This is a genomic window from Pseudomonas serboccidentalis (assembly GCF_028830055.1).
In the GTDB taxonomy this organism is placed as follows: Bacteria; Pseudomonadota; Gammaproteobacteria; order Pseudomonadales; family Pseudomonadaceae; genus Aquipseudomonas; species Aquipseudomonas serboccidentalis.
Genome location: NZ_CP101655.1, coordinates 741826 through 798021 on the forward strand (window position 1 = coordinate 741826; position 56196 = coordinate 798021).

At 60.2% G+C, this 56196-nt stretch carries 57 protein-coding genes and 1 pseudogene (2 of these 58 cut by a window edge); 35 read left to right on the forward strand and 23 right to left on the reverse strand.

Annotation, left to right across the window (positions count from 1 at the left end):
* A protein-coding gene (locus NN484_RS03390) for a hypothetical protein (RefSeq protein WP_274658576.1) crosses the window boundary here: on the forward strand, positions 1-414 show its 3' end. The gene continues 1257 nt to the left of window position 1, outside the view; the window shows 414 of its 1671 coding nt (coding positions 1258-1671); its start codon lies beyond the left edge, outside the window; its stop codon occupies positions 412-414.
* A gap of 393 nt (positions 415-807) precedes the next feature.
* Here the strand turns inward: NN484_RS03390 and NN484_RS03395 are convergent, their stop codons facing one another.
* Both NN484_RS03395 and NN484_RS03400 read right to left on the reverse strand, forming a co-directional pair.
* Positions 808-1014, reverse strand: coding sequence for a hypothetical protein (locus NN484_RS03395; RefSeq protein WP_047598090.1), 207 nt, complete (start codon positions 1012-1014; stop codon positions 808-810).
* A gap of 154 nt (positions 1015-1168) precedes the next feature.
* Entirely contained in the window at positions 1169-1360 is a 192-nt protein-coding gene (locus NN484_RS03400; protein WP_007963291.1) for a YegP family protein, read from the reverse strand.
* Between the two features lie 276 nt (positions 1361-1636).
* Between NN484_RS03400 and NN484_RS03405 the strand changes: the two genes are divergently transcribed.
* The 7 genes from NN484_RS03405 to NN484_RS03435 all read left to right on the forward strand — a co-directional run bounded on the left by NN484_RS03405 (position 1637) and on the right by NN484_RS03435 (position 8594).
* Positions 1637-2602 carry a glycosyltransferase family 2 protein gene (locus NN484_RS03405; RefSeq protein WP_127649753.1) on the forward strand — a complete coding sequence of 322 codons (966 nt, stop codon included), beginning with the start codon at positions 1637-1639 and terminating at the stop codon, positions 2600-2602.
* A gap of 3 nt (positions 2603-2605) precedes the next feature.
* Positions 2606-3316 carry a class I SAM-dependent methyltransferase gene (locus NN484_RS03410; protein WP_274658577.1) on the forward strand — a complete coding sequence of 237 codons (711 nt, stop codon included), beginning with the start codon at positions 2606-2608 and terminating at the stop codon, positions 3314-3316.
* Complete coding sequence (locus tag NN484_RS03415) at positions 3313-3699, forward strand: GtrA family protein (RefSeq protein ID WP_274658578.1); 387 nt, start codon at positions 3313-3315, stop codon at positions 3697-3699. The genes NN484_RS03410 and NN484_RS03415 overlap by 4 nt, the downstream gene beginning before the upstream one ends.
* A complete protein-coding gene (locus NN484_RS03420) occupies positions 3696-5780 on the forward strand; it encodes a DUF6311 domain-containing protein (RefSeq protein ID WP_274658579.1) in 2085 nt (694 codons plus the stop codon). Before NN484_RS03415 ends, NN484_RS03420 begins: the two co-directional genes overlap by 4 nt.
* Before the next feature lie 89 nt (positions 5781-5869).
* The gene (locus NN484_RS03425) at positions 5870-6790 is read left to right on the forward strand and encodes a LysR substrate-binding domain-containing protein (RefSeq protein WP_127649757.1); all 921 of its coding nucleotides are present in this window, start codon (positions 5870-5872) and stop codon (positions 6788-6790) included.
* Between the two features lie 176 nt (positions 6791-6966).
* Positions 6967-8175, forward strand: a complete 1209-nt coding sequence (locus NN484_RS03430) for a low temperature requirement protein A (RefSeq protein ID WP_274658580.1) — start codon at positions 6967-6969, stop codon at positions 8173-8175.
* Positions 8176-8228: 53 nt separating this feature from the next.
* Positions 8229-8594 (forward strand): 5-carboxymethyl-2-hydroxymuconate Delta-isomerase, encoded by a 366-nt coding sequence (locus tag NN484_RS03435; RefSeq protein ID WP_215501575.1) that lies wholly within the window; start codon positions 8229-8231, stop codon positions 8592-8594.
* Between the two features lie 3 nt (positions 8595-8597).
* Here NN484_RS03435 and NN484_RS03440 read toward each other — a convergent pair whose 3' ends face one another.
* Both NN484_RS03440 and NN484_RS03445 read right to left on the reverse strand, forming a co-directional pair.
* Complete coding sequence (locus NN484_RS03440; protein WP_215501576.1) at positions 8598-9533, reverse strand: LysR family transcriptional regulator; 936 nt, start codon at positions 9531-9533, stop codon at positions 8598-8600.
* A gap of 199 nt (positions 9534-9732) precedes the next feature.
* The gene (locus NN484_RS03445) at positions 9733-10914 is read right to left on the reverse strand and encodes a cyanate transporter (RefSeq protein WP_215501577.1); all 1182 of its coding nucleotides are present in this window, start codon (positions 10912-10914) and stop codon (positions 9733-9735) included.
* 356 nt (positions 10915-11270) lie between these two features.
* Here NN484_RS03445 and rnd point away from each other — a divergent pair, with 356 nt between their 5' ends.
* The 3 genes from rnd (at position 11271) to NN484_RS03460 (ending at position 13745) form a co-directional block, all read left to right on the forward strand.
* The gene (gene rnd / locus NN484_RS03450; RefSeq protein WP_215501578.1) at positions 11271-12404 is read left to right on the forward strand and encodes a ribonuclease D; all 1134 of its coding nucleotides are present in this window, start codon (positions 11271-11273) and stop codon (positions 12402-12404) included.
* Positions 12401-12694 (forward strand): YcgL domain-containing protein, encoded by a 294-nt coding sequence (locus tag NN484_RS03455; protein WP_047598109.1) that lies wholly within the window; start codon positions 12401-12403, stop codon positions 12692-12694. The genes rnd and NN484_RS03455 overlap by 4 nt, the downstream gene beginning before the upstream one ends.
* 118 nt (positions 12695-12812) lie before the next feature.
* Positions 12813-13745 (forward strand): D-2-hydroxyacid dehydrogenase, encoded by a 933-nt coding sequence (locus tag NN484_RS03460; protein ID WP_274658581.1) that lies wholly within the window; start codon positions 12813-12815, stop codon positions 13743-13745.
* Positions 13746-13826: 81 nt separating this feature from the next.
* On the opposite strand, the gene NN484_RS03465 is transcribed toward NN484_RS03460, so the two are convergent.
* Entirely contained in the window at positions 13827-14420 is a 594-nt protein-coding gene (locus tag NN484_RS03465; RefSeq protein WP_127649764.1) for a nitroreductase family protein, read from the reverse strand.
* A 164-nt stretch (positions 14421-14584) separates the two neighbouring features.
* Between NN484_RS03465 and NN484_RS03470 the strand changes: the two genes are divergently transcribed.
* Both NN484_RS03470 and NN484_RS03475 read left to right on the forward strand, forming a co-directional pair.
* Positions 14585-15034, forward strand: coding sequence for a YcgN family cysteine cluster protein (locus NN484_RS03470; RefSeq protein ID WP_003222605.1), 450 nt, complete (start codon positions 14585-14587; stop codon positions 15032-15034).
* Positions 15035-15069: 35 nt separating this feature from the next.
* The gene (locus tag NN484_RS03475; protein WP_274658582.1) at positions 15070-16299 is read left to right on the forward strand and encodes a hypothetical protein; all 1230 of its coding nucleotides are present in this window, start codon (positions 15070-15072) and stop codon (positions 16297-16299) included.
* 95 nt (positions 16300-16394) lie between these two features.
* On the opposite strand, the gene NN484_RS03480 is transcribed toward NN484_RS03475, so the two are convergent.
* From NN484_RS03480 to NN484_RS03495, 4 genes are all read right to left on the reverse strand, one after another.
* Positions 16395-16772 carry a YgaP family membrane protein gene (locus NN484_RS03480; RefSeq protein ID WP_127649766.1) on the reverse strand — a complete coding sequence of 126 codons (378 nt, stop codon included), beginning with the start codon at positions 16770-16772 and terminating at the stop codon, positions 16395-16397.
* Positions 16773-16854: 82 nt separating this feature from the next.
* Positions 16855-17325, reverse strand: coding sequence for an RNA methyltransferase (locus tag NN484_RS03485; protein WP_007911337.1), 471 nt, complete (start codon positions 17323-17325; stop codon positions 16855-16857).
* Between the two features lie 131 nt (positions 17326-17456).
* Positions 17457-17828: a YajD family HNH nuclease gene (locus tag NN484_RS03490; RefSeq protein WP_064586446.1), complete on the reverse strand. Its 372-nt coding sequence runs from the start codon at positions 17826-17828 to the stop codon at positions 17457-17459.
* A gap of 50 nt (positions 17829-17878) precedes the next feature.
* Positions 17879-18565, reverse strand: coding sequence for a spermidine synthase (locus NN484_RS03495; protein WP_047598150.1), 687 nt, complete (start codon positions 18563-18565; stop codon positions 17879-17881).
* Positions 18566-18645: 80 nt separating this feature from the next.
* Here NN484_RS03495 and NN484_RS03500 point away from each other — a divergent pair, with 80 nt between their 5' ends.
* Positions 18646-18930: a hypothetical protein gene (locus tag NN484_RS03500; RefSeq protein WP_127649767.1), complete on the forward strand. Its 285-nt coding sequence runs from the start codon at positions 18646-18648 to the stop codon at positions 18928-18930.
* Here the strand turns inward: NN484_RS03500 and NN484_RS03505 are convergent.
* Positions 18927-19400 (reverse strand): cyclic nucleotide-binding domain-containing protein, encoded by a 474-nt coding sequence (locus NN484_RS03505; protein ID WP_127649768.1) that lies wholly within the window; start codon positions 19398-19400, stop codon positions 18927-18929. The two genes, NN484_RS03500 and NN484_RS03505, sit on opposite strands and share 4 nt — an antisense overlap.
* A gap of 228 nt (positions 19401-19628) precedes the next feature.
* The gene (locus tag NN484_RS03510) at positions 19629-21683 is read right to left on the reverse strand and encodes a S9 family peptidase (RefSeq protein WP_274658583.1); all 2055 of its coding nucleotides are present in this window, start codon (positions 21681-21683) and stop codon (positions 19629-19631) included.
* Between the two features lie 226 nt (positions 21684-21909).
* Here NN484_RS03510 and NN484_RS03515 point away from each other — a divergent pair, with 226 nt between their 5' ends.
* Genes NN484_RS03515 through NN484_RS03525 form a run of 3 tightly spaced genes read left to right on the forward strand, consistent with a single transcriptional unit; the run spans position 21910 to position 23757 of the window.
* Complete coding sequence (locus NN484_RS03515) at positions 21910-22407, forward strand: hypothetical protein (RefSeq protein ID WP_064586450.1); 498 nt, start codon at positions 21910-21912, stop codon at positions 22405-22407.
* Positions 22408-22423: 16 nt separating this feature from the next.
* On the forward strand, positions 22424-23200 hold the full coding sequence (locus NN484_RS03520; protein WP_007969599.1) for a class II glutamine amidotransferase: 777 nt from the start codon (positions 22424-22426) through the stop codon (positions 23198-23200).
* A 14-nt stretch (positions 23201-23214) separates the two neighbouring features.
* Positions 23215-23757, forward strand: coding sequence for a DUF2937 family protein (locus NN484_RS03525; RefSeq protein WP_047598153.1), 543 nt, complete (start codon positions 23215-23217; stop codon positions 23755-23757).
* 85 nt (positions 23758-23842) lie between these two features.
* Here the strand turns inward: NN484_RS03525 and NN484_RS03530 are convergent, their stop codons facing one another.
* Positions 23843-24757 (reverse strand): LysR family transcriptional regulator, encoded by a 915-nt coding sequence (locus NN484_RS03530; RefSeq protein WP_274658584.1) that lies wholly within the window; start codon positions 24755-24757, stop codon positions 23843-23845.
* A gap of 159 nt (positions 24758-24916) precedes the next feature.
* Here NN484_RS03530 and NN484_RS03535 point away from each other — a divergent pair, with 159 nt between their 5' ends.
* The 4 genes from NN484_RS03535 to NN484_RS03550 all read left to right on the forward strand — a co-directional run bounded on the left by NN484_RS03535 (position 24917) and on the right by NN484_RS03550 (position 28649).
* Positions 24917-26203 (forward strand): MFS transporter, encoded by a 1287-nt coding sequence (locus NN484_RS03535; RefSeq protein WP_274658585.1) that lies wholly within the window; start codon positions 24917-24919, stop codon positions 26201-26203.
* A 78-nt stretch (positions 26204-26281) separates the two neighbouring features.
* The gene (locus tag NN484_RS03540; protein WP_215501585.1) at positions 26282-27034 is read left to right on the forward strand and encodes a 5-oxoprolinase subunit PxpA; all 753 of its coding nucleotides are present in this window, start codon (positions 26282-26284) and stop codon (positions 27032-27034) included.
* Positions 27031-27735, forward strand: a complete 705-nt coding sequence (gene pxpB, locus NN484_RS03545) for a 5-oxoprolinase subunit PxpB (protein WP_274658586.1) — start codon at positions 27031-27033, stop codon at positions 27733-27735. The genes NN484_RS03540 and pxpB overlap by 4 nt, the downstream gene beginning before the upstream one ends.
* Positions 27732-28649 carry a 5-oxoprolinase subunit C family protein gene (locus tag NN484_RS03550; protein WP_215501587.1) on the forward strand — a complete coding sequence of 306 codons (918 nt, stop codon included), beginning with the start codon at positions 27732-27734 and terminating at the stop codon, positions 28647-28649. Before pxpB ends, NN484_RS03550 begins: the two co-directional genes overlap by 4 nt.
* A gap of 87 nt (positions 28650-28736) precedes the next feature.
* Here the strand turns inward: NN484_RS03550 and NN484_RS03555 are convergent, their stop codons facing one another.
* On the reverse strand, positions 28737-29915 hold the full coding sequence (locus NN484_RS03555) for a vWA domain-containing protein (protein ID WP_274658587.1): 1179 nt from the start codon (positions 29913-29915) through the stop codon (positions 28737-28739).
* A gap of 12 nt (positions 29916-29927) precedes the next feature.
* Positions 29928-30773 (reverse strand): AAA family ATPase, encoded by an 846-nt coding sequence (locus NN484_RS03560; protein WP_025110627.1) that lies wholly within the window; start codon positions 30771-30773, stop codon positions 29928-29930.
* A gap of 201 nt (positions 30774-30974) precedes the next feature.
* On the opposite strand from NN484_RS03560, the gene NN484_RS03565 reads away from it, so the two are divergent.
* On the forward strand, positions 30975-31205 hold the full coding sequence (locus NN484_RS03565) for a DUF4160 domain-containing protein (RefSeq protein ID WP_274658588.1): 231 nt from the start codon (positions 30975-30977) through the stop codon (positions 31203-31205).
* Between the two features lie 64 nt (positions 31206-31269).
* Positions 31270-31464 (forward strand): annotated as a pseudogene (locus NN484_RS03570) (helix-turn-helix domain-containing protein); the annotation flags it as partial.
* Here the strand turns inward: NN484_RS03570 and NN484_RS03575 are convergent.
* Positions 31461-32537 carry a DUF748 domain-containing protein gene (locus tag NN484_RS03575; RefSeq protein ID WP_215501588.1) on the reverse strand — a complete coding sequence of 359 codons (1077 nt, stop codon included), beginning with the start codon at positions 32535-32537 and terminating at the stop codon, positions 31461-31463. The pseudogene NN484_RS03570 and the gene NN484_RS03575 sit on opposite strands and share 4 nt — an antisense overlap.
* 127 nt (positions 32538-32664) lie before the next feature.
* Here NN484_RS03575 and cysK point away from each other — a divergent pair, with 127 nt between their 5' ends.
* Positions 32665-33639 carry a cysteine synthase A gene (gene cysK, locus NN484_RS03580; protein WP_127649777.1) on the forward strand — a complete coding sequence of 325 codons (975 nt, stop codon included), beginning with the start codon at positions 32665-32667 and terminating at the stop codon, positions 33637-33639.
* Between the two features lie 184 nt (positions 33640-33823).
* Positions 33824-34762 (forward strand): aspartyl/asparaginyl beta-hydroxylase domain-containing protein, encoded by a 939-nt coding sequence (locus NN484_RS03585; RefSeq protein ID WP_127649778.1) that lies wholly within the window; start codon positions 33824-33826, stop codon positions 34760-34762.
* Between the two features lie 262 nt (positions 34763-35024).
* On the opposite strand, the gene NN484_RS03590 is transcribed toward NN484_RS03585, so the two are convergent.
* Positions 35025-35549 carry a hypothetical protein gene (locus NN484_RS03590; RefSeq protein ID WP_343228790.1) on the reverse strand — a complete coding sequence of 175 codons (525 nt, stop codon included), beginning with the start codon at positions 35547-35549 and terminating at the stop codon, positions 35025-35027.
* A gap of 471 nt (positions 35550-36020) precedes the next feature.
* Here NN484_RS03590 and NN484_RS03595 point away from each other — a divergent pair, with 471 nt between their 5' ends.
* The gene (locus NN484_RS03595) at positions 36021-36887 is read left to right on the forward strand and encodes a DMT family transporter (protein WP_274658590.1); all 867 of its coding nucleotides are present in this window, start codon (positions 36021-36023) and stop codon (positions 36885-36887) included.
* Positions 36888-37010: 123 nt separating this feature from the next.
* On the opposite strand, the gene NN484_RS03600 is transcribed toward NN484_RS03595, so the two are convergent.
* Positions 37011-37919: a DMT family transporter gene (locus NN484_RS03600; RefSeq protein ID WP_215501592.1), complete on the reverse strand. Its 909-nt coding sequence runs from the start codon at positions 37917-37919 to the stop codon at positions 37011-37013.
* A gap of 218 nt (positions 37920-38137) precedes the next feature.
* Between NN484_RS03600 and aceK the strand changes: the two genes are divergently transcribed.
* The 5 genes from aceK (at position 38138) to NN484_RS03625 (ending at position 46407) form a co-directional block, all read left to right on the forward strand.
* Entirely contained in the window at positions 38138-39859 is a 1722-nt protein-coding gene (aceK, locus tag NN484_RS03605; protein ID WP_127649783.1) for a bifunctional isocitrate dehydrogenase kinase/phosphatase, read from the forward strand.
* A 232-nt stretch (positions 39860-40091) separates the two neighbouring features.
* Positions 40092-44003, forward strand: coding sequence for an ATP-dependent RNA helicase HrpA (hrpA, locus tag NN484_RS03610; protein WP_274658591.1), 3912 nt, complete (start codon positions 40092-40094; stop codon positions 44001-44003).
* A gap of 320 nt (positions 44004-44323) precedes the next feature.
* A complete protein-coding gene (locus NN484_RS03615; RefSeq protein WP_127649785.1) occupies positions 44324-45445 on the forward strand; it encodes a beta-ketoacyl-ACP synthase III in 1122 nt (373 codons plus the stop codon).
* 120 nt (positions 45446-45565) lie between these two features.
* On the forward strand, positions 45566-46180 hold the full coding sequence (locus NN484_RS03620; RefSeq protein ID WP_274658592.1) for an RNA polymerase sigma factor: 615 nt from the start codon (positions 45566-45568) through the stop codon (positions 46178-46180).
* The gene (locus tag NN484_RS03625) at positions 46174-46407 is read left to right on the forward strand and encodes an anti-sigma factor family protein (RefSeq protein ID WP_127649787.1); all 234 of its coding nucleotides are present in this window, start codon (positions 46174-46176) and stop codon (positions 46405-46407) included. Before NN484_RS03620 ends, NN484_RS03625 begins: the two co-directional genes overlap by 7 nt.
* Before the next feature lie 183 nt (positions 46408-46590).
* On the opposite strand, the gene NN484_RS03630 is transcribed toward NN484_RS03625, so the two are convergent.
* Positions 46591-47913, reverse strand: coding sequence for a putative porin (locus tag NN484_RS03630; RefSeq protein ID WP_274658593.1), 1323 nt, complete (start codon positions 47911-47913; stop codon positions 46591-46593).
* 278 nt (positions 47914-48191) lie between these two features.
* Between NN484_RS03630 and NN484_RS03635 the strand changes: the two genes are divergently transcribed.
* Positions 48192-49316 carry a GNAT family N-acetyltransferase gene (locus NN484_RS03635; protein ID WP_274658594.1) on the forward strand — a complete coding sequence of 375 codons (1125 nt, stop codon included), beginning with the start codon at positions 48192-48194 and terminating at the stop codon, positions 49314-49316.
* A 102-nt stretch (positions 49317-49418) separates the two neighbouring features.
* Here the strand turns inward: NN484_RS03635 and aqpZ are convergent, their stop codons facing one another.
* The 5 genes from aqpZ to NN484_RS03660 form a co-directional block, all read right to left on the reverse strand.
* The gene (gene aqpZ, locus NN484_RS03640; protein ID WP_215501595.1) at positions 49419-50114 is read right to left on the reverse strand and encodes an aquaporin Z; all 696 of its coding nucleotides are present in this window, start codon (positions 50112-50114) and stop codon (positions 49419-49421) included.
* A 310-nt stretch (positions 50115-50424) separates the two neighbouring features.
* A complete protein-coding gene (locus NN484_RS03645; protein WP_127649791.1) occupies positions 50425-52257 on the reverse strand; it encodes an ABC transporter ATP-binding protein in 1833 nt (610 codons plus the stop codon).
* A gap of 88 nt (positions 52258-52345) precedes the next feature.
* Positions 52346-52909, reverse strand: coding sequence for a peptidylprolyl isomerase (locus NN484_RS03650; protein WP_122608913.1), 564 nt, complete (start codon positions 52907-52909; stop codon positions 52346-52348).
* Between the two features lie 3 nt (positions 52910-52912).
* Entirely contained in the window at positions 52913-53716 is an 804-nt protein-coding gene (locus NN484_RS03655) for an alpha/beta fold hydrolase (protein WP_215501596.1), read from the reverse strand.
* 14 nt (positions 53717-53730) lie between these two features.
* Entirely contained in the window at positions 53731-54654 is a 924-nt protein-coding gene (locus NN484_RS03660; RefSeq protein ID WP_127649793.1) for a PA3225 family LysR-type transcriptional regulator, read from the reverse strand.
* 49 nt (positions 54655-54703) lie between these two features.
* Here NN484_RS03660 and NN484_RS03665 point away from each other — a divergent pair, with 49 nt between their 5' ends.
* From NN484_RS03665 to NN484_RS03675, 3 genes are all read left to right on the forward strand, one after another.
* Positions 54704-55018 carry a 3-phosphoglycerate kinase gene (locus NN484_RS03665; RefSeq protein WP_127649794.1) on the forward strand — a complete coding sequence of 105 codons (315 nt, stop codon included), beginning with the start codon at positions 54704-54706 and terminating at the stop codon, positions 55016-55018.
* 232 nt (positions 55019-55250) lie between these two features.
* A complete protein-coding gene (locus NN484_RS03670; protein ID WP_127649795.1) occupies positions 55251-55850 on the forward strand; it encodes an FMN-dependent NADH-azoreductase in 600 nt (199 codons plus the stop codon).
* 327 nt (positions 55851-56177) lie between these two features.
* Positions 56178-56196, forward strand: partial view of a carboxylate/amino acid/amine transporter gene (locus tag NN484_RS03675; RefSeq protein ID WP_215501597.1) — the start only. The gene runs 839 nt beyond the window's last position; only the first 19 of its 858 coding nucleotides appear in the window; its start codon is at positions 56178-56180; the stop codon falls past the right edge of the window.

The window sequence follows — 56196 nt, forward strand, 5'->3', positions numbered from 1 at the left end:
ATATTATCTGATAATTTATATATAAAGCATTCCCCTTTGGATACGGACTCAGTACTGCTCTCACAGAGTTTTTTGCAGCTTGAAAAGGGGGCAGTGCTGCAGCCGTTAGAATATGGCTCGCTTATTTTTTCACAAAGGATGGATTCGATTGACCCTGAATTAGCTAGCTATTTTTGTTCTGGGGTTGAGGGTGTTTATTTTAGTATTAGTGATGGAGTCAGGGTTCTAATAGAAGTTTTTGGTAATTTTATAGAGTGTCCGCCGGTAGTCGCTTCTTATGAGGGTTTTGAAGTGGCTCTTTATTATGGTATATGTGGAGAGGATTCTGGTTTTTTGTTTGTTAATTTGTACTCGAATCAAGAGACAAAGGTTACTTTTAGCTTGGGTGATGGGGGCTTTGTTTTGAGGGGGTGATGTTTTTCATCTGGCGAGTAATTACTAAGCCATAAATATTGATTACTTACCAAGTCTAGTGTTTGGTTTGCCAATGGCTTTAATGGTCGCGGAAAATTAAGCTTGGATAATATTATGAAGTAATAGGTGCGTCGTTAAGCTCATCTAGCTTGGACAAGCACCCTGAAAAAAGTTTGTGATACCAAAAAAACCTAACAGCAGGAGGTACGTCATTTTGTAGCAGAGTTTTGTAGCAAAATACTCAAAACTGCCTGTGTTTGTTGGTTTTGGCGGGCTGCAGCGTTCGATTCTGGACGTCCCTATCTCTCCGCCATACATAGAAAAAGCCCCGTAGCTGAGAAGCTGCGGGGCTTTTTTGTTTCTGCGGATTTATCAAGTACCCGCCTCAGTCACTCACGGCTGCGAGTGCCCCAGCTTCTGTTTGATCAAGTCATACACTTCCTTGTGCGTCGAGTTGCGCAGCGTGTTGTCCTTGCAAGCCGAGGCCAGGAAGGTTTTCACTTCGTCCTTGGCGTGCGGATAGAGGCTGGCGACGTAATCGGCTTCGTGTGTTTGGGTGCAGTTGAAGTGCTTGTCGTCTTTCGCTTTGTCTCTAGCCATGGTGCGGCTCCTTTTTTGGGTTGAATGTTATGTGGCGGAACAGGGCTGGATGGCCCCATACGCTGAAGAGCGTAGGGGCGCAAAAGTGCTTCGCCAGTGGTTCAGGCAAAAAAGGAAGATGCTGTAGGAAACCGCGCTATATCGACTGGCTGGATCAGATTTCCTTCACCGGCGTTTCGCCCTGCACACCCTTGATCAACTCGATCACATGTAAGCAATCGGCCTTGTTCACATACGACTCGCCACTGGCAATCGTCTCGTGGTTCCCCGCTCGTAGCCTCCAGCGCCATTGGCCTTTGCCGGTGCTCGGGGTGCCTCGGGATTGCCTGTAGATCTCGAAATACATTCAGTTCGCTCCTTGCGATGGTGTTTGCGACAACCTGTGTGGCGCATCGACGCAAGCCTAGCGGAGCGAGTTTTTTTCGCTATCGGGCATTTGTTTCCAATCGTTGGCAGATGTTTCTGAAGGGGGCGGGCTAGAGCGCACGCATTGGCCTCTGGATTGGCCAGAATGTCGCCATTTCCACCTTGCAAGGCCATCGACGCTACTGCTTAATACGGGACGGCTCATGGCGTCGAAAACCCTTCGACGACCGACAAACACTATAAAAAGAGCACTCCCTTGACTGAGCATGGAACGGCACAGGCTACACGGGTCACGTTATCGCTGGTTGTCCCGGTTTTTAACGAGGAAGACAGTCTCGCTGCGTTCATTCTGCGCATCGATGAAGTCTTCCAGCCCCAGGCGTCGATTGCGCTGGAGCTGGTGTTCGTCAATGACGGCAGCACCGATGCCACGCTTGAGCGGCTGCTGGAACGTCAGCGGCACGACGCGCGTCTGCGCATCGTCGACCTGAGCCGCAACTTTGGTAAGGAGGCGGCGCTGTCTGCGGGGTTGCAGATCGCCACCGGGCAGATCGTCGTCCCCATCGACGCCGATCTGCAAGACCCGCCCGAAGTCATCCTGCAAATGATCGAGCGTTGGCGCGAGGGCTATGAAGTGGTGCTCGGCCATCGCGTCAGCCGCCGCAGCGACACCTGGGCCAAGCAGACGTCGGCGCACTGGTTCTATCGCCTGCACAACAAGATCGCCGAGCAACCGCTGCCGGAAAACGTCGGTGATTTCCGCCTGATGGACCGTTGCGTGGTCGATGCCTTGCTGACCTTGCCCGAGTCCCGACGCTTCATGAAGGGGTTGTTTGCCTGGGTCGGGTTTCGTACCACCCACGTTGATTACGAACGGCCCGAGCGTGTGGCCGGGCAGAGCAAGTTCAACGGCTGGCGGCTGTGGAATTTCGCCCTGGAAGGCATCACCAGTTTCAGCACCGAACCGCTGCGAATCTGGACTTACATCGGGGCGATGGTCTCGCTGGTGTCCTTTGCCTTCGCTATTTTTATCGTGTTGCGCACGCTGATCCACGGCGTGGACATGCCCGGTTATGCCTCCTTGATGGTGGCCGTGACGTTCCTCGGTGGCCTGCAACTGATTGGCATCGGCGTGCTCGGCGAGTACCTGGGCCGCACTTATATCGAATCCAAACGCCGGCCGGTTTTTCTGGTGCGTCGCGTCTACGACCCCAAGGACTGAAACATGGATCTCAAGGAAACCGACATCCTCGGCGACAGCATCGGTGAGCATTGGTATTACTGCTCCAAGGCCGCTGCAACCCGCCGTTTGCTGGGCGATGCGCCGATCACGCGGATTCTCGACGTGGGTGCCGGCTCGGGTTTTTTCTCCCATCATCTGCTCACCCAAACCGCTGCGCAGGAAGCCTGGTGTGTTGACATCAGTTACCCCGCTGATTCGGACGCGACCACCGTCGGCAAACCGGTGCATTACCGCCGCGATATCGACGCCAGCGATGCGGATCTGGTGTTGCTGATGGACGTGCTGGAGCATGTCGACGACGACCTCGGCCTGCTCAAGGCTTATGTCGATAAAGTGCCGTCCGGCAGCCGTTTCCTGATGACGGTGCCAGCGTTCCAGTTTCTCTGGAGCGGGCACGACGATTTCCTCGAACACAAGCGGCGGTACACCTTGCCGCAGTTCGAAACCCTGGCCCGTGACGCGGGTTTGACTGTGCAGCGCGGTGCCTACTATTTCGGTGCGGTGTTTCCGATCGCGGCGGTGCTGCGTTTGCTGCCCAAAGGGCCACAGGCCGCAGTGCCGCAGTCTCAGCTCAAACGCCATCACCCATTGGTCAACGGCGTACTGAAGACTCTGTGCAGCCTTGAGCTGCCACTGATGGGCATGAACCGCCTGGCCGGTCTGAGCGTCTTTGTGCTGGCGCGCAAACCGTGACCTCAGCCGACCGATCAGCGTTGATCCAGCGCGGTTTGCGCTTTGCCGTGACCGGTCTGTTCGTCACCGCTCTGCATGCGCTGGTGGCGGTGCTGTTCATCAATTTTGTTGCGCCTCAACCGCCGCTCGCCAACGGTGTGGCATTTGCCGTGGCGACGGTGGTGTCCTATGTGATCAATACCACCTGGAGTTTTTCCGCCCGGCTGCATGGCAAAACCCTGCTGCGCTTTCTGCTGGTGTCCTGCGGCGGCTTTCTGTTGGCGATGTTCGTCGCGTGGGCGGCGCAGATCGCCGGACTGCACTATTTGCTGGGCATCGGCGCTGTGGCACTGATCATTCCGGCCTTCACCTTCGTGCTGCATAACTTCTGGACGTATCGATGAAGGGTTTGAACAAGCACCCGGCCTTGGCGCTGTTGCCGATCCTGCTGGGGGCGCTGGCGTTTTTTCTGGTGATCGGCCCGCGTGCCCTCGACCCGCAAAACATTGCCTGGCTCAAGGACGGTGATCCGGCGACGCATTACCTGGGCTGGGCGTTCTTTCGCCATTCGCCCTGGACCTTTCCCCTCGGGCTGAACCCGTCCTATGGGATGGAACTGGGCAGCTCGATCATTTTTTCCGATTCCAATCCGCTGCTGGCGCTGTTGTTCAAACCGTTCAACGGGTGGCTGCCGGAGACGTTCCAGTACTTCGGCGTGTGGTTGTTGCTGTGCTTCGTTCTACAAGCCTGGTTTGCCTGGAAGCTGCTCGGCCTGATCACCGACAACCCTGTGTTGCGCCTGCTCGGCGCCGGACTCCTGGTGTTTTCGCCGCCGATGTTTCTGCGTACCGGCGGGCATCTTTCGCTGGTCGGGCACTTCCTGATTCTCGCGGCGCTGTATCTGGCGCTGCACCCGGTGTTGCAGCGCCGACGCCTGGCGTGGGGCGCGCTGCTGGCCGTGACGGCGCTGGTCCACGCCTACCTGTTAGGCATGGTAGCGCTGATCTGGGTGGCGGATCTGTTCGGCAAACTGTGGGCTGGCAAGCTGAGCCGCCGTCAGGTACTGATTGAGCTGGTCAGCTTGTTCGCGCTGGTGAGCGTGTGTTGCTGGCAGGCGGGTTATTTCAGTCTTTCCGGTGGCACGGTGAGCGGTGGCTTCGGCTTCTATCGAATGAATCTGCTGTCGCTGGTGGATGCGGACGGTTGGTCGTTTGTCCTGACCGACATTCCCACGGCCGGCGGCGATTACGAAGGTTTCAATTATCTGGGGCTTGGCGTGCTGTTGTTGGTGCCATTGGCTTTGATCGGCGGGTACCGCAGCGGCATTTCGCTGAAGGCGCTGCTGAGCCGTCGCCCGTTGCTGTTCTGGGCGATGCTCGGGTTGACGCTGTTCGCGCTGTCGAACCAGATCGGTGTCGGCCTGCAGACCTTCAGTTATCCATTACCGAAGTTCGTGGTGGGGCTTTCGAACATTTTTCGCGCCTCGGGACGGATGTTCTGGCCGGTGTTTTACGTCATCGTGATACTGCTCACTTATCTGGTGGTGCGCGGCTATCGCCCGCGTATTGCCATGGGGTTGCTGACGTTGGCGCTGCTGGTGCAAGTCGCCGATACGCGGATTGCCTGGGCCGGTTTGAGAGCGACGAAAATGGTCCCGGAAGCTGCGGCCTGGGTCAGCCCGATGCATGACCCGTTCTGGGACAGTGCAGCGGCGCATTACAAGAGCATCCGTGCCGTGACACCGAAAAATCAGCCGGACCAATGGCAGGCGATTGCCGATTTCGCCGCCACCCACGGGCTGAAAACCGATGCGGCCTACCTGGGGCGTACGAGCCCCAAGGCACTGGAAAAGCTTCAACGCACGACGCAAAGCCAGCTTGCCAGCGGTCAATACGACACCGATTCCCTGTACATACTCGATGACGACGCGTTGGCGCTGGCGGTAAAAAGCGTTCACAGCGACACCGATCTGTTGACCCGAGTCGACGACTTTGTCGTGTTGGCGCCGGGCTGGAAACACTGCGCTCAATGCCTGGCGATGGTCGATCAGGGCCGGGCGATGTCGCCAATACCGTTGAGCCAGCCGGGGCTGGTGCAGACGTTCAATCACAGCACCCGGCAACTGGTCAAAGGCTGGTCCACACCGGAAGCATGGGGCACCTGGAGCGAAGGGCAGGATGCGGAACTGCTGCTGCGCGTCGCGCCCGGGACGCGTGCGATCGTGATCGATGTCGTAGCGTTCGCCATGCCGCCGAATCTCAGCCAGCGGGTGATCGTCAGCATCAATGGCGTGGAGGCGTATTCGACGCGTCTGACTCAGGTACAGGACAATCGGCTGGAAATTCCGCTCAGTACGGTGCCGGCCGCCGAGGAATATTTGAATGTCCGGCTGCATCTGCCCGATGCCGTCAGTCCGAAAAAGCTCGGCTTCAACGACGACGCACGCGTCATGGGCCTGGGATTGAAAACACTGACGGTGCAGTGAAATTGTTCAACAAGCGGCCAATCGTCTGATAGACGCCAGTCCCAGGGACTTCATACACTGCCCGCAGTCTGGGGATCGGGGGGCAATGGATGAATCGAAATGAACTACGCAAGGCCGACATCAACCTGATGGTGGTGTTCGAAACCTTGATGCTCGAACGCAACGTGACCCGGGCGGCGGAGAAGCTGTTTCTCGGCCAGCCGACCATCAGCTCGGCGCTCAATCGCTTGCGCGCTATGTTCAATGATCCGCTGTTCATCCGCGTCGGCCATCGCATGGAACCGACCGCCCGCGCCGAGGAACTCTTCCGGCATCTTTCGCCGGCCCTCGATTCGTTGTCGGTGGCGCTGAGCCTGACCCACCAATTCGATCCTGCCGTGAGTAACATGACCTTTCGCATCGGCCTTTCCGATGATGTCGAGTTCGGTCTGTTGCCACCGCTGTTGCGCGCCTTGCGCCAAGAGGCGCCGAAAGTCGTATTCGTGGTGCAGCACGTCGATTACTGGCGCATCCCCGACCTGCTGGCCGCCGGCGACATCACCGTCGGCATCAGCCAGACCCGAGGCCTGCCGGCCAATGCCAAGCGCAAACTGCTGCGGCATATCCAGCCGAGCATCCTGCGCGCCGATGCTTCGGATTCGCCGCTGACTCTCGATGAATACTGCTCACGCCCGCATGTGTTGGTTTCCCACACCGCCAACATCAGCGGCTATGCCGATGAGTGGCTAGCGGAAATCGGCCGCACCCGGCATGTGGTGCTGTCGGTGCCGCAATACAGTGCGTTGCCGGCGTTGCTGGCCGGCACCGACCTGATCGCCAGCCTGCCGGACTACACCGCCGAAGCCATGGCCGCCTCTGGCCGGTTGTTCAAGGAACCGTTTCCGTTCAAGACCCCGATGCTCGATCTGTCGATGGTCTGGCTCAGCCATGTCGACAGCGATCCGGCCGAGCGCTGGCTGCGTTCGCGGCTTGAGGCGTTCATGAGTGAGCGGCCACTGACCGCACCCTGATTCCCAACACCAATCTCCTGTAGGAGTGAGCCTGCTCGCGAAAGCGCTGGGTCAGACAACATTGATGTGACTGACACGCCCTCATCGCGAGCAGGCTCACTCCTACACGGGTGTTGCGTTCGTCTGGCCGGGCTGCTTTGCTCAATGGCAATGATCCCCGGGTGGAGACCTGTCCCATGAGCATTTCCCGTTCGTTGCTGCGTGGGCGCGGCAGTCTCGACAGTGGCAAGGTCGGCATGGTCGAGCTGTTTTTCGATCTGGTGTTCGTCTTTGCCGTGACTCAGTTGTCGCATTCGCTGCTCGCGGATTTGTCGATACTCGGCGCAGTGCGGGTAGCGCTGCTGATGGTCGCGGTGTGGTGGGTGTGGATTTTCACCTCGTGGATCACCAACTGGCTCGACCCGGAAAAACTGCCGATCCGTGTCGGATTGTTCGGGCTGATGATCGCCGGCCTGTTGCTGTCGTCATCGATTCCCAAGGCCTTTACCGAGCGCGGGCTGATGTTTGCCTCGGCGTTCGTATTCATGCAGGTCGGGCGCACGCTGTTCGCGATCTGGGCGGTACGCGGCGAATCACTGGGCATGACCCGCAATTTCCAGCGCATTCTGGCGTGGCTGATGTTCTCCGGAGTGTTCTGGATGGCGGGGGCGTTTCTCGAAGGCCAGCAGCGTCTGCTGTGTTGGGCGCTGGCGCTGCTGATCGAGCTGATTTCACCTTCGCTGTATTTCTGGGTGCCGGGGCTGGGGCGTTCGTCGCTGAGCGACTGGAACGTCGAAGGCAATCACATGGCCGAACGTTGCGCACTGTTTGTGATCATTGCCTTGGGGGAATCATTGCTGGTCACCGGCGCGACGTTCGCCGAGCTGACGCTGAGCGTCACCGGGGTCATCGCGTTTCTGGTGGCGGTGCTGGGCAGCATCGGCATGTGGTGGGTGTACTTCGACAGCGGTGCCGAGCGTGCGCATCACCGCATCGCGCATTCGAGCGATCCCGGGCGTCAGGCGCGAATCGCCTACACGTACCTGCATGTGCTGATCGTCGCCGGGGTGATCGTCAGTGCAGTGGCCGACGAGTTGGTGCTGGTGCACCCGGATCACGCCAGTGACGCCGGCATTCTGGTGATCGTGGGCGGACCATGGCTGTTTCTGTTGGGCAATGCGCTGTTCAAGTGGGTCATGTCCGACCGGCCGCTGCCGCCGTTGTCGCATGTGGCCGGGCTGGTGTTGCTCACGCTGGCGCTGCCACTGGCGTTGAACCACTGGTTTTCGGCGCTGATGCTCGGGGCGCTGACCACGGCGATCGTGGTGTTGGTCGCGCTCTGGGAAACCCTGGCAGTGCGTCAGACGTTAACCTCGATACCGTCAGAAAAACCCGCAGGAGAGTAGGGCGGTGCTGTGGTATATGTACGACCTTTCTGCCGATTGACTGGAGCACTGCCATGCCACACCTGCACATGGAATACACCGCCAACTTGCCGCAGTTGAACGCCGATGTGGCGTTGATCCGGCTCAACAACACGCTGGTGGCTTCCGGTCAGTTCGCAGCGGAGTTCGATATCAAGAGCCGGGCGGTGAAGATCGAGAGCTTCAAGGTCGGTACCGGTATGGGCGAGCGCGCCTTTGTCCACGTGAAGCTGGCACTGCTCAGCGGTCGTTCGCCACAGATCAAGAAGCAGCTCTCGGAGAGCTTGCTGGCGGTGTTGCAGGATCTGTGCGAATGGCCGAGCGGGGTTGAAGTGCAGTTGTGCGTTGAGTTGCTCGATATCGACCGCGATTCCTACACCAAAACTGCCATCGGCGTGTAGGACTCAGGCCGCTTCCAGCTCACTGCACACCTTGATCACCTGTTCGCGCAGCCAGACGTTGGCGCTGTCCTGATCGGCGGCCTGGCTCCACTGCATGTCGAGGGTAAACCCCGGCAGGCCGTTCGGCGCCTCGCAGTGATTGAACACCGCTTCATTGGTCAGCAGGCGCTGGATACGCCGGGGCAGGGTGAGGATGAAGTCAGTGCCGGTGATCATCTTCAACGCCGCACTGTAGCTGTTGGAGCGCGCGACGATCTGCCGTTTCTGCGCCTGACGCGCCAGCCAGCCGTCGACCATGTTGGTGGTGGAAGTCCACGGTGTCGGGAACACGTGCCGTCGTTCGGTGAAGGCCTGCAGACTCAGGCGCGGTTCCAGCGGTGTGGCGCGTTTGTCGAAGACACAGACCAGATCGTCCTCCAGCAACATCCGCGACTTGAGGTCGGTGTGGCTGCGGTGGAAGTTGGGGCCGAAGCCGATCACCAGATCGAGGCTGCCGTCGCGCAGTTCGTCGGCGGGCACGTCGGTCTCGAACTTGTGCATGTTGACCATCACCGGCAAATCGTCGAAGTCGAAACGCTTCAACAGACGCGGCAACACCAGTTGCTCGAAATATTCCGGGGCACAGATATTGAAGGTCACCGCTTGCCGGGTCGGATCGAACGTCGGGGCGCCGGCGTGGCACAGGTTGATGCTTTCGAGGATCTTTTGCACGTGGCCGTACATGGTGCCGGCCTTGTAGGTGGGGCGCATGCCGGTGCGAGTGTTGATGAACAGTTCATCCTCGAAACTGGTGCGCAATTTTTTCAGGCAATAGCTGACGGTGGACTGGCTGACGCACAGCGTTTCCGAGACGTCGGTGACGCTGCTCTGCTCATACACGGCGATAAACACCATGAGGTCCTGCATGTCGAGCTTTCGAAGCAAGTTACTGTTCAGCATCCGTTCCGTCTCGCTGTGCTCCTTGCGCTGAATCCGCGCAAACGTGTGCGCATGATCGTAACGGAACGATGGTGCCAGGACAAAGCCCTGTAGGACGTTTCAATGTCAGTTGTGGGACAGAAAGTTTTAGTAACACGACGTCGCCAGACAAACCGCAGAAAGATGGCAAGAAGCCTCTAGCCAGCGAGGCTGTTCGGCCTCAATGAATGTGTCGGGCGTACTGCCGTGGGTCGAAGCGCAGCACCATCAGCAGCATCACGATCATCACTGCGGTCAGCGACCACCACGCCCATTCGAAGCTGCCGAGGCGGTCGCGGAGGATGCCGGCCAACAGCGGCGAAAGCCCGGCGATCAAATAGCCGATGCCTTGCACGAACGCGGTCAGGCCACCGGCGCGCTGCGGGTTGTCGAGGTGATCGAGCGAGACGATCAGACTCATCGGAAACAGTCCGCCAATGCCCAGTCCCAGCAGGCACGGCCACAGCAGGCTCAGGTGTTGCGGGCTGAGGATCAGCCCACAGAAGCCGCCAATGATCAGCAGCAGCAACGCCGCCAGAACCACGCGTCGATCACGGCTGCGGTTGGCGATGGCCGGTGTCAGCAGCCCGGAAATCACCTCCATGGCCGTCAGAAAACCCAACAGCAGGCCGGCGTGTTGTTCGCTCCAGCCTTGCTCCACGTAATACGGCGCCAGCCAGGCGAGTACGCAGGTGTAGGACGCTGTACCCAGACCGAAGAAGACAGCGAGTAACCACGCGCGGGAATTGCCGAAGAACGATTGTTTTCCTACTGGCGTGTTCTGCCTGGATGACGTGGTCGGTTGTGTCCACCAGACCAGCAACGCGAGCAAGGCCAGCACCGCCCAGATTGCCAGCCCGATGCGCCAGCTGCCGGTCTGCACCCTCACCAGTGGCGCAAACGAGGCGGCCAGTGCGGCGCCGCCCATGATCGAGGTCACATACAAACCCATGCACAGCGCCACGCTGTCGGGAAAGCGTGACTTGATCAGCGCTGGCATCAACGCCTGAACCAAGGCGATGCCCATCCCCGCCAGTACCGCGCTGCCAATCAACTGCGCCGCCGAATCGAGCCACAGCCGCGACAGTGTCGCCAGCCCGATAATCAACAGCGACAGGATCACCGTGCGCTGCTCGCCCAGACGCCGACTGATGCCGACGCCGAAAAACATTGCCAGCCCCATTGCCATTACCGGCAGCATGGTCAGCAGCGAAGCCAGGCTGAAACTCAGGGGAATGTCGCCGCGTATGGCCGACAGCAAGGGGCCGACCGCGGCCATCGACGGGCGCAGATTGAGCGCGACGAGCATGATACCGAGCATCAGCCAGACAGCGGGGCGAGCGGTGGCGCGAACGTTTTCCATCGGCAGACTCTGGATTGCGGAGGCTGTCGATTAGGCGGCGCGCCGCACGTATCGGCAAATCAGATTTCCCGAGTACTATTTAAAAACTAAATATGACTCTCCCCGTGTAGGAGCTGCCGAAGGCTGCGATCTTTTGATTTTGTTTTTCAAGATCAAGATCAAGATCAAGATCAAGATCAGCAGATCGCAGCCTGCGGCAGCTCCTACAGGGGGAGGTTCGTATTCCTCTTGCTGACCACGCTGTAAGACTATTCTTTCTGCCTGGCAGGACATTTCGTTACAGCTCTGGCCCAGCGCAGGCGCGTAAAACACCAGCGGCGATATATACTGCGCGCCATTCTTCAAGGGAGAGCCGTGTGGCCATCGATATTCACTGGATTCGCGACAACGAAAGCCTCGCGCAGTTTTGCGCCGAGTGGCAGCAGCTGCCGTTCGTTGCCCTCGACACCGAATTCATGCGGGTCGACACCTTCTACCCGATTGCCGGCCTGTTGCAGGTCGGCGACGGCAAACGCGCCTACCTGATTGATCCGCTGACCATCGACGCCTGGCAACCGCTGGCGGCATTGCTGGAAAACCCGGCGGTGCTCAAAGTCCTGCACGCCTGCAGCGAAGACCTCGAGGTACTGATGCGCCTGACCGGCAGCCTGCCGGCACCGCTGTTCGACACGCAACTGGCGGCGGCCTACCTGAACCTCGGGTTCTCGATGGGCTATTCGCGGCTGGTGCAGGAAGTGCTCGGCATTGAACTGCCCAAGGGCGAAACCCGTTCCGACTGGTTACAGCGCCCGCTGTCCGACACGCAGATCAGCTACGCCGCTGAAGATGCGGTGCATCTGGCGGAAGTTTTCGTACAACTGCGGCCGAAACTGTCCGACGACAAGTTCGCCTGGGTGCTGGAGGACGGCGCCGAACTGGTGGCCAACCTGCGCCGCGAGACCGACCCGTACGAGGTCTATCGCGAGGCCAAACTGGCGTGGAAACTGTCCCGTGCGCAACTCGCGGTATTGCGTGAGCTGTGCGCCTGGCGCGAGCGTGAAGCCCGCGCGCGCAATCTGCCGCGCAACCGCATCGTCCGTGAGCACTCGCTGTGGCCGCTGGCCCGCACGCAACCGGACAACCTCGTGGCGCTGGGCAAAATCGAAGACATGCACCCGCGTACCGTGCGTCAGGACGGCCAATTTCTGCTTGATCTGATCAAGCGCTCTGGCAGTGTGGGGCCTGATCAATGGCCGCCGGCGGTGCCGGAGCCCTTGCCGGTCGAAGCCGCCGCGCTGATCAAGCAACTGCGCGCCCTCGGTCAGGTCGAAGCCGAACGCCTGGGCATCGCGCCGGAACTGATGCTGCGCAAGAAAACCCTCGAAGCCCTGGTCAAAAGCGGCTTCCCCGAGGGGCCTTATCAATTGCCTGAGTCGCTGCGTGGCTGGCGCCGCGAACTCATGGGCCAGAAGCTGCTCGACAGCCTGGCCACCGCCGGAGAACAGCCTTGAAACGTATTTGTTCCATTTACCAAAGCTCCAAGCGAAGCGGGATGTACCTTTATGTGCTCAAGAGCGATGCTCTGGAGCGCGTGCCGGAACCGCTGATGTTGGCGTTCGGCAAGCCGAAACATTCTTTCGATCTGGTCCTGTCGCCTGAGCGCAAGCTGGCCAGCGAGGACATCGTCGTAGTCCTGGAAAACCTCGACAAGCAGGGCTATCACCTGCAGATGCCGCCGGCCGAGGACGAGTACATCGAACACCTGCCCGAAGAGTTGCTGCGACGCAACGACCCGGTCTGATCTGCGAGGCCCTGTTCTGGGCCTCTTGTCACCCTGGAACTGATTTTACGGCGACGACCGCCACGAAGGAGTGCGACTCCTTCGGCGGTTGCCTGCACGGTTTGCGAAAGGTTTGAAGATGCGCGTTCTGATTGCTGAACACGACCACGCGGTGTACGCCCGGCTGCTGCGTCAGGCGGCCCCCGAACTTGAAGTACTGACCAGTGGCGACTCCGCCGAACTGGCCCGTCAGGCTGCCGATTGCCCGGTGTGGCTGGGCCAGCCGGATCTGCTGGCGACGCTGTTGCGTCAGGGCCATCAACCGCAATGGCTGCAATCGACCTGGGCCGGCATCACGCCGCTGCTCGCCGACGGCTTGCGCCGCGATTATCGCCTGACTCGCGCGGTGGGGATCTTCGGTCAGGTGATGGCCGAATACGTCCTGACCTACATGCTCGGTCACGAGCGTGAAGTGCTGGCGCGTCTGGTCAGCCAGGTCGAGCGCAAGTGGGACAACCGCACCGGTCAGAGTCTGGTCGGGCGCAAGGTGTTGATCGTCGGCACCGGTGACATTGGCCAAAGCGTGGCGCAGTTCCTGCTGCCGTTCGGCGTCGAGTTGTACGGCATCGCCAGCAGCGCACGCGAGCAGGCACCGTTCGTTGAAGTCGGTGCGATGGCGGATCTGCCACGGCTGGTGGGCGAGGTCGATTACGTGGTCAACCTGCTGCCGAACACCGTGCACACTCACGATATCTACGACGCGGCGCTGTTCAAGCAATTCAAGCCGACCGGGCTGTTCATCAACGTCGGCCGCGGCGTGGCGGTGGTCGATGCCGATCTGGTGGAAGCCTTGAAGGAAGGACATCTGGCGGGCGCGGTGATCGACGTCTGCCGTCAGGAGCCGTTGCCGCAACGCCATCCGTTCTGGACCGCCTGGGGCCTGCTGCTGACCGGGCACAGCTCGGCACCGACATCGCCGGCGTTGATGGTGCAGTTGTTCGTCGAGAACCTGAAGGCGTATCAGGCCGGTGAAGCGCTGCGCGGGGAAGTGGATTTCAACCGCGGATATTGAGGTGTAATCAAAAGATCGCAGCCTTCGGCAGCTCCTACAGGGATCAATGTAGGAGCTGCCGAAGGCTGCGATCTTTTGCTTTTAGAGGGTGAAGCTGCCTTCGGCCACCAGCTCGCTCAGCGGACGACGCGGGCTTGGCTCTTCACGGGCCTGCAGGTACTCGGCCAGCGTTGCCTTGTCACCAAGCTTGCCGACAGCGACGGCCGCGTGCAGCGCATAACCTTCAGGGATATTCAGCTCTTTGCGGGTCAGCTCCTGATCGAAACCGGCCATGCCGTGGGTGTGCCAGCCGCTGATGCTCGCTTGCAGCGCCAGGTGGCCCCACGCCGAACCGGTGTCGAAGGTGTGCCACAGCGCCGGGGTCTCTTCGCTGGCGCCGGGTGCGGTGAAGGTAGTTTTCGAGATCACGATCACCAGCGCCGAAGCGTGTTGCGCCCAACTGCGGTTGAACTCATTCAGCAAACCGAGAAAACGCTCCCAGTTCGGCGTGTCGCGACGCGCATAGAGGAAGCGCCACGGCTGCGAGTTGTAGGCCGATGGTGCCCAGCGTGCAGCTTCGAAAAAGCTCAGCAGGGTTTCTTCCGGGATCGCTTCGCCAGTGAAGGCGCGGGGCGACCAGCGATCGGTGAATTGCGGGTGAATGGCGTAATCGGCAACGCGAGGGTTGGCACTCATCGAAGTTTCCTTGCTGTGTTTGAGTCATGAATTCGTGGCAAAACCCTACTGGGCGGCGATTCGGCTGACAAGCGGGATTTACCGACAGTCGCCAGCGCTTGGCCCGCAAGGCCTGGGGCACTAGACTGGCGGCCTTTTCACCACCTGATGTTGATGCTTGAGCCATGGCCGCCAAAGTCGAACCGTTCTGGAAACGCAAAACCCTCGATCAACTGGATCACGAGGAATGGGAATCGCTGTGCGACGGCTGCGGTCTGTGCTGCCTGCAGAAACTCGAAGATGAAGAAGACAACAGCGTCTATTACACGCGCATCGCCTGCAAACTGCTGGACCTGAAAACCTGCCAGTGCAGCGACTACCCGAACCGCATCAAGTTTGTCCCGGACTGCATCCAGCTCACTCCGGGCCAGGCCGAAGAATTCAAATGGCTGCCGCCGACCTGCGGTTACCGACTGGTCAGCGAAGGCAAGGATCTGCCGTTGTGGCACCACCTGGTGTGCGGCGACCGTGACGCCGTGCACCACGAACGGATTTCCCAGTCCGGACGCATGCTCGCCGAAGGCAGTGTGCCGGAGGATGACTGGGAAGATCACCTGATTTTCCGGGCTGGTTAAACGCCCGCAGATTCACGTTTCACCCAGGAGTGTGTATGGCTGTGGGATTGCGGCGGGCGCTGGGCGTTGGGCTGCTGGCGTTGAGTGCGCCAGTGTGGGCGGCAAAGAAAGTCGATCTGGACTACCACGTGCGTCTGTTGCCGCAAAGCGATCAGGCCGAGGTGCGTCTGACCCTGGCCAAAGGCGAAGCGGTGCGCAGCCTCGACTTTGACCTTGGCGATGGCAGCCACTACAGCGACTTCAAGGCCGACGGCCAGTGGCAGTTGACCCCGGGCAAACGGGCTCGGGGTCTGTGGCGGCCGATGGGCGACAAAGCCAGCCTGACCTACCGCGTCAGCGTCAGCCACGGGCGCAAGAGCGGCAGCTTCGACACGCGCATGACCCCGAGCTGGGCACTGCTGCGCGGCGATGATCTGGTGCCGCCGGCCAGGCTCGATCAGCAGGATGGCGTTGAGCTGGTGTCACGTCTGCAATTCGAACTGCCCAACGGCTGGAAAAGCGTCGAAACCGCCTGGCCGCGCATCGGCAAGAACACATTCCGCATCGACAACCCTTCACGCCTGTTCGACCGCCCGACCGGCTGGATGCTCGCTGGCCATCTCGGCAGCCGCCGCACGCGTCTGGGCGAAACCGAAGTCACCGTGGCCTCGCCGCAAGGCCAGGGCATGCGTCGTATGGATGTGCTGACCTTGCTGACATTCGTCTGGCCGCAGGTGCAAGCGGTCTATCCCCGGCATCCGAAAAAACTGTTGATCGTCGGCGCCAATGACCCGATGTGGCGCGGCAGCCTCGGTGCGCACGAGTCGATCTACTTGAACACGCGCCTGCCGCTGGTCAGCGAGAGCGGCAGCAGTGCGCTGGTGCGCGAGCTGGCGCAGGTGTTCGGGCGGATCAACGACGAGCAGCGCAGCGACTGGATCAGCGAAGGGTTTGCCGAGTACTACGCGATCGAACTGGTGCGCCGCGCCGGCGGCATGAGCGATGAACGCTATCAGGCGTTGCAGGCAAAGTTGACCAGGGACAGTCAGAAAGTCACGACCTTGCGCGGCGAGCAGATCAGCCCGGCGCAGCTTTCAAAAGCGGTGATTGTGTTGCAGGAACTGGATCGCGAGATTCGCCTGAAGACGCGCAACAAGCGCTCGCTGGATGATGTGTTGCGCGGGGCGATGCATTTGGGGACCGTGAGTACCAAGGAGTTTGTTCAATTGGCCGAGAGCGTTCTCGGTGAATCCTCGAAAGTCCTTGATACCGCGTTACTACAGTAAAGATCAAAAGATCGCAGCCTTCGGCAGCTCCTACATGTGGAATGCGTTTTCCCTGTAGGAGCTGCCGAAGGCTGCGATCTTTTGCTTTTAAACCATCAAACCCCGGCTTTCGGCGACTTTACCGAATCATTGCCAGTCACCGTAGCGGTGCTGGTCGCCGCCTCGGCGTTGGCCTTGAGCTGGCTCAGCTCTTCACCGGCGCGCTCGATTTTCGCCCGCACGTTGTTCATGTCCTGACGGCTTTTTTCCAGCAGGCTTTTCACTGAGCTGTGCCCGGTGATGCCTCGGGCCATCGCCACACCGCCAATCGCCACCTGAACCAGACCGAAGACGCCGCCACGGCGCAAGCCCTTGCCGACCATGATCACGCCACCGGCCAGCGAGCCGATGCGTTCCCAGCCCTGTACGTTCTGCTGCGAAGGGCTTTGGAACGGAGTGGATTCGATACGTTGGACACGTTTGAGTTCGGTCATGATCTGTCTCCCAGGCAATGTGCAATAGATAGATAAGCTGACTGCCGGGGCGGCCAGCTTGTTCCATCGGATGTACGACGTTTCAGCGGAATTTCGGCCCCGAGCGGGTATTCAGGCCCTTGGCCATGCGGTCGTAGAGCACGACGTTGACCGTGGCGGCGAGGTTCATGCAGCCGGTGGTCGGGATGTAGACCACGTCTTCGCACCAGTCGCGGATCTCTTTATCCAGCGAGCCGTCTTCCGGGCCGAAGATGTACAGCGCACGGTCCGGGTGAGTGTATTCAGGCAGCGGGCGGGCGCCTTCGACCAGTTCCACAGCAACCGGGACGCAGTTGAGCGGGAGGATCTTTTTCAGGTCGTCGATGCCGATGAGCGGGATGTCGTAGTGCACGCGCTTGGTGTCGGTGACGAAATCGGCGGCGCGTTCATAACGCTTGCCGGTATAGAACACCGACGCCACGCCGTAACAGCCTGCGGCGCGCATCACCGAACCGACGTTCTCCGGTGACTTGGGGTTGTACAAACCAATGCAGCTGTAACGTTTGTCTGCCACGAGCGGGGTGCCTTCGGGAAAAAGGAGGCGATTATACGGGGATAAGATCAAAAGATCGCAGCCTTCGGCAGCTCCTACAGTTGAATGGCGTACACCCTGTAGGAGCTGCCGAAGGCTGCGATCTTTTGCTTTTAATCTTCTTTTTTCATGAGCCCGGCGAGGGCCGCAAACGGATTATGCGTCGCCTTGGCAATCTTCGGCGTGCTCAGCGAGCCGTCGTCGAAGTATTGCTGGTCGGTGTAGCGCGAGTGTTCGTTGTCGTGGCAATACAGGCACAACAGCTCCCAGTTCGAGCCGTCCTGCGGGTTGTTGTCGTGGTTGTGGTCGCGGTGGTGCACGGTCAGTTCGCTCAGGCGCTTGCCGGAGAACTCACGGGCGCAGCGACCACACACGTGCGGGTACATTTTCAGGGCCTTGTCGCGGTAGCCCATTTCCTTGTCGCGCTGGTTGTCGGCAAGGATGCGATCGAGCTTCGACGTGTTGGTCGGGGTGGACGAACTCATGGGTTCACCTTTGTAAAAAAGACTAATGACGGTTATGACGCCAGTTTAGCTCAGCCCTTGAGCTTCTCGGCAATCCAGATCGTGTGGCGCGTGCCTTTGTTGCCGTGGGCGAACACCTGGACTTCTTCGGCCTTGAAACCGGCCTTCTTCAATTTGTCGGAAAACTGCCGGTCAGCGCTGGCCGACCACACTGCCAGCACCCCCTTGGGCCGCAGGGCCTTGGCGCAGGCGTTGAGCCCGGCAGCGGAATACAGCCAGCTGTTGGCCTTCTGCGTCAGGCCTTCGGGACCGTTGTCGACGTCGAGCATGATGGCGTCGAAGCCATTCGGCTCGCTTTGCAGCACCTTGGCCACGTCGTCCTGACGGATCACCGTGCGTGGATCGAGCAGCGGCCGACCGGACTTTTCACCCAGCGGCCCACGGTTCCATTCGACGACGCCCGGCACCAGCTCGGCGACCACCACTTCAGCACTCTTGCCCAGATGCTTGAGCGCCGAGGCGAGGGTGAAGCCCATGCCCAGACCGCCGATCAGCACCCGCGAATTCGGCCGTCCGGCGACCTTGCGGCAAGGAATCTCGGCCAGCGCATCTTCGGAACCGTGCATGCGCGTGTTCATCAATTGCCCGCCGTCGCCGCCCTGGATCTTGATGACGAAATCCTCGCCATACTCGAACAGGCACAGGGCGCCACCGTTATCAGGGATCGGCGTGGTGTCGAGCAGAACGAAACGTTTCATGGAAATCTCTACAAGGGGGAAGGCAAGCAGGCCCGTTGGGAGTAGCCTGAGCGCAGACTAGAGGCCAAACGGAGCCCTTGATGAAGCGCACCATTCTAACGGTCATTGCCCTGGCCGCGCTCTCGATTACTGCAGTGCAGGCGCAGCAGACCATTCCGGTCAGCCCGACGCCACAACCCGGGTCGCCCGGTACCGCAACACCGACGCCGTATCCGCAAATCACCCCGATCAGCGTACCGAAGGCCGGCGCCGGCAGTGGCAGTCCGCCGCTGGTGCCGATCGAAATGCCCAGCCCGCCGAGCAAGGATCAACCGGTGCCGGGCATCGAACCGGGCGGCACCAAGAACAAATCCCCCGGCGGCTAGATCTGCTGCGCCGCCAGTTGACCGTCGGCCATGCGCAGGCGTTTGGAGAGGGACACGGCGAGGGCGCGGATGATTTTCGCGGCGATCTTCGGCGCGTCGTTGAGCATCTTTTCCAGCGAGTCCTTACCCAGATTGAGCAACTGACAGTGGCTCGCCGCGATGCAGGTGGCTGAGCGCCGTTCGCCGTCAAGCACGGCCATTTCACCGAACGCCCGACCGCTGCGCAGGGTCGCCATGGTGATGACCTGGCCGTCGGCCCCGGTCTTCTGCACGGCGACCTGACCGGTGTGGATGATGCACATGAAGCTGCCGGCATCGCCCTCGCGGAAAATCGCTTCACCTTGCGCCACGGTGCTGATGCTGAAATAGCCCGAGGCCGCGGCAAAGTCCGCCAGCTGCAATTGATCGAACAGGCCACAGTCCATCAGCCAGTCGCGAATTTCGTTGTTCAGTAGAGTGGGTTCTGACATGTCATTGCGGTCTTTTTGTTTTCACTGTTTCAGGCTTAACACGGTTCCTTGTAGGAGCTGCCGAAGGCTCGGGCCGCGATCGGACGATCTTTTGATTTTGATTTTTTGAAAAGCAAGATCAAAAGATCGTCCGATCGCGGCCCGAGCCTTCGGCAGCTCCTACAGGGGATCTCGGTGATATCGGCCCCTTGGGTCTGGAATTAAGACCCAAGTGACCGACGGAGTTCCTCAGACGATGCCCAAAACCTTGAACACAAATGCATATTCGAGCGCTACGTCACGTAATCCCTGATAACGCCCGCTCATGCCGCCATGCCCGGCGCCGAGTTCGGTCTTGAGCAGCAGCAGATTGTCGTCGGTTTTGGTCGCGCGCAGTTTTGCCACCCACTTGGCCGCTTCCCAGTACTGCACGCGGCTGTCGTTGTAGCCGGCGATCACCAGTGTTGCCGGATAATCCTGCGCGGTGACGTTTTCGTACGGCGCGTAGGCCTTGATCCGCTCATAGACGTCCGGCTCTTGCGGGTTGCCCCATTCGTCGTATTCGGTGACGGTCAGCGGCAGCTCCGGGTCGAGCATGGTGTTGAGCACGTCGACGAACGGCACTTCGGCAATCGCCACGCCGAACAGGTCCGGACGCTGATTGAGCACCGCGCCGATCAGCAGGCCACCGGCGCTGCCGCCGCTGATCGCCAGGTTCTCGGCGGTGGTGATGCCATTGAGGATCAGGAATTCGGCGCAGGCAATGAAGTCGCTGAAGGTGTTGGGCTTGTGTTCCTGCTTGCCGGCGCGATACCAGGCTTCGCCCAGCTCGCCGCCGCCACGCACGTGGGCGATGGCGAAGGCCATGCCGCGATCCAGCAGACTCAGGCGTGCGTGGGAAAACCATGGGTCGAGGCTGGAGCCGTATGCGCCGTAACCATAGAGGTATAACGGCACCGCTTTGCCGACCATTTCGCGCTTCATCACCAGGCTGATCGGCACCTGCGTGCCGTCCGGCGCGGTGGCCCACAGGCGCTGGCTGACGTAGGCGTCGGCGTCGAACGGGCCGAGCACCGGGGTTTCTTTCAGAACGGTTTGCTCGCCGGTGGCCAGCATCAACTGCCGCACCTGTGCCGGACGGTTCAACGCTTCGTAGCGCAGGCGGATGCGGTCGCTCTCGAACTCCAGGCTGTTTTGCACATAGAGGCTGTAGGCCGCGTCCGGCAGTTGCACGCGATACGGCGTCAGGCCTTGCGGGTGAACTTCGATGATCGGCAAACCGCCTTCGCGCAGGCTCAGGGTCATGGCCTCGGCGTTGAGGGTCACGCCGTCGAGCATCACTGTGTCGCTGTGCGGGATCAGGTTCTGCCAGTCGGCTTCGCTCGGCGCGACCCCGGTGTCCGGCGCCTGATACAGGGCGAAGTTGATGCCGTCGCGGTTGGTGCGAATGAACCACGTCCACGCGCCATTGAGCATGCCGTGGTCGACGTCGTATTCGTGATCCTCGACCCGTGGCGCCAGGCAGGTGAAGGGCAGGTGCGGCTGGTGGGCATCCAGCGCCCAGACTTCAGTGGTGGTCTTGCTGCCCAGGGTCAACAGCAATTGCTGCTCGGAACTGGAGCGGTAGCAATGCAGGAAGAAACGCCCGTCCGCCTCGTGGAATACCTCTTCAGCAGCGGTGCCGTCGAGGCGATAACGAAACAGTTTATGCGGACGATGAGTGTCGTCGAGCACGCCGAAAAACAGGGTCAGGCTGTCGTTGGCCCAGGTCATGCTGCCGTCGCAGTCTTCGAACTCCAGTTCGCTGACCTTGTCGTTGGCCAGTTCCTTGACGAACAGCGTGTAGATCTCGTCGCCCGAAGCGTCGACGCTGTACGCCAGGCGCTGGTGATCGGGGCTGATGCTGAACGCGCCGAGGGAGAAAAAGCCGCCATTGGCCAGCACGTTCGGGTCGAGCAGCAGTTGCTCGCGGCTCTCGTCGAGGGTCAGGCTGTCGTCAGCCGGACGCGGGCAGCGGTAATGCCGGGCGTATTCGTCGCCAGCGGTGGTGCGTGTGTAATAGAGATACGGACCCCACGGCGAGGGCAGGGACAGGTCGGTTTCGAGGATCCGGCCCTTGATCTCCTCGAACAGGCTTTCGCGCAGGCCGGCCTGATCGGCGGTCTGTGCTTCCTGATAAGCGTTTTCGGCCTTGAGGTAGTCGAGCACCGCGTCGGTGTCGCGTTCCTGCAGCCAGGCATACGGGTCGGCACCGGCAGCCTTGCGGGCGATCGGGGCACTGATGACGTGGGCGGTTTGGGGCATGGAAGGCTCTCGGACAATGTTCGGAAATGGGTTTTTCGCAGATCTTGAAACCGCTGCGTTCCCCTGTAGGAGCGAGCCTGCTCGCGAAAGCGGTGGGTCAGACAACAATGTTTCAACTGACAGTCCGTATTCGCGAGCAGGCTCACTCCTACAGGTCGTGTGTCTATTGGGACAAGCCTGGCGGGCGAAAAGTCGTTACTATAAGCGCCTCTTTGCCTGCCTTGCCATGGACACCATGACCGAGAACGACTATCTGATCGCCTGGGGCCTCTACGCCTTTGCCGCTGTGGGCTGCCTGTTGGTATGGATGCGCCTGACCCGCTGGATGTGGCGCTGGCTGCGCGAGCCGCTGCGAGTGCTGATGGCAGTGTTGCTGTTCAGCCCGACCATCATTGACCCGGTGAAAGCCAAGGTTGCACCGTCCATCGCCATCACCGCGCTGGATCTGGCCTTCAAGGTCGGCAACAACGCCTGGCGGGCGATTTCCGACCTGTTCATGTACGGCATGATCGCCTTCGGCATCTACCTGATCTTCGTGTTGATCCGCTTCCCGATCGAACGCGCTTCCCGCGCCCGTCGCGAGCAGGCCGAAGCCGCCAAGGCTGCGGCCCGTGCCGATGATCGCGACGACGATCAGCCGTTCGGCGCTGCCGGCGATGACCGCTATGGACGCCCGCCAGTGCCGAATAATCCGCAGCGCATGCGGGTCGAGCCGCGTCTGTAATCCCGAGAGTCCGCACATGTGTGAATTACTGGGCATGAGTGCCAACGTGCCGACCGATATCGTGTTCAGCTTCACCGGCCTGATGCAGCGCGGCGGGCGTACCGGCCCGCACCGCGACGGCTGGGGCATCGCCTTCTATGAAGGTCGCGGCTTGCGCCTGTTTCAGGACCCGGCCGCCAGCAGCGAGTCGGAAGTCGCCAATCTGGTGCAGCGTTATCCGATCAAGAGCGAAGTGGTCATCGGCCATATCCGCCAGGCCAACGTCGGCAAGGTCTGCCTGTCCAACACCCACCCGTTCGTTCGTGAACTGTGGGGTCGCAACTGGTGCTTCGCGCACAACGGCCAGCTCGCCGATTTCACCCCGATCAAGAGTTTCTACCGCCCGGTCGGCGACACCGACAGCGAAGCGGCGTTCTGCGATTTGCTCAACCGCGTGCGTGCAGCCTTCCCGGAACCGGTCGATATAGAAGTGCTGCTGCCGGATCTGGTCGCCGCGTGCGCCGAATACCGCAGCAAAGGCGTGTTCAACTGCCTGCTCAGCGACGGCGACTGGCTGTTCTGCTATTGCTCGACCAAACTGGCACAGATCACCCGGCGCGCACCGTTCGGTCCGGCGCGGCTCAAGGATGTCGATGTGATCGTCGATTTCCAGGCGGAAACCACGCCCAACGATGTGGTCACGGTGATCGCCACCGAGCCTTTGACCGAAAATGAAACCTGGACCCGTTACCAACCGGGCCAATGGAGCCTGTGGCGACGCGGTGAATGCGTCAGCCAGGGCACGACCGAATAAAGGATCTTTCCTCGATGTTGCTCAGTTATCTACGGCTGGTGTTGTTTGCGGCGGGCCTGTTGATCGGTGTTCAGGTACCGGGTTTCATCAACGATTACGCCAAACGCGTCGAAGCCCATCTGATCGAAGCGCAGACCGGTCTGCGTGGTTTCCAGGGTACGGCCGAGCAGTTCTTCAAGGGCGACCTGCAGGCACTGGTCGCGCATTACCGCGCCAGCGAAGACCCGGTGTTTCGCAGCGATGCCGACAGCCTGAGCACCTTGCTCAACCGGCAGATTGCGCTGGATAAACAGTTCCAGGCCATGCAGGGCCCGTGGTACATCCGCTTCCTGCAAGTGGTGCTGGCCGCCGACCCGGACATTCGCAAGGAAACCTGGAACGGCTACAGCTACCAGATCCTGCTGACCCCGGAAGCGATGATCTGGGGCATGAGCGGCGCGCTGCTGCTGTCGTTCGGCATCGAGTGCCTGATTCGCCTGATCGACTGGGTGGTGCTGGGCGGCCGGCGTTTGCGCCAGAGCCGGCCGATTGAAGACCGCGACGTGCGCGGCCTTTAAAAGCTCAAGAGCAAAAGATCGCAGCCTTCGGCTGCTCCTGCATTGATCTCTGTAGGAGCTGCCGAAGGCTGCGATCTTTTGCTGTTCAGTTACTCAAGACGATGTAATTCTCACCCACCTTGCGCGCATATTCCCCCAGCACCTGCTGACACAACGTCACAATCTCCTCGACCCATTCCACCCCGACCCGCCAAGACACCACCACCTGCAGGTTCGGCGGCCGCTGGTCGATGTCGAGCAAGGTCAACTCGCCCCGGGCCAGTTCCTCGGCCACCAGCACCGGCGGCAGGACGCCGATGCCAAAGCCATCGCGCAGCAGCCGGGTAATCGCCGACACCGAGTTCACGCAGTTCAAGCGCGGCGCCAGCACACCGTTGGCCTGCATCAGTGCCAGCAGATCCTGGTGCGGTCGGGAGTTTTTCGAGTAAGTGATGATCCGCTCCTGCGCCAGTTCGCCGAGGTCGGCGTAGTCGCGGTTGTAGATCGAGTGGCTGGCGACGATCCAGCCCAGCGGATGGCTGGCCAGTTCCAGGCTGCGCACGCTCTCGTGGCGCACCAGATCGGTTTGCAGGATCAGATCGAGAAAGCCTTTTTGCAACTGATCGCAGAGGTTGAGCGACGTATCGGCCACCAGCTCGATTTCCACGCGTGGATACAGATCGGTCATCTGCGCCACCAACGGGCTGAGCCAGGTGTGAATCACCGTGTCCATCACGCCGATGCGTACCCGGCCGACCTTGCTTGAGCGGGTCTCGATCGATTGCTTCAGCGCCTGCATGGTGTCGAGCATCTGCTCGGCATAATCCAGCACTTTCAAGCCTTCGGGCGTCAGGCTGACACCGCGTGAATCGCGCAGAAACAGCTTCACCCCCAGTTCGCCTTCGAGCACCGCGATGCGGCTGGAAATCGAGGCCTGGGTGGTGAACAGCTTGTCGGCGGTCAGGCGAAAACTCTTCAGCCGGGCGACCCAGACAAAGGTCTCGAGAAACTTCAGGTTCATGGCAACGGCTCGAGTGACAAATTTTTCTTATGCCTAAGGCGGGTTTTTATTCGTTGGACGCAGCAGGGCGGCGCGCCCAAAAATCGGCGCATCCGGTTCCCACGATAGGCGTCGTCGGGGCTACGAACAAGACCAATAAAAAACCTGCGGAGATAAGCCATGAGTGCTCCCGACACCCTAGAAGCATCCACGGCAACGGCGCGTCCGGGGCCGTTCGAATGGTATCGCAACATCAATCAACAGGAACGCCGCACGTTCTGGAGCTGCAAGATCGGCTACGGTCTGGACGGCATGGACACGCAGATGCTCAGCTTCGTGGTGCCGACCCTGATTGCCATGTGGGGTATCACCACCGGGCAGGCCGGGCTGATTCACACCAGCACCCTGATCGCCTCGGCCATCGGCGGCTGGGTGGCGGGGATTCTCTCCGACCGCATCGGCCGCGTGCGCACCCTGCAACTGACGGTGCTGTGGTTCGCCTTTTTCACCTTCCTCTGCGGCTTCGCCCAGAACTACGAACAGCTGTTGATTGCTCGCACCCTGATGGGCTTCGGCTTCGGCGGCGAATGGACCGCCGGCGCGGTGCTGATCGGTGAAGTGATTCGCGCCAAGGACCGCGGTAAAGCGGTGGGCATGGTGCAATCCGGCTGGGCGCTGGGTTGGGGCCTGACGGCGATTCTGTATGCGCTGCTGTTCTCGGTGTTGCCACCGGAAGACGCCTGGCGTGCGCTGTTCATCCTCGGCATCGTCCCGGCGATCTTCGTGATTTTCGTCCGTCGGCTGGTGAAAGACCCGGAGATCTATCGCGAAGCCAAGGCTGCGCAAACCCCGCAGAACCCGGCGAAGTTCTACGAGATCTTCGCTCCCGGCATGCTCTTCACCACGTTCCGCGCCTCCTTGCTGACCACCGGCGCACTGGGCGGGTATTACGCGATCACCTCGTGGCTGCCGACCTTTCTCAAGAACGAACGTGGTTTGAGTGTGCTTGGCACCGGCGGTTATCTGGCGATGGTGATCGTCGGCTCCTATGTCGGCTATGTGATCAGCGCTTATCTCACCGACCTGCTGGGACGTAAAAAGAACTTCATCCTGTTCGCGGTCGGCTCGTTCACTATCGTGCTGCTGTACACGCAGATGCCGGTCAGCAACGGCGTGATGCTGTGGCTGGGCTTTCCGCTGGGCTTCTTCGCCTCGGGGATTTTCAGCGGCATGGGCGCGTTTCTTACCGAGCTGTTTCCGACGCGGATTCGCGGTTCGGGCCAGGGCTTCTGCTACAACATCGGGCGGGCGCTGGCGGCGCTGTTTCCATTGCTGATTGGCCTGCTCAGCCAGACAGTGCCGTTGAGCGTGGGCATCGGCGCGTTTGCTGCGGTGTCTTACGGGGTGGTGATTCTCGCGGCGTTGAGCCTGCCGGAAACCCGTGGCAAGCAACTGGATGCGCAGTAACTGATAACCTGCGGGGACAGTGCCCAACGGGCATTTGTCCTACGGATAGAAAGACAAGAAGCTACAGGAGTGTTTACCGTGAGCCGCCTGTTATTGAATTGCGACATTGGCGAGAGTTTCGGCAGCTGGACCATGGGTCTGGACGCCGAGGTCATGCCCTTCATCGATTGCGCCAATGTGGCCTGCGGGTTCCACGCCGGCGACCCGAGCATCATGCGCAAAACCGTGAGCCTGGCCCTGAGCCATGGCGTGCAGATCGGTGCGCATCCGGCCTATCAGGATCTGGTCGGCTTCGGTCGTCGTTCCATGGCCTATTCCGCGCAAGAGCTGCAAGACATCCTGCATTACCAGATCGGCGCGCTCGACGGCATTTGCCGGGCGCAGGGTGGGCGGGTCAGCTACGTCAAACCCCACGGCGCGATGTACAACGACATGATGGCCAACCCGGCGCAGTTGCGCGCGGTAATTCAGGCCGTGGCTGCCTACGATCGCACGTTGCCGCTGATGCTGATGGCCACCCGCGACAACGCGGCGGCGCAACAGCTCGGTGACGAATACGGTGTGACCCTGTGGTTCGAAGCCTTCGCCGACCGCGCCTACGACAGCGCCGGTAAACTGCTGTCGCGGCAACTGCCGGGCGCGGTGCATCACGATGCGCAAACCATCATCGAACAGGCCCTGACCATCGCCCGTGGCGGCGACCTCGTCGCCAGCGACGGCAGCGCGCTGCATCTGCAGGCCAACACCCTCTGCGTACACGGCGACAACGCCAGTTCGGTGGCCGCTGTGCAACGCATTCGCGAGGCCCTGAATCAGCAGAGTGCGCCATGAACCCACGCATTGAAGTGGTGGCCCTGGACTGCCTGATGCTGCGCCTGTTCGATGAAATCGCCGAAGCCAACATGCCGTGGATGCTCGCCGCCAGTGAGCGCCTGCGCTCAGTGTTTGGCGCGCAATTGATTGATCTGGTGCCGTCCTACACCACGCTGATGGTGCATTACGACCTGACCACGCTGAGCCCGAACCAGGCCCGTGAATTGATCGCCGAAGCGTTAATTGACCTGTCGCCAAATGCGCGCACCGGTGGTCAGTGTCATGTGTTGCCGGTTTGGTACGACCTCAGTGTCGGCCCCGAATTGAATTTGTTGGCACAGCGCAGCGGCTTGTCTGTGGAGGAGGTGATCCGCCGCCACAGCGCTCGCGAATACCAGGTGTTCGCTCTCGGCTTTGCCCCGGGGTTCGCCTTCATGGGACTGGTGGAAGAGGTGCTGGCAGCGCCGCGTCTGGACACCCCGCGCAAGAAAGTCGCCGCCGGCAGCGTCGGCATCGCCGAACGACAGACCGCCGCTTACCCGGTGGTATCCCCCGGCGGCTGGAACCTGATCGGCCGCACCCCGGCGAAACTGTTCGACCGCCATCGCGACGGCTACAGCCTGATGCAACCGGGCGACACAGTTCGATTCGAAGCGGTCAGTCATGCCGAGTTCATCAATCTGGGTGGCGATGACACGCCACTGGAGGCGCAGGCATGAGCCGACTGATGATCGAAGCAAGTACACCGCTATGTTTATTGCAGGATGCCGGACGCTTCGGCGTTCGCCATTTGGGTGTGACCCAGGGCGGCGCGGCGGATGGGTGTTCGATGAGCTGGGCCAACTGGTTGCTCGGCAATGCGCTGGATGTACCGGTGATTGAGGTCACGCTTGGCGGGTTTGCCGTAATCGCTGAAGACGATTGCTTGCTGGCGCTGGCCGGCGCGGATCTCGGTGCGCAGATCGATGGGCAGGCGCTGGCGCCGTGGCGCAGTTTCAAACTGGGCAAGGGGCAGAAATTGCAGTTCACCCAACCGTTGCTCGGGGCCCGGGCCTATCTGGCGGCCCCCGGTGGTTTTGACGCGCCGAAGGTGCTCGGCAGCAGCGCCACGGTGGTGCGCGAAGAGCTCGGTGGGCTAGATGGTATGGGGTTGCCGTTGGCCAAAGGGGCGACGCTGAGTTACCACGGTGAAGTCCTGCAGATGCGTGAAGTGCCGCTGGAGCATCGACCTGATTTCCGGCTGAATACGCCGCTGGATCTGGTGCTCGGCGCACAGATCGGCCAGTTCAGCGGGCAGAGTCTGTTTGATGTGTTCAACAGTCCATGGACACTCGACAGTCGCGCTGACCGCATGGGCATTCGGTTATTGGGCAAGGCGCTGCAGTATCAGGGCCGGCCGATGATTTCCGAGGGGATTCCGTTGGGTGCGGTGCAGGTTCCGCCGGACGGGCAGCCGATTGTGCTGCTCAATGATCGGCAGACCATTGGCGGCTATCCGCGGTTGGGGGCGTTGACGCCGGTGGCACTGGCGCGGCTGGCGCAGTGTCTGCCGGGGGCGCAGGTGCGGTTGCGGCCGGTGGTGCAGGAAGTGGCACACCGTGAGCATGTCGAATATTTGCAGCGTTTTGGTTGAAGATCAAAAGATCACAGCCTGCGGCAGCTCCTGCAGAAAGTTTCGCGTTTCCCTGTAGGCGCTGCGGCACGCTGCGATCTTTTGCTTTTATTTGGACAGAAACCGCATCCCTTCTTCCAATCCACGAAGGGTCAGCGGATACATCTGATCCTCGATCAAATCGCGCACGATATTGGTCGATGAGGTGTAGCCCCACGTGTCCTTCGGATACGGATTGATCCAGATGAGCTTCTTGTACTTCTCCATGAAACGCTGCATCCACACGTAACCCGGCTCTTCGTTCCAGTGCTCGACGCTGCCGCCAGCCTGGGTGATTTCGTAGGGTGCCATGGCGGCGTCGCCGATGAAGATCACTTTGTAGTCGGCGCCGTACTTGTGCAGCAGGTCCTGGGTTGAGGTGCGCTCGGAGGTGCGGCGCATGTTGTTCTTCCACACCGATTCATAAATGAAGTTGTGGAAGTAGAAATACTCCAGATGCTTGAACTCGGTCTTGCAGGCCGAGAACAGCTCCTCGCAGATCTTCACGTGCGCATCCATCGAACCGCCGATGTCGAACAGCAGCAACAGCTTGACCGTGTTACGCCGCTCTGGGCGCATCTGGATGTTCAGCAGGCCGGCGTCCTTGGCGGTGTGGTCGATGGTGCCGTCGATGTCCAGCTCTTCCGCTGCACCCTGACGAGCGAATTTGCGCAAGCGGCGCAGGGCGACCTTGATGTTGCGCGTGCCCAGCTCCACCGAGTCGTCGAGGTTCTTGTACTCGCGTTGATCCCAGACTTTCACCGCTTTGCCCTGACGCTTGCCGGCATCGCCAACCCGGATGCCTTCCGGGTTGAACCCGCCGGAGCCGAACGGGCTGGTGCCGCCGGTGCCGATCCATTTGTTACCGCCGGCGTGGCGTTCCTTCTGTTCTTCCAGACGCTTCTTGAACTCCTCGATCAGCTTGTCGAGGCCACCGAGCGACTGGATCTGCGCGCGTTCCTCGTCAGTCAGCGAGCGCTCGAATTCCTTGCGCAACCAGTCTTCGGGAATCAGCGCCTGCAGGTGATCGTCGAGTTTTTCCAGGCCATTGAAGTAGGCGCTGAATGCACGGTCGAACTTGTCGAAATGCCGTTCGTCCTTCACCAGAATTGCCCGCGACAAGTAGTAGAACTCGTCCATGTCGGCGAAGGTCACGCGCTGTTTCAGCGCGTTGATCAGGTCGAGCAGCTCGCGCACCGACACCGGCACCTTGGCTGCACGCATTTCATTGAACAGGTTGAGCAGCATGGCATCAGCCTCTTAGCGAGAGCCGCGACGGCTCATGAACGCCAGACGCTCAAGCAACTGAACGTCCTGCTCGTTCTTCACCAGGGCACCGGCCAGCGGCGGAATGGCTTTGGTCGGATCGCGCTCGCGCAGCACCGCTTCGCCGATGTTGTCGGCCATCAGCAGCTTCAGCCAGTCCACCAGTTCCGAGGTCGACGGCTTCTTCTTCAGGCCCGGCACCTTGCGCACATCGAAGAACACGTCCAGCGCCTCGCTGACCAGATCCTTCTTGATGTCCGGGTAGTGCACGTCGACGATTTTCTGCAGGGTGGTGCGGTCCGGGAAGGCGATGTAGTGGAAGAAGCAACGGCGCAGGAAGGCGTCCGGCAGCTCTTTCTCGTTGTTCGAGGTAATGATGATGATCGGGCGCTTCTTGGCCTTGATGGTCTCGTCGATCTCGTAAACGTAGAACTCCATCTTGTCGAGTTCTTGCAGCAGGTCATTCGGGAATTCGATGTCGGCCTTGTCGATCTCGTCGATCAGCAGAATGACGCGCTCTTCTGACTCGAACGCCTCCCAGAGCTTGCCCTTCTTCAGGTAGTTGCGCACATCGTGGACTTTTTCGTTGCCCAGCTGCGAGTCGCGCAGACGGCTGACCGCGTCGTACTCGTACAGGCCCTGATGGGCCTTGGTGGTGGACTTGATGTGCCAGGTGATCAACTTGGCGCCGAACGATTCGGCCAGTTGCTCGGCGAGCATGGTCTTGCCGGTGCCCGGTTCGCCCTTGACCAGCAGCGGCCGCTCCAGGGTGATGGCGGCGTTGACCGCCAGCTTCAGGTCATCGGTGGCGACGTAGGCCTGGGTGCCTTCGAACTTCATCTGCTAATCCTCGAACGGTAACGCCGACCTGCACGGGCAGGGCGGGGGCGAAAAAACGGATGCCCCGACTATAACGCGCAGCCCGGTCGACTGTGAACGCAGACGGCTTATTCAGTCTCTGAATGGGGCGTCACATGTTGACTCGGTTTCGGCCCAGGGCCAGCATTCAGGTATCGCCGATTTGGCGATAGCCTTTCGGGCATGACGACTAAATACCGATTTCGCGACAAATACCGCATTCAGTTGCGTGAGAAGGATCATCCTCCGCCCCATGTTCACCCGACCGGTGGTGGTGTGGACGTGATGCTGAGCCTGGAAACCATCGAGGTCATGATGGGCAAGGCTCGGCCGCTGATTATCAAGGAAGCGCAGGCCTCGGTTGCGGCTCATCAGGTGCAACTGCTGGAGGACTGGAAACGATGTTGCCCATGAAAAGGCCTCGTCTGTCGGCTGTGCAGGCACTGTCAGATTTTCGATTGAAACTGACTTTTATTGACGTACCGGACTCTCTCTGAATCAGGCAGCCGAGGCGCTGGGTATCAGTGCCCGCAGCATCAGCCGCTACAGTAGCGGGCGGGAGGCGGTGCCAAGGTCATTGGCCTTGGCTTGTCTTGGTTGGGATTCATTGCAGCAAAGATCCACGCTGGCAACTGAAGAGTCTGGTCGATATATCGTCAATCGTAAGTCTTAGCCCGCATCCGGCTTCGGTCGCTCATACCGCGCATTGAAGGCCTGGATGAAGCCATTGCGCAAAATCTGCAAAAACGCTTCGAACGCGCTGATATTTTGCTGATGCACGCTGCCGCTGAGCTCGACCCGGGTGGCGAACTGGTTTTTGGCCTGGTTCTTCAGCACGGTTTCCGTGCCGCCCACCAGTGCCTCCCAGACCGAGCGGAAGATGCTCTTGTTCTTGTTTTCCACGTCCTGCTGCCAGTTGAACACTTCGACGTCGCGCAGCAGTGGCTTGATGTAACCACTGACCTGGGCTTTTTTCGCCTGGGCTTCGATCACGACATCACCGTGGCCGGCGTTGAAGTCGAACTTGCCGTAGGCCGAGGCGAAGTCGTTCATGCTCTTGAGTTCGATGTCACGGGCGCGCAGGCGGAACTGGAAATCTTCGAAATTGCTCAGCGGATCAAAGGTCGCGCTGGTTTCCAGGGGCGCATGCCCCAGCAGCAGGGCCTTGCCTTCGAAGCGGGCATCGCGTTTGCCCTGTTTGTCGACCACGTTGGTCAGGTTGTAGATGCTGGCCTCGACCTGGGTGGCATTCATATTCACCGGTGGATGGGAGCTGAAGTTGCGGAAGCTGATCTTGCCGTCGTGAATCTGTACCTCGTCGAGGGTGATCGGCAGCAGTTTACTGAGCTGCGCGCGCCAGTCGGTGCCTTTACCGGTCTGGGAGTTCTGCTTGTTGGCCCCGCCATCGACGAAGTTGACCTCGGGATTGAGGAACTGCACCTGCGCCACCACCGCATGGTCGTACCACAGCGAGTGCCAACTGACCGACAGATCGATCAGCGGTGCGTTGACGAACGGCACCGGTACCTTGCCATCGACCTTTACGATTTTCAGTCCGTTGATTTTGTAAGCGCCGCGCCACAGGGCCAGATCGACGTCGGTGATCTGGCCCCGGTAATCGCCCATGTCCGCCAGTTTGTTGTTCAGGTAGTCGCGCACCATGTAGGGCAGGGCAATGTGCAGCGCGATCAGCAACACAACGACGACGGCGAAAATCCCGAGTGGCCAACTGTAGCGACGCTTCATGACGGCAATTCCTTGACGATGTAAGCGATTGACTGTTGTGTAACGCAGACGTTCGACCTGACTGGACTGCGCCAGGCAACAGGCATACCTTGAAAGGCTGAATTCAACGCTGCATAAGGACCCAGCCATGAGCCGCATTTTCGCTGACAACGCCCATTCCATCGGCAATACGCCACTGGTGCAGATCAACCGCATCGCGCCGCGTGGCGTGACCATTCTGGCCAAGATCGAGGGGCGTAACCCCGGTTATTCGGTCAAGTGCCGGATCGGCGCGAACATGATCTGGGATGCCGAAAGCAGCGGCAAACTCAAACCGGGCATGACCATCGTCGAGCCGACCTCCGGCAATACCGGCATTGGCCTGGCTTTTGTCGCGGCGGCACGCGGTTACAAGTTGATGCTGACCATGCCGGCCTCGATGAGTATCGAGCGCCGCAAGGTGCTCAAGGCGTTGGGTGCAGAGTTGGTCCTGACCGAACCGGCCAAGGGCATGAAAGGCGCGATCGAGAAGGCCGCTGAGATTGTTGCCAGCGATGCCGACAAGTACTTCATGCCGTCGCAGTTCGACAATCCGGCGAACCCGGCGATTCACGAGAAAACCACCGGTCCGGAAATCTGGAACGACACCGATGGTGCCGTGGATGTACTGGTGGCTGGCGTCGGCACCGGCGGAACCATCACCGGCGTTTCGCGGTATATCAAGAATACCCAGGGCAAACCGATCCTGTCGGTGGCGGTGGAACCGGTGTCCTCGCCGGTGATCAGCCAGGCGCTGGCGGGCGAAGAGATCAAGCCGAGCCCCCACAAGATTCAGGGAATTGGTGCCGGTTTCGTGCCGAAGAACCTCGACTTGTCGATCGTCGACCGGGTGGAACAGGTCACCGACGACGAATCCAAGGCCATGGCGCTGCGATTGATGCAGGAAGAAGGGATCTTGTGCGGTATCTCTTGCGGCGCGGCCATGGCGGTTGCGGTGCGACTGGCAGAGACCCCGGAGATGCAGGGCAAGACCATCGTGGTGATCCTGCCGGACTCCGGCGAGCGCTATCTGTCGAGCATGTTGTTCAGCGATCTGTTTACCGAACAGGAGAATCAGCAGTAAGCGAATTGATTCAGATCAGCCGGGGTTCAGGATCGTTATGCTAATAAATGCTTTGTTGCGCAATTCTTAACACTGAATCTTGGGTTGTGCGGGTTTTTCCCGAGGCCGGTAGTGTTTATCATGGCCGGCTGCCATGCCGGGTAAAGGGCATTGCGCAGCGTTGTCTTTATTCAAGGAGTCGTTGATGACCTTTTCGTTAGCCGCCAAGGTGTTGGTGTTGCTGCTGTTTGTGGGCAGCATCCTCTATGTGCATTTGCGCGGCAAGGCGCGTTTGCCGGTCCTGCGTCAGTTCGTCAACCACTCGGCGCTGTTCGCTCCTTACAATGCTCTGATGTACCTGTTCTCCGGCGTGCCATCCAAGCCGTATCTGGATCGCAGCAAGTTTCCGGAGCTGGATGTGCTGCGCGACAACTGGGAAACCATTCGCGACGAGGCCATGCACCTGTTCGACGAGGGCTACATCCGCGCCGCCGAGAAGAACAATGACGCCGGTTTCGGCTCGTTCTTCAAGAAGGGCTGGAAGCGTTTCTACCTCAAGTGGTACGACAAACCGCTGCCGTCGGCCGAAACCCTGTGCCCGAAAACCGTGGCGCTGGTCAGTGCGATTCCCAACGTCAAAGGCGCAATGTTTGCGCTGTTGCCGGGTGGCAGCCATCTGAATCCGCACCGCGATCCGTTTGCCGGCTCCCTGCGTTATCACCTGGGTCTGTCGACGCCGAACTCCGACGATTGCCGGATCTTCGTGGACGGTCAGGTCTACGCCTGGCGCGACGGTGAAGACGTGATGTTCGACGAGACCTACGTGCACTGGGTCAAGAACGAAACCGAACAGACCCGCGTCATCCTGTTCTGCGACGTCGAACGTCCGCTGAGCAACCGCCTGATGACCCGCATCAACCGCGCCATCAGTGCCTGGCTGGGCCGTGCCACCGCGCCGCAGAACCTTGACGACGAACGTGTCGGCGGGATCAACCAGGCCTATGCCTGGAGCAAGCACTTCAGCGACAAATTCAGTGGCGTGGTCAAACAGTGGAAGCGTCGCAATCCCAAGGCCTACCGCATCATGCGCCCGGTTTTGGCGGTGGTGGTGCTGACATTGCTGGGGTATTGGCTGTTTGGTTGAGGCTGGATGTTGTAATGAAAAAACCGCTCCTTGTGAGCGGTTTTTTTTGTCTGTAGATAAGTCTACAGTCGGCCAGCGGCGAGTACGTTTGGCTCTTCGGTTTCAGTGCCCGTTATAAGTAACTGCAGCAGACGCCTCTGACTCGCGGTGAGCGTTACCTCGCCGGATTTTCTCCCGCGAGAAAGTATGTCTTTTCTGGAGGAAGGCTTCTTTGTTGATTTGCTCATTTTTCCACCAGTGTTGATCGTTAATTGAACAGTTTTCACGATACTAGGTTCTCCAAGGTTTTGACAAGGCGGCCCCCAGCGTCGAAGCCGAAACCAAGCTCTTGATAGTGGGAAATTGCGCCCCTTAAAGGTTCTTGAATCTCGAGAACCTTGCTGCCAATGAGCTGGGCGTATTGTTCAATCACAATCATCGCCAGTGCCCCGATACGTTTTTTTAACGGATGGGGTTCGTAGGGACGTCCCTCCAAACGCACAACTCGTATTCTGTTTTTGCTGGCATTTGGATTTGCGAAACACAGCCCGCAAAGTTCTTCTTCAAACCAGATAGCGATGTCCAGAGATGAGGGCTCCCGACCCTTCCACTCAATGACCTCGTTCCAGCAAAAGTGCTGGTCTCTCCAGAGAGTAGATGCTTGCAGTGCTTGCTGGTCGATAGGTTCGAAACGAACTTTCGATAAATCGATGGCAGCAGGACCATAGCGTTCCAGTTGAAGCTGAAGTTGGTGGGTGACGATAGCCGCCCGCTTCCTCGCCTCTGACCGATACAACTGATACCGCAAATTCGTCCGTTCCCTTGGCATGTGATCTCGAGCATTCCCTGTCTCCCCATCAATGGGCCTATCCGTTGCTCGTCAGCCTATGCGCCAGCCATCGACCTGTCCCTGCTGGCTCTTTGTCCAAATCATTGCAATCCATGTCCCGCGCTGGTTATAGTCGGCGCTCGTGAATCAGGCGATTCACTTCCAAGTCCCTCAAAAAAGATCAGCCCCAATGCCTGCATCCCTCATCAACGCGGTAGTCGATTCAGCGGTCAACGCTGGCGTCGTGCCGTGCGGGAATCAGCAGCCTGGGCAGATCAGTCATTACCCTCCACCTGTCAGTAGCACGCCAGTGTGCGCAGTCGTATCACCGCCGGGCGTTGGCGTTTCGGGCTGATCGGCATTTTCTGCTGACCCCTGCGCCCGCCAGAAAAACCTACTGAATTTCAGCCTCGGCTGAGTTGGCTATGTGCCTGACTACAGGTGGTATTCATGTTTGTCCTTTCGAAAAAAACCGCGCTCGCGGCGACGTCCACGAGCCTGTTCGTTCTGTTGTGGAGCAGCGGGGCGATTTTCTCCAAATGGGGCCTGGCCCACGCTTCGCCCTTTGCCTTTCTGCTGATTCGCTTTGTGATCGCCCTCTGCGGGCTGTTGCTGTTGGCGCCATTGCTCAAATTGAAGCTGCCCAAGGGCGGCAGGCCGATGCTGTATGCGATCGCCACCGGCGTGGTGCTGTTGGGGGCTTATCAGATTTTCTATCTGCTGGCGCTCAACACCCGAATCACCCCCGGCGTGATGGCGACCATCATGGGCGTGCAGCCGATCCTCACCGTGGTCTTGATGGAGCGTCAGCGCTCGGTGAGCCGGATGTTCGGTCTGACCCTGGGCCTGGCCGGTCTGGTCATGGTGGTTTATCAGGGGATCGGTCTGGCGGGGATGTCCTGGGCAGGCATGTTGTTTGGCCTGCTCGCGTTGGCGAGCATGACCCTCGGGTCGATCATGCAGAAACGCATCACCGAAAATCCCCTCGGCACGCTGCCGGTGCAATACCTGGCCGGGCTGTTGTTGTGCGGGATCTTCGTGCCGTTTCAACCGTTCCACTTTGAACACAGCGCAGGTTTCATCGTGCCGGTGTTGTGGATGGGGCTGGTGGTGTCGGTGCTGGCGACGCTGTTGCTGTACCGCCTGATCGCCCGGGGCAATCTGGTGAATGTCACCAGCCTGTTCTATCTGGTGCCGGCGGTGACGGCGGTGATGGACTATCTGATTTTCGGCAATCGTCTGGCGGCGTTGAGCGTGCTGGGGATGCTGTTGATCATTGTTGGTCTGGCGTTTGTGTTCCGTAAATCTGCGGGATAACCGCAAGCCGGGCCAGGCATTTACGGTGTCTGGTCCGGCCTCTTCACGAGCAGGCTCGCTCCCTTCAAGTACCGGCATACAAGCGGGCTCGCTCGCGAATACGGCCTTATTAACGCCGCAAAATCATCGAACGGCCGCGGCAGAAGGCTTCACCACCGCAGGCTTCAACACCAGCCACAACGCCAGCGCAATCAACACCCCGCCATACAGATGCGCCATCGACAACGGCTCATCCAGCAGCAACGCGCCCCACAGCACGCCGAATGCCGGGATCAAGAATGTCACGGTCATCGATTTGACCGGGCCGATGGAGCTGAGCAGGCGGAAATAGATGATGTAGGCGAACGCTGTGCAGCCCAGACCCAGGCCCAGCAGCGACAGCCAGACATTCCATCCGCCCCAGCTTGCCGGTGGAGCGGTGATCACGCTGTAGCCGAACAGTGGCAAGAGAAACAGCGAGGCGCCGAGCATGCTGCCCACGGCCGAGAGGCGACTGTCGAGCCCACCGCTGTGATCCAGCCAGCGTCGCGTGAGAAATCCGGCGAAACCATAGCAAGTGGTAGCGAGCAGGCAGGCGAGGGCGCCCATCAGCAATTGCAGATCGAAGGCCACCGGCCCAGCGCGCGTCAGCACACCGACACCGAGCAAGCCGAGAAACACCCCCGTCAGTTTGGCGACCGTGAGTTTTTCACTGAAAAACAGCCCGCCAATCAATACGCCCATCAACGGTGTGGTGGCATTGAAGATCGCCGAGTAACCGGCCGGCAACACTTGCGCCGCGACTGAATACAGCGTCGCCGGAATCCCCGAGTTGATCACGCCCAGCAGCATCACGGTTTTCAGTTTGCCCTTGAAATCCCAGCTGATGCGCATCAACCCGAGAATCACCAGCAGCCCGACGGCAGCAATCGACACCCGAAAGAACGCGGTCGGAATGGTGCCGATCACCGGCGCAATAATGCGCATGAACAGGAAACTTGCGCCCCAGATGGCTGCCAGCGACAGCATGCGGAAAATATCGACAGCGCTCACGATGGCACTCCTTCCTTGATCGGGTCGAGAGTGTTGCCGAGCCTCCGGACGATGGCAACCGCTAATCGGGCATTTAAGTGCGCAAACTGCTCTGCACAGGAAAAACTCCAGCGCCGGACGCCTGCGCTTGGTTTTTGGCAGAAATTGCACTTCACCTGCGCCCGGTTCCGTGGCTAAGCTCTGGCACAGATTTCCACTTGCACGCCGAGGTCTCATCTATGCCGCAGCAATGGCCCGCCACCGACATCGCCCGCATGATCCTCGATGGCTTTGACGATTACCGTGAGCACTTTCGGCAGATCACTGACGGCGCGCGCGAGCGCTTCGAGCAGGCGCGCTGGCAGGAGACGCAGACCGCATCGGCCGCGCGGATCAATCTCTACGAGGAAAAGGTCGGCGAAACCATCGCCCGGCTGCGCGAGCAGTTCGACGACGAGACGCTGATGAATGTCAGCAGTTGGCCGTTGGTGAAAAGCGCCTACATCAGCGTGATCGACCTGCGCTTTGACGATGAACTGTCCGAGACCTGGTACAACTCGATCTTCTGCGGGCTGTTCAGCCATGACCTGATCAGCGACGGCTGCATGTTCATCCACACCACCCGGCCCAGCCTGCGCCGCGCCCGGGCTGCGCAAACCCGAACCTACAAACCGCAAGGCCAGCTGTCGTCGATGCTCGCCAGCATCTTTGCCGATTACCGCTTCAGCGAGGATTACGCCGACCTGCCCGGCGACCTGCAACGCCTCGAGGCGCAACTGCGCGAGAACCTGCCGGACTGGGTGTGCAAGGACCCGGAACTGAGCGTCGAGCTGTTTTCCTCGGTGCTGTACCGCAACAAAGGCGCGTACCTGGTCGGGCGCATCTACACTCGCGACGAGCAGTGGCCGCTGGTGATTCCACTGTTGCACCGCGAGGGTCGCGGGATTCAGATCGATGCGCTGATCACCGACGAAGCCGATGTGTCGATCATCTTCTCCTTCACCCGTTCGTATTTCATGGTCGATGTGCCGGTGCCGGCGGAATTCATCGGGTTCCTGCGGCGTATCCTGCCGGGCAAGCACATCGCCGAGCTGTACACCTCGATCGGTTTCTACAAGCACGGCAAATCCGAGTTCTACCGTGCGCTGATCAATCACCTGGCCAACACCGACGACCAGTTCATCATGGCCCCGGGCGTGCGTGGCATGGTCATGAGCGTGTTCACCCTGCCGGGTTTCAATACCGTGTTCAAGATCATCAAGGACCGCTTCTCGCCGTCGAAAAACGTCGACCGGGCGACGGTGATCGAGAAGTATCGGCTGGTGAAAAGCGTCGACCGGGTCGGGCGCATGGCCGATACCCAGGAGTTCGCCGATTTCCGTTTTCCGCTGAGCAAGTTCGATCCGGCGTGCCTTGAAGAACTGCTGGAAGTGGCGCCGTCCACGGTCTCGGTCGAAGGTGACACGGTGCTGATCCGCCACTGCTGGACCGAGCGCCGGATGACCCCGCTCAACCTCTACCTGGAAAACGCCAATGACGCGCAGGTGCGCGAGGCGCTGGAGGATTATGGGCTGGCGATCAAGCAGCTGGCGGCGGCCAACATCTTTCCCGGCGACATGTTGCTGAAGAATTTCGGTGTCACCCGACACGGGCGGGTGGTGTTCTACGACTATGACGAAATCTGTTTCCTGACCGAAGCCAACTTCCGCCACATCCCCGCGCCGCGTACCCCCGAGGACGAAATGGCTTCCGAGCCGTGGTATTCGATCGGGCCGCTGGATGTGTTCCCGGAAGAGTTTCCACCGTTCCTGTTCGCCGATGCCGGGCAGCGCAAGCTGTTCGATCAACTGCATGGCGAGCTGTACAACGCCGATTACTGGAAGGGTTTGCAGGAGGCGATTCGGGCGGGGAAGGTCATCGACGTGTTCCCGTATCGGCGCAAGGGCCTCGATAACGAATAACCCCAGAGTGAACAACTGTGGCGAGGGGGCTTGCCCCCGTTGGGTCGCAAAGCGACCCCAAAACCATCCACCCGAGCTGTTTCATATAAACCGCGATGACTGGATTACGACTGCTTCGCAGCCGAACGGGGGCAAGCCCCCTCGCCACAAAAGCACCTCGCAGTCGTGTTCGGTGACGTAAATCTGCGACAATCGGCCCCCTGCATAAACAGACGACCGAATTGCGTACCCGATGACCGACGAATCGCCCTCCATCGACAAACTGCTGAAAAACCTCGATCACGCCATGCTTGCCGACCGTCACCGGCTGCGGCGGCAGTTGCTTGAGCTGCGCAAGAAACCCGACGAGGCCAAGCTGGCCCAGTGGGTAGCGCGCATGCAGGCATCCTGTGATCAGGTGCTGGCGCGCAAGGCCAGCCTGCCGGTGATTCGTTACGACGACAGCCTGCCGATCGCCGCCAAGCGCGATGAAATCAAGGCTGCGCTCGAGAAGCATCAGGTGCTGATCATCGCTGGCGAAACCGGTTCGGGTAAAACCACCCAGTTGCCGAAAATCTGTCTGGAAATCGGTCGCGGCCAGCACGGTCTGATTGGCCACACGCAGCCGCGCCGAATCGCTGCGCGCAGCGTCGCCAGCCGGGTTGCCGAAGAACTCGGTACGCCGCTCGGTTCGCTGGTCGGCTATCAGGTGCGCTTCGAAGATCAGAGCGATGCCAACACCCTGATCAAACTGATGACCGACGGCATCCTGCTGGCGGAAACCCAGAACGACCGCTACCTCGAACGCTACGACACGATCATCGTCGACGAAGCCCACGAACGCAGCCTCAACATCGACTTCCTGCTCGGTTATTTGAAAACCCTGCTGCCGCGTCGTCCGGACCTGAAAGTCATCATCACCTCGGCGACCATCGATCTGGAACGCTTCTCCAAACATTTCGACGATGCGCCGATTGTCGAAGTGTCCGGCCGGACCTTCCCGGTGGACACCTGGTATCGCCCGCTGACGCTTGAGCAGGACGAAGAGGGTAACCGCGTCGAGGACGACTTGACCGTGGATCAGGCGATCCTCGCCACCCTCGACGAAATCGCCGCCTACGAGCGCAGCGAACGCCGCAGCCCTGGCGATGTGCTGGTGTTCCTGCCCGGCGAGCGCGAGATTCGCGACGCCGCCGACATGTTGCGCAAGGCGCAACTCAAACACACCGAAATCCTGCCGCTGTACGCGCGCCTGTCGCCGGCCGAACAGCAGCGGATTTTCCAGTCGCACCCGGGCCGGCGTGTGGTGCTGGCGACCAACGTCGCCGAGACCTCGTTGACCGTGCCGGGCATCCGTTACGTGATCGACAGCGGCACCGCGCGCATCAGCCGTTACAGCTACCGCGCCAAGGTCCAGCGTCTGCCGATCGAGGCGATTTCCCAGGCCAGCGCCAATCAGCGTAAAGGTCGTTGCGGCCGGGTCGAGCCGGGCATTTGTGTGCGCTTGTACAGCGAGGAGGATTTCCTCGGTCGCCCGGAATTCACCGATCCGGAGATTCTGCGCACCAACCTTGCCGCCGTTATTTTGCAGATGCTGCACCTGCGCCTCGGCGAGATCACTGCGTTCCCGTTCATCGAGCCGCCGGATGGCAAGGCGATCAGCGACGGTTTCAACCTGCTGCAAGAACTCTCGGCGGTGGATCGCAACAGCCAGTTGACCCCGCTGGGCCGGCAGTTGGCGCGCCTGCCGGTCGACCCGCGGATGGGCCGCATGCTGCTTGAAGCGGCGAAACTCGGCAGCTTGCAGGAAGTGCTGATCGTCGCCAGTGCGATGTCGATTCAGGACCCGCGCGAGCGTCCGCCGGAGCGTCAGCAAGCGGCGGATCAGGCCCACGCGCAATGGAAGGACAGCGATTCGGACTTTGCCGGGCTGGTCAATCTGTGGCGTGGCTTTGAAGAGCAGCGCCAGGCGCTGACCGCCAGCCCGTTGCGCAACTGGTGTCGCAAGAACTTCCTGAATTATCTGCGCCTGCGTGAATGGCGCGATTCCCACCGCCAGTTGAGCCTGATCTGCCGCGACATGCAGTTGAGCCTGAACAAAGAACCGGCGGATTACCCGAAATTGCACAAAGCGGTGCTGGTCGGCCTGCTCAGCCAGATCGGCCAGAAAACCGAGGATGGCGATTACCTCGGCGCCCGTCAGCGACGTTTCTGGATTCACCCGTCGTCGGGGATCGGCAAGAAGCGTCCGCAATGGCTGATGACCGCCGAGCTGGTGGAAACCACCAAGCTCTATGCGCGCATGGTCGCCAAGATCGATGCCGACTGGATCGAGCCGCTGGCCGGGCACCTGATCAAGAAGAACCACTTCGAACCGCACTGGGAGAAGAAGCGTGGCCAGGTCGTGGCCTACGAGCAGATCACTCTGTTCGGGCTGATCGTGGTCGGCCGCCGCCCGGTGCATTACGGTCCGGTGGATCCGGTGGTCTCCCGCGAGCTGTTCATCCGCGAAGGCCTGGTGCGTGGCGAGATTCAGTCGAAAGCCAAGTGCCTGACGGCCAACCAACAGTTGCTCGAACAACTCGACGAACTGGAAGCCAAGGCCCGTCGCCGCGACATTCTCGCCGACGAAGAAACCCTCTACGCGTTCTACGATGCGCGCTTGCCGGCGGAGATTCACCAGACCGCGACCTTCGACAGCTGGTACCGGGTCAACAGCCAGAAGAACCCGCAACTGCTGATCATGCGCGAGGAAGACGTGCTGGCCCGCGAGGCCAGTGAAGTCACCGCGCGGGACTACCCGGACACGCTGCACATCGGCGATCTGGAACTGGCGCTCAGTTACCACTTTGAACCCAATCACCCGCGCGACGGCGTGACCCTGCGCGTGCCGGCACCGCTGCTGCCGATGCTGCCGCCGGAGCGCCTCGAATGGCTGGTGCCGGGGCTGATCGAGGTCAAGTGCATTGCTCTGGTGCGCAACCTGCCAAAAGCCTTGCGCAAGAACTTCGTGCCGGTGCCGGACTTCATCAAGGCGGCGTTGCAGCGCATGACGTTCGCTGAAGGTTCGTTGCCGCAGGCACTCGGTCGCGAGCTGTTGCGCATGACCGGCGCGCGGGTCAGCGATGAAGCATGGGCGGAAGCGGCGCAGCAGGTCGAAGGGCATCTGCGGATGAACCTGGAAATCGTCGATGGCCAGGGCAAGTTCCTCGGCGAAGGACGTGATCTGGCCGAACTGACTGCACGCTTCGCTGAGGCTAGTCAGGCTGCGTTGGCGGTGCCGCAAAGTGCGAAAAGTCAGCAACCGGTGGAGGCCAAGGTCTTCGCTCCGGTGGCGGAAAAGACTCAACAGAAGATCGCCGGGCTGTCGATGACGGTGTATCCGGCGCTGGTGGAGGAGGGCGGTACGGTCAAGGAGGGGCGTTTCTCAACCCCGGCCGAAGCCGAATTCCAGCATCGCCGCGCCTTGCAACGGCTGCTGATGCAGCAACTGGCCGAACCGGCGAAGTTCCTGCGCGGCAAATTGCCAGGGCAGACAGAATTGGGCCTGCTCTACCGCGAGCTGGGTCGGGTCGATGCACTGGTCGAAGACATTCTGCTGGCCAGCCTCGACAGCTGCATTCTGGAAGGCGAAGAGCCGTTGCCCCGTGACGGCGCCGGGCTGGCAGCCTTGGCCGAGCGCAAACGCGGCAACTGGACCGAACACGCCGAGCGTGTGGCACGGCTGACGCTGGAGATCCTCAAGCTGTGGCACGGTCTGCAAAAGCGCTTCAAGGGCAAGATCGATCTGGCCCAGGCCGTGGCGCTGAATGACATCAAGCAACAAATCAACAATCTGGTTTATCCGGGTTTTGTCCGGGAAACGCCGATGCAATGGCTCAAAGAGCTGCCGCGTTATCTGAAGGCGGTCGAGCAGCGTTTCGAGAAACTGGGCGCGCAGGTGCAGAAGGACCGGGTCTGGAGCGGCGAACTGGCCGGCCTCTGGAGCCAATACCAGACCCGCGCTGCCAAACATGCCCAGGAAGGTAAGCGCGATCCGCAGCTTGAGCTGTACCGCTGGTGGCTGGAGGAATACCGGGTGTCGCTGTTCGCCCAGCAGTTGGGGACGAAAGCGCCGATCTCGGACAAACGCTTGAACAAGCAGTGGACCCAGGTTGAACCCTGATCCCACAACTTGCAACGATCCTGTAGGAGCTGCCGCAGGCTGTGATCTTTTGATCTTGATCTTTTACAAAGCAAAATCAAAAGATCGCAGCCTGCGGCAGCTCCTACAGGGGGGCGTTTAGTGGGAGAAGGCGCCAAAAGCCAAGGTTTATGGCAAACTTCGCGACCATAAACCCCGGTTTCGCGACCCAGAGCCCTCGGCCGTGTCGCGCGACGGAATAAAGCGATGCCAGGTTTGCGTCCCCCGGATGGGAATAGACCCTTTGTGTGTTGGTACGTCGGTGCCAGCGCTTTCTGCCTGAACAGATTAGAGAAACGACCATGCATAACGTCGTCATCAGTGGCACCGGCCTGTACACCCCGGCCAACAGCATCTCCAACGAAGAGCTGGTGCAGTCTTTCAATACCTACGTCGCGCAGTTCAACGCCGACAACGCCGAAGCCATCGCCAGCGGTGAAGTGCAGGCGCTGACCGAATCCAGCGCTGCGTTCATCGAGAAGGCCTCGGGCATCAAGAGCCGCTTTGTCATGGACAAGGATGGCATCCTCGACCCGCAACGCATGGCCCCGCGTCTGCCGGAGCGTTCCAATGACGAATGGTCGGTGCTCTGCCAGATGGCTATCGGCGCCGCCGAACAGGCCCTGCAACGTGCCGGCAAAACCGCCGCCGACATCGACGGCGTGATCGTCGCTTGCTCCAACCTGCAGCGCGCCTACCCGGCCATCGCCATTGAAGTCCAGGAAGCGCTGGGCATTCAGGGTTTCGGTTTCGACATGAACGTGGCCTGCTCCTCGGCGACCTTCGGCATTCAGGCCGCGGCCAACAGCGTGCAACTGGGCCAGGCCCGGGCGATCCTGATGGTCAACCCGGAGGTCTGCACCGGTCACCTGAACTTCCGCGACCGTGACAGCCACTTCATCTTCGGTGACGCCGCCACGGCCGTGATCATCGAGCGCGCCGATCTGGCAACTTCCAAGTATCAGTTCGACGTGGTCAGCACCAAACTGCTGACCAAGTTCTCCAACAATATCCGCAACAACTTCGGCTTCCTCAACCGCGCTGCGGAAGAGGGCATCGGTGCCCGCGACAAACTGTTCGTGCAGGAAGGCCGCAAGGTGTTCAAGGACGTCTGCCCGATGGTCGCCGAGCTGATCGGTGAGCACCTGGAAGAGAACAAACTCAACGTCGGCGACGTCAAGCGCTTCTGGCTGCACCAGGCCAACCTGAGCATGAATCACCTGATCGTGCGCAAGCTGCTGGGGCGCGAAGCCACCGAAGAAGAGGCGCCGGTGATTCTCGACACCTACGCCAACACCAGCTCCGCAGGTTCCGTGATTGCTTTCCACAAACATCAGGATGATCTGGCCGCCGGTTCGCTGGCCGTGCTGAGCTCGTTCGGCGCCGGTTACTCGATCGGCAGCGTGATTCTGCGCAAGCGCTGAGTCCACTTTAAAAAGATCGCAGCCTGCGGCAGCTCCTACACGGTCGGTATGAAATCCGTTCTTGTAGGAGTTGCCGCAGGCTGCGATCTTTTGCTTACAACGTTTGGCAAAGAGGCGCCAATGGCCGCAACGGACGACACCCAACTGCTCGAACGCCTGTTGGCGGGAGAGCAAAAAGCTTTCAAGGAACTGGTCAGCACCTACCAGAGCGCCATGCGCGCCGTGGCGTATGCCATTGTCGGCCAGCGCCATGTCGAAGAAGTGGTGCAGGACGCCTGGCTGTCGGTGGTGCGCCATATCGGCGGCTTCGAGGGCCGTTCCAGTCTCAAGACCTGGCTGCTGACGATCACTGCCAACTCGGCCAAGAGCCGCTACAAGCAGAATCGCCGCGAAGTGTTGATGGATGACCTGCCATCGCCCCACGGCACCATCGATGACGAGCGTTTTTCCCCCGGTGACGGTCATTGGCTGGTGGCGCCGTTTGCCTGGCATCAGGACACGCCGGAAGCCTTGCTGACCGAAAGCGAGTTGCGTGACTGCCTGGAACACACCCTGCTTGGTTTGTCGGAGCTGCAAAGCAGCGTTCTGCTGCTGCGCGAGCGTCAGGGCCTGGAACTGGAAGAGATCTGTAATCTTCTGGAGATCTCGCTCTCCAATGTGCGTGTGCTGCTGCATCGGGCGCGGCTGAAAGTCTTCGCCACGGTGGAGCATTTTGAGGAGACCGGCGAATGCTGACCTGTAAGGAACAAGTGGCACGCTCCAGCGATTATCTCGATGGCCAGTTGAGCTTTCGCGAAAAGCTGATGGTGCGCCATCACCTGATGTTCTGCCCCAACTGTCGGCGCTTCATCCGCCAGATGCGTTTGATGCAGGCCACGCTGAAGGCGATGCCGGAGAAACCGGAAGAGGGCGTGGATGCGCTGGCTGAGCGTCTGGCCGAGCAGCGTCGCAAAGAAAAATAGAAACTCCCCTGTAGGAGCTGCCGAAGGCTGCGATCTTTTGATCTTGTTTTTGAGGATCAAAAGATCGCAGCCTTCGGCAGCTCCTACAGTTTTTTTGCATCCTGCAGAAATAGCCCGGCGCGGGGCGAAACGAACGGATGATGGGGATCGCCCCGCCCGCGCCAGGCTATTAGGTGATGCGTTTTAGAACTTCGCTTCTGCATCCAGCTGCAGGGTGTTGGTGTCTGCGTCACGCTGGGTACGGCTGGAGAAGTCGGCTTTGGTCAGGAAGTACGTGGCGCCGATGGCGAAGTTCTTGTCGATGTCGTAACCGACCTTGAACTTGTGCCCACGGGAGCCGGTGGTGCCGTTGGCGAAGTCGGAGTCGGTGAAGGCGCCAACCACGGCGTCGCGCTGCACGTCACGATAGTTGTAGTCCAGGTTCAGACCGAACACTTTCGACTTGGCGCCGACCAGCCACGCGGTGTCGGCATCGGTCACGGCATCGTTGTTCTTCACGTACTGGCCGTAGAACGACAGCGGCATTGGCAAGCCACCGATATCGATCTGGCTGAACCCTTCGTACAGACGGAATTCATTGTTGGCCGAGTTGCCGTTGACCGCCAGCGCACACGGTGTGGAAGTCCCGGTGCAACGGCTGTTTTCGTCGTTCTGGTAGGCGTAGATGCTGCCGCCCAGGGTCAGTTTCAGGTTGTCGGTGATCGCGAAGCGGCTACCCAACTGGCCGGCGGTCAGGCGCAGGTCGTGGCGAAATTGCACGCCTTCACCGTCGACGTTGTCCTTGAGGTTGTAGTTGCCCAGGCTGCCGAACAGTTCGGCGCTGCTGCCCAGTGGATACTTGTAGGTAACGGCCAGACCTTCCGGGTTGATATCGCTGTCCCAGATCACGTCGCCCATGCTGACCCACGGTTGCAGCATCTTGCCGCCGATCACGTGCAGGTTCTTGATCGCATCCGGGTGGTAGTCGATGTAGCCCAGGTCCAGCCAGATCTGCTTCTTGTCGAAGTAGTTGTCCATGTCCTGGTTGGTCGAACGGGCGTCGTCGCCGCCGCCGGTGGCGATACGGATGCCGGTGTCGACTTGCGGGTTGATCTCGGTGTAGGCACCCAGACGGGCGCGGATACGCTGGCGATCCTTGTCACGGCCGCCGTTGTTGGATTCGCCGTCGATCTTGACGGTTTCCTGGCGAATACGTACGTCGCCCTTGAACTGGGTCTTGGCGGCCCAGGCGAGTTTCTGGTCGAAGGAACTCAGCTCATTGGTTTTCTTCGCGGTCGCCGCGATTTGCTCGTTGGTCTCTTGCTGCGCCTGCTGCGCGATTTGCTGAGCCTTCTGATCCTTGGCCAGTTCAGTCTGCAGTTCAATGTACTGCGCCTGGGAAATAGAACCGTTGGCCTTGAGCATGTCGAGCAGTTTGGCGTCGACTGCAGCGCTGGCCGGAACGCTCATGGCCAGCAACAGGCCACCGCACAGGGCCGCCGCAGTTTTCGTGGAAGCAAGACGCATAGCAATCTCCGAAGATGAGAGGGATGGCTGAACCATCCTGGGCACACCGACGCGGACGTCGGAAAACAATGTCCGGGTAGAACCCGGCGCTCTAAAAACAGGAGCGAGTATCGCGATGGTTTATGACAGAGCGGTGGCTAAGTGATGTCATGTCGATGACGATACAAAGCACGCGTGAACTATTGAGCTAGAGCGCTGTCGCCCGAATGAGCGTGTGCAATGGATGCCGATCGGCGATACTCGCGGGGCTTTGACGCCAAGATGTGGAGAGCCAGTTGATGCCGTTGCAACGTCTGCAAAACCTGTCAGAAGTCGCCCCGACGACATGGGATGCGCTGGTGCCCGAGAATCAGCCGTTCTTGCGCCATGCGTTCCTGAGCGCGCTGGAAGACAGCGGCAGCGTCGGCCCCCATACCGGCTGGCAACCCGAGCATCTGCTGCACGTTGAAGACGACCGGTTGATCGCGGCGCTGCCCAGTTATCGCAAGTGGCATTCCTACGGCGAGTACGTCTTCGATCACGGTTGGGCCGATGCCTGCGCCCGGGCCGGCATTGATTACTACCCCAAGCTGTTGACGGCGGTACCGTTCAGCCCGGTCAGTGGCCCGCGACTGTTGGCGGCGAACGTCGAGGACGGCTACGAACTGCTCAAGAGCTTGCCGGGTTATCTGGAAATCGAAGGGCTTTCCAGCGCGCACATCAATTTCACCGACCCGTTCACCGACGCCGCCATGGCCGAGCAACCGGGCTGGCTGCAGCGTATCGGCTGTCAGTATCACTGGCAGAATCGCGGTTATCGGGACTTCCAGGACTTTCTTGACGTGCTCAGTTCGCGCAAGCGCAAGCAGATGCGCAAGGAGCGCGAGCAAGTGGCGGGGCAGGGCTTCGAATTCGAATGGCTGCAAGGGCGCGAGCTGGACGAGTCGCAATGGGATTTTGTCTACGCCTGCTATGCCAACACCTACGCGGTGCGTCGGCAGGCGCCGTATCTGACCCGCGAGTTCTTCAGCTTGCTGGCCGAACGGATGCCGGAGTCGATTCGGGTCGTCTTCGCCAAACAGGGCTCACGTCCGGTGGCAATGGCCTTCAGCTTGGTGGGTGGTGACAGTTTTTACGGACGCTATTGGGGCTGCCTCGCCGAGTTCGATCGGCTGCATTTCGAGACCTGTTTTTATCAGGGCATGGATTACGCGATCGCCCAGGGTTATCAGCGCTTTGATGCGGGTGCCCAAGGCGAGCACAAGTTGATTCGGGGTTTTGAACCGGTAATCACCCATTCGTGGCATTACCTGCGCCATTCCGGGTTGAAGGCTGCGGTCAAAGACTTCCTGCTGCAAGAGCGCGCCGGGGTATTGGCTTACGCCGAGGAAGCCAGAACGGCCTTGCCCTACCGCCAAACCTAGATCCCCTGTAGGAGCTGCCGAAGGCTGCGATCTTTTGATCTTGCTTTCAAAAATCAAAAGATCGCAGCCTTCGGCAGCTCCTACAACGGGATTTCCGTGGTTTCAGGTGTCCTCTTTACCCAGCCAGCGATAGATTCCGCCGCCCACCACCGCGCCCAACAGCGGCGCGACCCAGAACATCCACAATTGCGCGATCGCCCAGCCGCCGACCATCAGCGCCGGCCCGGTACTGCGCGCCGGGTTGACCGAGGTATTGGTGACCGGGATCGAAATCAGGTGAATCAGCGTCAGGCCCAGGCCGATGGCAATCGGTGCGAGGCCCGCCGGGGCGCGTTTGTCGGTGGCGCCAAGGATGATGATCACGAACATCCCGGTCATCACCAGCTCGGTGACAAAGCCTGCGGCCATCGAATACTTGCCCGGTGAATGTTCGCCATAACCGTTGGAAGCCAGGCCGGCAGCGATGTCAAAACCCTCCTTGCCGCTGGCAATGTGCGCAATCAGCGCCGCTGCGAGAATCGCCCCCAGCACCTGGGCGATGATGTAGGCGGGCAGCTCTTTGGCCGGAAACCGACCGCCGACGAACAAACCGACCGACACCGCGGGATTGAGGTGGCAGCCGCTGATGTGGCCGATGGCGAACGCCATGGTCAGCACCGTCAGACCAAACGCCAGGGCCACCCCCAGCACCCCGATACCCAAAGGCGAAGACGCTGCGATTACTGCGCTGCCGCAACCACCCAGAACCAGCCAGAACGTACCCAACAACTCAGTGACTGAACGTTTGAACAGAGACATGAGAGTGTCCTTGATAGGCATGCTATCGATACTGTATCGAGTTGTGCTTCCTTGCAGAATTACGACAGGTTCATCTCCAGAACCTTGGCTGAGTACAGCAGGCTTTGGACGGATTTCCAGCAGGCGCAAAAAAACCGCCAGAGCCCTTGGGTGGTGGGCTGGGGCGGTTCTCAGTCGATCAGGATCACTGCGAACCCTGTGGGAGCGAGCCTGTTTGCGAAAGCGGCATGTCTGACAACAATGATGGTGTTTGACACTCCGCCTTCGCGAGCAGGCTCGCTCCCTCATTGGAATTGCGTTGACCCAATGATCAATCGATCCCGACAAATCCTCCGGTCTGATGCGCCCACAATCGCGCATACAGCCCGCGATGCGCCAGCAGTTCGGCGTGGGTGCCGCTCTCGGCGATTTTGCCGTTTTCCAGTACGACCAATCGATCCATACGCGCGATGGTCGAGAGACGGTGGGCGATGGCGATCACGGTTTTGCCCTGCATCAGGGTCTCCAGACTTTCCTGGATCGCCGCCTCGACTTCCGAGTCCAGTGCCGAGGTCGCTTCGTCCATGATCAGGATCGGCGCGTCCTTGAGCAGCACCCGGGCAATCGCGATGCGCTGGCGCTGACCGCCGGACAGTTTCACCCCGCGTTCACCGACGTGGGCATCGAAACCGGTGCGGCCTTCGGCGTCCGACAGCAACGGAATGAATTCATCGGCGCGGGCCTTGTGCACCGCATCCCACAGCTCTGCGTCAGTGGCATCAGGTTTGCCATAGAGCAGGTTGTCGCGGATCGAGCGGTGCAGCAGCGAAGTGTCCTGAGTGATCATGCCGATCCGCGCGCGCAGGCTTTCCTGGCCGACTTCGGCGATGTTCTGCCCGTCGATCAGGATCCGTCCGCCTTCGACGTCGTACAGGCGCAGCAGCAGGTTGACCAGGGTCGACTTGCCGGCGCCGGACGGGCCGATCAGGCCAATTTTTTCACCGGGTTTGATGGTCAGGTTGAGGTCGCCGATGATGCCTTTCTTCTTGCCGTAGTGAAAATCCACATGCTCGAAACGCACTTCGCCGCGAGCCACGGCCAGCGGTTTGGCCTGTTCGCGATCGGTGACGCTGACCGGTTGCGAGATGGTCTGCAGACCGTCCTGAACCATGCCGATGTTTTCGAAGATGCCGGTGACCACCCACATGATCCAGCCGGACATGTTGACGATGCGGATCACCAGACCGGTCGCCAGGGCAATCGCGCCGACGCTGATCAGCGACTGCGTCCACAGCCACAGTGCGAGGCCGGTGGTACCGACGATCAGCAAGCCGTTCATGGTGGTGATGGCGATGTCCATGCTGGTGACCACGCGGCCGGCCAGTTGGGCTTTTTCGGTTTGTTCTTCGATGGCCTCGCGGGCGTATTGCTGTTCGAAGTTGGTGTGGGCGAACAGCTTCAGGGTGGTGATGTTGGTGTAGCCGTCGACGATCCGTCCCATCAGTTTGGAGCGCGCATCGGAGGACACCACCGAGCGTTCCTTGACCCGAGGCACGAAGTAGTAGAGCGCGCCGATGTAGGCGGCGATCCACGTCAGCAGCGGGATCATCAGGCGCCAGTCGGCCTCGGCGAACAGCACCAGTGAGCTGATCGCATAGATCAACACATGCCACAACGCGTCCACCGCTTGCACGGCGGAATCACGCAGCGAGTTGCCGGTCTGCATGATGCGCTGGGCAATACGTCCGGCGAAGTCGTTCTGGAAGAAATTCAGGCTCTGCTTGAGCACGTAACTGTGGTTCTGCCAGCGAATCAGGCTGGTCATGCTCGGGCTCAGGGTCTGATGCACCAGCAAATCGTGCAGACCGACGAACACCGGGCGCAGGATCAGCGCGACCACCGCCATCCAGGCCAGCTCGAGGCCGTGCTCCTTGAAAAAGTCGGGATTCGGTCCGCCCTGGGCCAGGTCGATGATGCGGCTGAGGTAGCTGAACAGCGCCACTTCGATCAAGGCGCCGAACAGACCGACGGTCAGCAGCGCAGCAAAGCTCGGCCAGACCTGCTTGAGGTAATAGGTATAGAAGGGCAGCACGCGGTCCGGCGGGGACGCCGTCGGGGCTTCGCGGAACACGTCGATCAGTTGTTCAAAACGGCGATAGAGCATCAGATAACCGCCCGGAGTACGGGCTCTCCTTTTATCGGTGTGAGCGGCGTGAGATCGAACTCACACCGCTCGAAATGCCCTGTACAGCTTAGTCGATGACTTTGGCCGACTTGATGATCACAGGGTCGACAGGCACGTTTTGCATGCCGCTTTTGGTGGTGGTTTGCGAGTTGACGATGATGTCGACGACATCCATGCCCTTGACGACTTTGGCGAACACCGCGTAACCGGCATCCCGGCCCGGGTCGAGGAACGCGTTGTCAGCCACGTTGATGAAGAACTGGCTGGTGGCCGAGTCAGGGTTGGAAGTACGCGCCATCGACAAGGTGCCGCGAACGTTGTGCAGGCCATTGCTGGCTTCGTTCTTGATCGGTGCCTTGGTGTCTTTCTGCTGCATCTGCTGGGTGAAGCCACCGCCCTGAGCCATGAAGCCCGGGATCACACGGTGGAAAATGGTGTTGGTGTAAAAGCCGCTGTTGACGTAATCCAGAAAGTTCTTGGTACTGATCGGCGCCTTGACCGGGTCCAGCTCGATTTCGATCTGACCGTTGGTGGTGTCCAGCAGCACGTGCGGTGCTTTGGCCGGAGTAGCAGCCATCAGGTTGGCAGCAAACAGCACGGTGCCGGCGGCGAGGGCGAGTTTTTTCAGCATGGGTCAGTGATCCTGAGATTGAGTATCGGCTGCGGCGAGAAACTCCAGCAGCGTTTGGTTGAAGCGTTCGGGTTGATCGAGCGGGGTGGCGTGGCGCGAGTCGGCGATCACCACCAGCCGCGCATCGGGCAGCAGTTTTACATAGGTTTCTTTCAGCGCCACCGGTGTGTAGTCACGGTCGGCGCTGACGATGAGGGTTGGACAGGTCACTCGGGAAAGTCGTTCCTGAACGCCCCAGCCAACAATCGCATCGAAGCTGGCGAGATAAGCACGTTTGTCGTTTCTTGCCCAGCGCTCGGACATTTTTTGCCGCAGATCGGCCTGCTCGGGTTTCGGGAACAGTTTGCCGCCCAGCGCTTTGCCGATGGTCGCCAGACTGAGCACACGCATCAGGCTCCAGCGCTTGAACCACTGCCAATAATCGTCGCGGCTGCGGAGTTTGACTTCGGGGGCGCTGTTGACGATGGTCAGGCTTTTCAGCCTCTGTGGCTGATCGACGGCGAACTGAAAGCCGATCATCCCGCCCATCGACAGACCGACGTAGTGCACCGGGCCGAGATTCAGGTGTTCGATCAACGCCAGCAGATCGGCACTGAAACCGGCGATGCTGTAGCGCTCGCGCGGTTTGTCCGAGCGACCGTGACCGCGTATGTCCGGGACGATCACCCGGTAGTGTGCCGACAGTGCCGGGATCTGCATTTCCCAGTCCAGGGTGCTCGAGCCGAGCCCGTGAACCAGCAGCAACGGCGTGCCGTGGCCATATTCCTCGTAGTGCAGGTTGCAACCTTCATGTTCGAAATAGGCCATCGGTGAACTCCGTGTCAGGCTTGTTCGGGGGCGGCGTACGGCGCATCCAGAGGCAACGTATCGAAGGTGCGCAGCAGTTCGATAAGGATTTGTGTGGCCGGGCCCAAGGGTTTGTCCTTGTTCGAATACAGATAGAAGCTGGAGTTGCGGTTGCCGCCCCTGTCCAACGGTAGCAGCTTGAGCGAGCCATCTTTCAGTTCCCGCTCGATCATGTGCCGCGGCAGCCAGGCAAAACCGAGGCCGCTGCTGACAAAGGTCGCGGCGGTGGCGAGGCTGCCGACGGTCCAGCGCTGTTCGGCGCCAAGCCAGCCGACGTCTCGTGGTTGCTGGCGACCGGAGTCGCGGATGACCACTTGCATCTGGGTTTCCAGGTCCTGGAAGCTCAGTTCCCGATTGAGCCGATGCAAGGCGTGATCCGGGTGGGCGACGGCAACGAACTCGACATCGCTCAATTCCGCGCCGAGGTAGCCGGGGATGCTCAGGCCGGTGATCGCCAGATCGGCCACGCCTTCGAGCAGCACTTCCTCTACGCCCGACAGCACTTCCTCGCGCAGGCGCACCCGGCAGCCGCGACTCTGCGGCATGAATGCGGTCAGCGCCCTGACGATGCGTGCGCTCGGGTAAGCGGCATCGACCACCAGCCGCACCTCGGCCTCCCAGCCTTGCTCCATGTGGTGAGCGAGGTCTTCCAGCTGGCTGGCCTGTTTCACCAGTTGGCGCGAGCGGCGCAGCAGCACGCCGCCGGCTTCGGTAAGTACCGCTTTACGTCCATCGATGCGCAGTAACGGCACGCCGAGCTGGTCCTGCATGCGGGCGACGGTGTAACTCACCGACGATTGCGAACGGTGCAGAACCTCGGCGGCCTGGGCGAATCCGCCGTGGTCGACCACGGCCTGCAATGTTCGCCATTGATCAAGGGTCACGCGGGGCGCTTTCATCAATAGCTCCTCTTGTCCTAAGCTGGCCGTCCCTCATGGAGACTGGCGAATGAAAAAATTCTGTTGTGTGGTGCTCGCGTTGCTGCCGCTGACTGCGTTTGCTTACCCGATCGATGTGCAGAAGAACCTCAATGGCTTGAAGATCGACTACGAAACCTTCGATACCGACAAAGACATCGGCTCCATCCGGGTCGCCAACTACGGCGATGTCGACGCGCTGTGCAAGGCCGTGTTCAGCAATGGCCCGGAAGCACCGCGTACGCGCAACATCGAAGTACCGGCCGGCAAACACAAAAACGCCACGGCCAAGTTTTCCCGCGAGATCATCAGGCTGCGCATCGAACTGAGCTGCAGCCCGAAATAACGGTCGCTCCCTGTTCTGTAGGAGTGAGTCTGCTCGCGATAGCGGTGTAACCGTCGACATCGATCCATCTGACACACCGCTATCGCGAGCAGGCCCGCTCCCACAGGGTATAGGTACATCTAAACGAATTATTCGATGCTTTGCAGCAATTATTTGCGCTTTTTCATCGAAGCAACCCTGTTTAACCTTCACTCCATCGACCTACAACATTCTCGGATGGAGACTACACATCATGTCCCGCGTTCTGATCATCGAAAGCAGCGCCCGCCAGCAAGACTCGGTTTCCCGTCAACTGACCCAGACCTTCATCGGTCAATGGAAAGCGGCGCATCCCAACGATCAGATCACTGTGCGTGACCTCGCCGTGAACCCGGTGCCACACCTGGACGCCAACCTGCTGGGCGGCTGGATGAAGTCCGCTGAGCAGCGCAACGCCAACGAACAATCGTCGCTGGACCGTTCCAACGAATTGACCGATGAGTTATTGGCCGCCGACGTGCTGGTGATGGCCGCGCCGATGTACAACTTCGCGATCCCGAGCACCCTCAAGGCGTGGCTCGACCACGTGCTGCGTGCCGGCGTGACCTTCAAGTACACCGAAACCGGCCCGCAAGGCCTGCTCAGCGGCAAGCGTGCCTACGTGCTGACCGCTCGCGGCGGCATCTACGCCGGCGGCCCGGCGGATCATCAGGAACCGTACCTGCGTCAGGTCATGGGCTTCATCGGCATCCATGACGTGACCTTCATTCACGCCGAAGGCATGAACCTGGGCGGCGACTTCCAGGAGAAGGGCCTGAATCAGGCCAACGCCAAACTGTCCCAGGTCGCTTGATATGTTAATCGCCAGATAATCGCCGATTGTTTTAGTGACCTGGCGCAACCCCTTCAAGGCTCTACGCGCATCGAACCTCCCTTTGCACTTGTTGCTCCTGAGTGCTGTAGCCCGATTGAACGCATTAGCGAGATCGGGCTTTTTTTTGCCTGAGATTTTTCTGGTTAAAACAATCCCTCTGTAGAAGCTGCCGCAGGCTGCGATCTTTTGATTTTAAAAAACAGGATCAAAAGATCGCAGCCTGCGGCGGCTCCTACAGGAGGATTTTGTGTTGGTTGCAGAATCCAAAACCCGCTATCGTCGCCGCCATTCGAAACAGAGGCGACCATGGGCTATCTACTTTTTG

Bases quoted from the DNA above. Each gene is read 5' to 3' on its own strand.
- NN484_RS03395 (WP_047598090.1), bottom strand. From the start codon at position 1,014: ATGGCTAGAGACAAAGCGAAAGACGACAAGCACTTCAACTGCACCCAA.
- NN484_RS03400 (WP_007963291.1), bottom strand. From the start codon at position 1,360: ATGTATTTCGAGATCTACAGGCAATCCCGAGGCACCCCGAGCACCGGC.
- NN484_RS03410 (WP_274658577.1), top strand. From the start codon at position 2,606: ATGGATCTCAAGGAAACCGACATCCTCGGCGACAGCATCGGTGAGCAT.
- NN484_RS03420 (WP_274658579.1), top strand. From the start codon at position 3,696: ATGAAGGGTTTGAACAAGCACCCGGCCTTGGCGCTGTTGCCGATCCTG.
- NN484_RS03425 (WP_127649757.1), top strand. From the start codon at position 5,870: ATGAATCGAAATGAACTACGCAAGGCCGACATCAACCTGATGGTGGTG.
- NN484_RS03430 (WP_274658580.1), top strand. From the start codon at position 6,967: ATGAGCATTTCCCGTTCGTTGCTGCGTGGGCGCGGCAGTCTCGACAGT.
- NN484_RS03435 (WP_215501575.1), top strand. From the start codon at position 8,229: ATGCCACACCTGCACATGGAATACACCGCCAACTTGCCGCAGTTGAAC.
- NN484_RS03440 (WP_215501576.1), bottom strand. From the start codon at position 9,533: ATGCTGAACAGTAACTTGCTTCGAAAGCTCGACATGCAGGACCTCATG.
- NN484_RS03445 (WP_215501577.1), bottom strand. From the start codon at position 10,914: ATGGAAAACGTTCGCGCCACCGCTCGCCCCGCTGTCTGGCTGATGCTC.
- NN484_RS03460 (WP_274658581.1), top strand. From the start codon at position 12,813: ATGCGCGTTCTGATTGCTGAACACGACCACGCGGTGTACGCCCGGCTG.
- NN484_RS03465 (WP_127649764.1), bottom strand. From the start codon at position 14,420: ATGAGTGCCAACCCTCGCGTTGCCGATTACGCCATTCACCCGCAATTC.
- NN484_RS03470 (WP_003222605.1), top strand. From the start codon at position 14,585: ATGGCCGCCAAAGTCGAACCGTTCTGGAAACGCAAAACCCTCGATCAA.
- NN484_RS03475 (WP_274658582.1), top strand. From the start codon at position 15,070: ATGGCTGTGGGATTGCGGCGGGCGCTGGGCGTTGGGCTGCTGGCGTTG.
- NN484_RS03480 (WP_127649766.1), bottom strand. From the start codon at position 16,772: ATGACCGAACTCAAACGTGTCCAACGTATCGAATCCACTCCGTTCCAA.
- NN484_RS03490 (WP_064586446.1), bottom strand. From the start codon at position 17,828: ATGAGTTCGTCCACCCCGACCAACACGTCGAAGCTCGATCGCATCCTT.
- NN484_RS03495 (WP_047598150.1), bottom strand. From the start codon at position 18,565: ATGAAACGTTTCGTTCTGCTCGACACCACGCCGATCCCTGATAACGGT.
- NN484_RS03500 (WP_127649767.1), top strand. From the start codon at position 18,646: ATGAAGCGCACCATTCTAACGGTCATTGCCCTGGCCGCGCTCTCGATT.
- NN484_RS03505 (WP_127649768.1), bottom strand. From the start codon at position 19,400: ATGTCAGAACCCACTCTACTGAACAACGAAATTCGCGACTGGCTGATG.
- NN484_RS03510 (WP_274658583.1), bottom strand. From the start codon at position 21,683: ATGCCCCAAACCGCCCACGTCATCAGTGCCCCGATCGCCCGCAAGGCT.
- NN484_RS03515 (WP_064586450.1), top strand. From the start codon at position 21,910: ATGGACACCATGACCGAGAACGACTATCTGATCGCCTGGGGCCTCTAC.
- NN484_RS03520 (WP_007969599.1), top strand. From the start codon at position 22,424: ATGTGTGAATTACTGGGCATGAGTGCCAACGTGCCGACCGATATCGTG.
- NN484_RS03525 (WP_047598153.1), top strand. From the start codon at position 23,215: ATGTTGCTCAGTTATCTACGGCTGGTGTTGTTTGCGGCGGGCCTGTTG.
- NN484_RS03530 (WP_274658584.1), bottom strand. From the start codon at position 24,757: ATGAACCTGAAGTTTCTCGAGACCTTTGTCTGGGTCGCCCGGCTGAAG.
- NN484_RS03535 (WP_274658585.1), top strand. From the start codon at position 24,917: ATGAGTGCTCCCGACACCCTAGAAGCATCCACGGCAACGGCGCGTCCG.
- pxpB (WP_274658586.1), top strand. From the start codon at position 27,031: ATGAACCCACGCATTGAAGTGGTGGCCCTGGACTGCCTGATGCTGCGC.
- NN484_RS03550 (WP_215501587.1), top strand. From the start codon at position 27,732: ATGAGCCGACTGATGATCGAAGCAAGTACACCGCTATGTTTATTGCAG.
- NN484_RS03555 (WP_274658587.1), bottom strand. From the start codon at position 29,915: ATGCTGCTCAACCTGTTCAATGAAATGCGTGCAGCCAAGGTGCCGGTG.
- NN484_RS03560 (WP_025110627.1), bottom strand. From the start codon at position 30,773: ATGAAGTTCGAAGGCACCCAGGCCTACGTCGCCACCGATGACCTGAAG.
- NN484_RS03565 (WP_274658588.1), top strand. From the start codon at position 30,975: ATGACGACTAAATACCGATTTCGCGACAAATACCGCATTCAGTTGCGT.
- NN484_RS03575 (WP_215501588.1), bottom strand. From the start codon at position 32,537: ATGAAGCGTCGCTACAGTTGGCCACTCGGGATTTTCGCCGTCGTCGTT.
- cysK (WP_127649777.1), top strand. From the start codon at position 32,665: ATGAGCCGCATTTTCGCTGACAACGCCCATTCCATCGGCAATACGCCA.
- NN484_RS03585 (WP_127649778.1), top strand. From the start codon at position 33,824: ATGACCTTTTCGTTAGCCGCCAAGGTGTTGGTGTTGCTGCTGTTTGTG.
- NN484_RS03595 (WP_274658590.1), top strand. From the start codon at position 36,021: ATGTTTGTCCTTTCGAAAAAAACCGCGCTCGCGGCGACGTCCACGAGC.
- aceK (WP_127649783.1), top strand. From the start codon at position 38,138: ATGCCGCAGCAATGGCCCGCCACCGACATCGCCCGCATGATCCTCGAT.
- hrpA (WP_274658591.1), top strand. From the start codon at position 40,092: ATGACCGACGAATCGCCCTCCATCGACAAACTGCTGAAAAACCTCGAT.
- NN484_RS03615 (WP_127649785.1), top strand. From the start codon at position 44,324: ATGCATAACGTCGTCATCAGTGGCACCGGCCTGTACACCCCGGCCAAC.
- NN484_RS03620 (WP_274658592.1), top strand. From the start codon at position 45,566: ATGGCCGCAACGGACGACACCCAACTGCTCGAACGCCTGTTGGCGGGA.
- NN484_RS03625 (WP_127649787.1), top strand. From the start codon at position 46,174: ATGCTGACCTGTAAGGAACAAGTGGCACGCTCCAGCGATTATCTCGAT.
- NN484_RS03630 (WP_274658593.1), bottom strand. From the start codon at position 47,913: ATGCGTCTTGCTTCCACGAAAACTGCGGCGGCCCTGTGCGGTGGCCTG.
- NN484_RS03635 (WP_274658594.1), top strand. From the start codon at position 48,192: ATGCCGTTGCAACGTCTGCAAAACCTGTCAGAAGTCGCCCCGACGACA.
- aqpZ (WP_215501595.1), bottom strand. From the start codon at position 50,114: ATGTCTCTGTTCAAACGTTCAGTCACTGAGTTGTTGGGTACGTTCTGG.
- NN484_RS03645 (WP_127649791.1), bottom strand. From the start codon at position 52,257: ATGCTCTATCGCCGTTTTGAACAACTGATCGACGTGTTCCGCGAAGCC.
- NN484_RS03650 (WP_122608913.1), bottom strand. From the start codon at position 52,909: ATGCTGAAAAAACTCGCCCTCGCCGCCGGCACCGTGCTGTTTGCTGCC.
- NN484_RS03655 (WP_215501596.1), bottom strand. From the start codon at position 53,716: ATGGCCTATTTCGAACATGAAGGTTGCAACCTGCACTACGAGGAATAT.
- NN484_RS03660 (WP_127649793.1), bottom strand. From the start codon at position 54,654: ATGAAAGCGCCCCGCGTGACCCTTGATCAATGGCGAACATTGCAGGCC.
- NN484_RS03665 (WP_127649794.1), top strand. From the start codon at position 54,704: ATGAAAAAATTCTGTTGTGTGGTGCTCGCGTTGCTGCCGCTGACTGCG.
- NN484_RS03670 (WP_127649795.1), top strand. From the start codon at position 55,251: ATGTCCCGCGTTCTGATCATCGAAAGCAGCGCCCGCCAGCAAGACTCG.